The organism is Streptomyces adelaidensis (assembly GCF_016598475.1).
GTDB classification, from domain to species: domain Bacteria; phylum Actinomycetota; class Actinomycetes; order Streptomycetales; family Streptomycetaceae; genus Streptomyces; species Streptomyces adelaidensis.
The window spans coordinates 1-46,804 of record NZ_JAEMUX010000072.1 but is presented as its reverse complement, the minus strand read 5'-3'; the positions used below and the strand labels follow the sequence as shown (position 1 = coordinate 46,804).

General features: G+C 70.3%; 39 protein-coding genes and 3 pseudogenes. 17 read left to right on the top strand and 25 right to left on the bottom strand.

Annotation, left to right across the window (positions count from 1 at the left end; all coding sequences use genetic code 11):
* The 4 genes and pseudogenes from I8N67_RS31420 to I8N67_RS31405 form a co-directional block, all read right to left on the bottom strand.
* Positions 1 to 315 (bottom strand): annotated as a pseudogene (locus tag I8N67_RS31420) (pyridine nucleotide-disulfide oxidoreductase); the annotation flags it as partial.
* Between the two features lie 83 nt (positions 316 to 398).
* Complete coding sequence (locus I8N67_RS31415) at positions 399 to 1,679, bottom strand: MAB_1171c family putative transporter (protein WP_200307632.1); 1,281 nt, start codon at positions 1,677 to 1,679, stop codon at positions 399 to 401.
* Between the two features lie 35 nt (positions 1,680 to 1,714).
* Complete coding sequence (locus tag I8N67_RS31410) at positions 1,715 to 2,299, bottom strand: toxin-antitoxin system, toxin component (protein ID WP_200307626.1); 585 nt, start codon at positions 2,297 to 2,299, stop codon at positions 1,715 to 1,717.
* A 281-nt stretch (positions 2,300 to 2,580) separates the two neighbouring features.
* Positions 2,581 to 3,195, bottom strand: a complete 615-nt coding sequence (locus tag I8N67_RS31405; RefSeq protein WP_200307625.1) for a transcriptional regulator — start codon at positions 3,193 to 3,195, stop codon at positions 2,581 to 2,583.
* A 248-nt stretch (positions 3,196 to 3,443) separates the two neighbouring features.
* Between I8N67_RS31405 and arfA the strand changes: the two genes are divergently transcribed.
* The 3 genes from arfA (at position 3,444) to I8N67_RS31390 (ending at position 6,612) form a co-directional block, all read left to right on the top strand.
* Positions 3,444 to 4,958 carry an arabinosylfuranosidase ArfA gene (arfA, locus tag I8N67_RS31400; RefSeq protein ID WP_200307624.1) on the top strand — a complete coding sequence of 505 codons (1,515 nt, stop codon included), beginning with the start codon at positions 3,444 to 3,446 and terminating at the stop codon, positions 4,956 to 4,958.
* 72 nt (positions 4,959 to 5,030) lie between these two features.
* Positions 5,031 to 5,489, top strand: a complete 459-nt coding sequence (locus I8N67_RS31395) for an RrF2 family transcriptional regulator (protein WP_200307623.1) — start codon at positions 5,031 to 5,033, stop codon at positions 5,487 to 5,489.
* Positions 5,490 to 5,673: 184 nt separating this feature from the next.
* Entirely contained in the window at positions 5,674 to 6,612 is a 939-nt protein-coding gene (locus I8N67_RS31390) for a sulfite exporter TauE/SafE family protein (RefSeq protein ID WP_234046599.1), read from the top strand.
* Here I8N67_RS31390 and I8N67_RS31385 read toward each other — a convergent pair.
* The 7 genes and pseudogenes from I8N67_RS31385 to I8N67_RS31355 form a co-directional block, all read right to left on the bottom strand.
* A pseudogene (locus tag I8N67_RS31385) lies at positions 6,609 to 6,947 on the bottom strand (peptidase associated/transthyretin-like domain-containing protein); the annotation flags it as partial. The gene I8N67_RS31390 and the pseudogene I8N67_RS31385 sit on opposite strands and share 4 nt — an antisense overlap.
* A 278-nt stretch (positions 6,948 to 7,225) precedes the next feature.
* On the bottom strand, positions 7,226 to 8,008 hold the full coding sequence (locus I8N67_RS31380; protein WP_200307622.1) for a DUF899 domain-containing protein: 783 nt from the start codon (positions 8,006 to 8,008) through the stop codon (positions 7,226 to 7,228).
* Between the two features lie 394 nt (positions 8,009 to 8,402).
* Positions 8,403 to 9,014, bottom strand: coding sequence for an ATP-binding protein (locus tag I8N67_RS31375; RefSeq protein WP_372443838.1), 612 nt, complete (start codon positions 9,012 to 9,014; stop codon positions 8,403 to 8,405).
* Positions 9,015 to 9,259: 245 nt separating this feature from the next.
* Positions 9,260 to 10,045 (bottom strand): intradiol ring-cleavage dioxygenase, encoded by a 786-nt coding sequence (locus I8N67_RS31370; RefSeq protein WP_200307621.1) that lies wholly within the window; start codon positions 10,043 to 10,045, stop codon positions 9,260 to 9,262.
* 131 nt (positions 10,046 to 10,176) lie between these two features.
* Positions 10,177 to 10,989 carry a hypothetical protein gene (locus I8N67_RS31365; protein ID WP_200307620.1) on the bottom strand — a complete coding sequence of 271 codons (813 nt, stop codon included), beginning with the start codon at positions 10,987 to 10,989 and terminating at the stop codon, positions 10,177 to 10,179.
* 10 nt (positions 10,990 to 10,999) lie between these two features.
* Complete coding sequence (locus I8N67_RS31360) at positions 11,000 to 12,241, bottom strand: ABC transporter substrate-binding protein (RefSeq protein WP_200307619.1); 1,242 nt, start codon at positions 12,239 to 12,241, stop codon at positions 11,000 to 11,002.
* A 366-nt stretch (positions 12,242 to 12,607) separates the two neighbouring features.
* The gene (locus I8N67_RS31355; RefSeq protein ID WP_200307618.1) at positions 12,608 to 13,177 is read right to left on the bottom strand and encodes a L,D-transpeptidase; all 570 of its coding nucleotides are present in this window, start codon (positions 13,175 to 13,177) and stop codon (positions 12,608 to 12,610) included.
* A 252-nt stretch (positions 13,178 to 13,429) separates the two neighbouring features.
* Here I8N67_RS31355 and I8N67_RS31350 point away from each other — a divergent pair, with 252 nt between their 5' ends.
* Complete coding sequence (locus tag I8N67_RS31350) at positions 13,430 to 14,197, top strand: AfsR/SARP family transcriptional regulator (RefSeq protein WP_200307617.1); 768 nt, start codon at positions 13,430 to 13,432, stop codon at positions 14,195 to 14,197.
* A 199-nt stretch (positions 14,198 to 14,396) separates the two neighbouring features.
* Here I8N67_RS31350 and I8N67_RS31345 read toward each other — a convergent pair whose 3' ends face one another.
* The 8 genes and pseudogenes from I8N67_RS31345 to I8N67_RS31310 form a co-directional block, all read right to left on the bottom strand.
* The gene (locus I8N67_RS31345) at positions 14,397 to 16,034 is read right to left on the bottom strand and encodes a pyridoxal phosphate-dependent aminotransferase (protein ID WP_200307616.1); all 1,638 of its coding nucleotides are present in this window, start codon (positions 16,032 to 16,034) and stop codon (positions 14,397 to 14,399) included.
* A 164-nt stretch (positions 16,035 to 16,198) separates the two neighbouring features.
* Positions 16,199 to 17,248 (bottom strand): annotated as a pseudogene (locus tag I8N67_RS31340) (aldose epimerase family protein); the annotation flags it as partial.
* Between the two features lie 78 nt (positions 17,249 to 17,326).
* Positions 17,327 to 18,571 carry a multiple monosaccharide ABC transporter permease gene (gene mmsB, locus I8N67_RS31335; protein ID WP_200307614.1) on the bottom strand — a complete coding sequence of 415 codons (1,245 nt, stop codon included), beginning with the start codon at positions 18,569 to 18,571 and terminating at the stop codon, positions 17,327 to 17,329.
* Complete coding sequence (gene mmsA / locus I8N67_RS31330; RefSeq protein ID WP_200307613.1) at positions 18,568 to 20,118, bottom strand: multiple monosaccharide ABC transporter ATP-binding protein; 1,551 nt, start codon at positions 20,116 to 20,118, stop codon at positions 18,568 to 18,570. Before mmsA ends, mmsB begins: the two co-directional genes overlap by 4 nt.
* A 32-nt stretch (positions 20,119 to 20,150) precedes the next feature.
* The gene (gene chvE, locus I8N67_RS31325; protein ID WP_200307612.1) at positions 20,151 to 21,260 is read right to left on the bottom strand and encodes a multiple monosaccharide ABC transporter substrate-binding protein; all 1,110 of its coding nucleotides are present in this window, start codon (positions 21,258 to 21,260) and stop codon (positions 20,151 to 20,153) included.
* Between the two features lie 103 nt (positions 21,261 to 21,363).
* The gene (locus I8N67_RS31320; protein ID WP_200307611.1) at positions 21,364 to 22,332 is read right to left on the bottom strand and encodes a hypothetical protein; all 969 of its coding nucleotides are present in this window, start codon (positions 22,330 to 22,332) and stop codon (positions 21,364 to 21,366) included.
* 135 nt (positions 22,333 to 22,467) lie between these two features.
* The gene (locus I8N67_RS31315) at positions 22,468 to 23,490 is read right to left on the bottom strand and encodes a zinc-dependent alcohol dehydrogenase (protein WP_200307610.1); all 1,023 of its coding nucleotides are present in this window, start codon (positions 23,488 to 23,490) and stop codon (positions 22,468 to 22,470) included.
* Positions 23,487 to 24,644: a mandelate racemase/muconate lactonizing enzyme family protein gene (locus I8N67_RS31310; protein WP_200307609.1), complete on the bottom strand. Its 1,158-nt coding sequence runs from the start codon at positions 24,642 to 24,644 to the stop codon at positions 23,487 to 23,489. Before I8N67_RS31310 ends, I8N67_RS31315 begins: the two co-directional genes overlap by 4 nt.
* 911 nt (positions 24,645 to 25,555) lie before the next feature.
* Between I8N67_RS31310 and I8N67_RS31305 the strand changes: the two genes are divergently transcribed.
* The 6 genes from I8N67_RS31305 to I8N67_RS31280 all read left to right on the top strand — a co-directional run bounded on the left by I8N67_RS31305 (position 25,556) and on the right by I8N67_RS31280 (position 32,511).
* Positions 25,556 to 26,608 carry a LacI family DNA-binding transcriptional regulator gene (locus I8N67_RS31305; RefSeq protein WP_200307608.1) on the top strand — a complete coding sequence of 351 codons (1,053 nt, stop codon included), beginning with the start codon at positions 25,556 to 25,558 and terminating at the stop codon, positions 26,606 to 26,608.
* Positions 26,609 to 26,800: 192 nt separating this feature from the next.
* Positions 26,801 to 27,802 (top strand): substrate-binding domain-containing protein, encoded by a 1,002-nt coding sequence (locus I8N67_RS31300; protein ID WP_200307607.1) that lies wholly within the window; start codon positions 26,801 to 26,803, stop codon positions 27,800 to 27,802.
* A 104-nt stretch (positions 27,803 to 27,906) separates the two neighbouring features.
* Positions 27,907 to 29,445: a sugar ABC transporter ATP-binding protein gene (locus I8N67_RS31295; RefSeq protein ID WP_200307606.1), complete on the top strand. Its 1,539-nt coding sequence runs from the start codon at positions 27,907 to 27,909 to the stop codon at positions 29,443 to 29,445.
* 11 nt (positions 29,446 to 29,456) lie between these two features.
* Positions 29,457 to 30,542 (top strand): ABC transporter permease, encoded by a 1,086-nt coding sequence (locus I8N67_RS31290; protein WP_200307630.1) that lies wholly within the window; start codon positions 29,457 to 29,459, stop codon positions 30,540 to 30,542.
* Positions 30,539 to 31,570, top strand: coding sequence for a galactofuranose ABC transporter, permease protein YjfF (gene yjfF, locus I8N67_RS31285; protein ID WP_200307605.1), 1,032 nt, complete (start codon positions 30,539 to 30,541; stop codon positions 31,568 to 31,570). The genes I8N67_RS31290 and yjfF overlap by 4 nt, the downstream gene beginning before the upstream one ends.
* 218 nt (positions 31,571 to 31,788) lie before the next feature.
* Positions 31,789 to 32,511 carry an SCO2400 family protein gene (locus I8N67_RS31280; protein WP_200307604.1) on the top strand — a complete coding sequence of 241 codons (723 nt, stop codon included), beginning with the start codon at positions 31,789 to 31,791 and terminating at the stop codon, positions 32,509 to 32,511.
* Between the two features lie 46 nt (positions 32,512 to 32,557).
* Here I8N67_RS31280 and I8N67_RS31275 read toward each other — a convergent pair whose 3' ends face one another.
* Together I8N67_RS31275 and I8N67_RS31270 are read right to left on the bottom strand one after the other, a co-directional pair.
* On the bottom strand, positions 32,558 to 33,397 hold the full coding sequence (locus tag I8N67_RS31275) for an alpha/beta fold hydrolase (protein WP_200307603.1): 840 nt from the start codon (positions 33,395 to 33,397) through the stop codon (positions 32,558 to 32,560).
* Positions 33,398 to 33,451: 54 nt separating this feature from the next.
* The gene (locus I8N67_RS31270; protein ID WP_200307602.1) at positions 33,452 to 33,889 is read right to left on the bottom strand and encodes a MarR family winged helix-turn-helix transcriptional regulator; all 438 of its coding nucleotides are present in this window, start codon (positions 33,887 to 33,889) and stop codon (positions 33,452 to 33,454) included.
* Positions 33,890 to 34,132: 243 nt separating this feature from the next.
* On the opposite strand from I8N67_RS31270, the gene I8N67_RS31265 reads away from it, so the two are divergent.
* Complete coding sequence (locus I8N67_RS31265) at positions 34,133 to 35,155, top strand: NADP-dependent oxidoreductase (protein ID WP_200307601.1); 1,023 nt, start codon at positions 34,133 to 34,135, stop codon at positions 35,153 to 35,155.
* A gap of 119 nt (positions 35,156 to 35,274) precedes the next feature.
* Here the strand turns inward: I8N67_RS31265 and I8N67_RS31260 are convergent, their stop codons facing one another.
* On the bottom strand, positions 35,275 to 36,453 hold the full coding sequence (locus I8N67_RS31260) for a serine hydrolase domain-containing protein (RefSeq protein WP_200307600.1): 1,179 nt from the start codon (positions 36,451 to 36,453) through the stop codon (positions 35,275 to 35,277).
* Between the two features lie 42 nt (positions 36,454 to 36,495).
* The gene (locus I8N67_RS31255; protein WP_307835426.1) at positions 36,496 to 39,006 is read right to left on the bottom strand and encodes a M14 family zinc carboxypeptidase; all 2,511 of its coding nucleotides are present in this window, start codon (positions 39,004 to 39,006) and stop codon (positions 36,496 to 36,498) included.
* A gap of 282 nt (positions 39,007 to 39,288) precedes the next feature.
* Here I8N67_RS31255 and I8N67_RS31250 point away from each other — a divergent pair, with 282 nt between their 5' ends.
* The gene (locus tag I8N67_RS31250) at positions 39,289 to 40,332 is read left to right on the top strand and encodes a protein kinase family protein (protein WP_200307628.1); all 1,044 of its coding nucleotides are present in this window, start codon (positions 39,289 to 39,291) and stop codon (positions 40,330 to 40,332) included.
* Positions 40,333 to 40,528: 196 nt separating this feature from the next.
* Positions 40,529 to 41,290 carry a thioesterase II family protein gene (locus I8N67_RS31245; protein WP_200307598.1) on the top strand — a complete coding sequence of 254 codons (762 nt, stop codon included), beginning with the start codon at positions 40,529 to 40,531 and terminating at the stop codon, positions 41,288 to 41,290.
* A 36-nt stretch (positions 41,291 to 41,326) separates the two neighbouring features.
* Here the strand turns inward: I8N67_RS31245 and I8N67_RS31240 are convergent, their stop codons facing one another.
* Positions 41,327 to 41,758 (bottom strand): PPOX class F420-dependent oxidoreductase, encoded by a 432-nt coding sequence (locus I8N67_RS31240; RefSeq protein WP_200307597.1) that lies wholly within the window; start codon positions 41,756 to 41,758, stop codon positions 41,327 to 41,329.
* 126 nt (positions 41,759 to 41,884) lie between these two features.
* On the opposite strand from I8N67_RS31240, the gene I8N67_RS31235 reads away from it, so the two are divergent.
* From I8N67_RS31235 to I8N67_RS31220, 4 genes are all read left to right on the top strand, one after another.
* A complete protein-coding gene (locus I8N67_RS31235) occupies positions 41,885 to 42,466 on the top strand; it encodes a TetR/AcrR family transcriptional regulator (protein ID WP_200307596.1) in 582 nt (193 codons plus the stop codon).
* A gap of 62 nt (positions 42,467 to 42,528) precedes the next feature.
* On the top strand, positions 42,529 to 43,746 hold the full coding sequence (locus I8N67_RS31230; RefSeq protein ID WP_200307595.1) for an SGNH/GDSL hydrolase family protein: 1,218 nt from the start codon (positions 42,529 to 42,531) through the stop codon (positions 43,744 to 43,746).
* Between the two features lie 142 nt (positions 43,747 to 43,888).
* On the top strand, positions 43,889 to 44,716 hold the full coding sequence (locus I8N67_RS31225; RefSeq protein WP_200307594.1) for an EI24 domain-containing protein: 828 nt from the start codon (positions 43,889 to 43,891) through the stop codon (positions 44,714 to 44,716).
* On the top strand, positions 44,713 to 45,330 hold the full coding sequence (locus I8N67_RS31220) for a LysE family translocator (protein ID WP_200307593.1): 618 nt from the start codon (positions 44,713 to 44,715) through the stop codon (positions 45,328 to 45,330). Before I8N67_RS31225 ends, I8N67_RS31220 begins: the two co-directional genes overlap by 4 nt.
* Here I8N67_RS31220 and I8N67_RS31215 read toward each other — a convergent pair.
* Positions 45,302 to 46,606, bottom strand: a complete 1,305-nt coding sequence (locus I8N67_RS31215; protein ID WP_372443837.1) for a pyroglutamyl-peptidase I — start codon at positions 46,604 to 46,606, stop codon at positions 45,302 to 45,304. The genes I8N67_RS31220 and I8N67_RS31215 overlap by 29 nt on opposite strands.
* Positions 46,607 to 46,804: the final 198 nt, after the last annotated feature.

Below are 46,804 nucleotides of genomic sequence, written 5' to 3'. Positions count from 1 at the left end.
CAGGTCCCGGCCGTCCGGCAGGTCCCGGCCGTCCGGCAGATTGCGGTGGGACACGGGCCAGTGCCGGTACCAGCCCCGGGGCGACAGGATCACCATGTCCGTGGTGACCCCCAGGCGGTGCGCCCCGGCCGCCGGCAGCTGTTCGGTGATGCCGGGCAGGAGGTCCTCCAGCGCCCGTACCCCGCCCGACCACAGCATGTGGGCGTGGCGCACCTGCGGCAGGCCCCGGCGCGGACCGGGCCGGTCCGGCAGCGCGTCCCGCTCGACCACGACGACCTTCTCCGCGAACCCGGCCAGGGCGCGCGCCGCGAGCATGCCGGCGAGGGAACCGCCGAGCACGACGGCGGTCCTGGCGGGTCGGGCGGAGCGTGAGAGGAGGCCGGCCGTGGGGTGCTCACTCATTCATGTGCGGACACACCGCTGTCCGCTGTGGAGACGGCCGCGAGGGCACGTACCGCCTCGATCTCGGCGGGATGGCGAAGGGCCAGCGACACCGCTTCGATGTCCTGGAGCAGATCCGCGAAGGCTGTGCGGACCGGGGCGATCCTGAGATCCGGGAAGACGAGGGGCCCCGCCCGGAGCGTGGCCGTCGTCGCGTCGCTTTCGGGCGTCCGTTTCCGCTCGGCCAGGGCGTCCTGGATCGCGACGGCGGCGGCCAGGGCCTTCGCGGGGGTGGGCCCGTGGCCGAGGTCCAGGGCCGCGTCGTACGCGCGGCGGCGCAGGTCCTCGTCGAAGTGGCGGGCCAGCTGGAGCAGCGCGTCGCGGATGAAGGTCTCGCGGCGGGTCAGGCGCAGCTCCGGGGTGGCGCGCAGCGTGAAGGGGACCCGGGAGTCGTCGACGGTCCGGGTCAGCAGGTACAGGGGCCGCAGTCGCCGGTGGCTCTCCCGCACCCGCCAGCGGCCGTGCAGATACTGGCCGCCGTGCGGCAGGATGAAGCCGACCGCTATGAAGATGGCCGCCACGGCGACGACCGGCGGTGCCACATGGGTGCTCAGCCAGTCCAGGTCGTGCCCGGTCCAGCGGGCCACCAGCGCCGCGAGCTTCGAGGCGTCGTACACCAGGTTCAGCGCGTAGCCGATGCCCAGCGACTTCAGGCCGCCGCGCAGCCACAGGTCGAGGCCGTCGGCGCGGACCCAGTTGCGGATCAGCCGGTAGGTGATCAGACAGGCCACGGTGTGCGCGACGAGGTAGAGCAGGATCTCCTCGCGCATGAAGGGCGTGGTGGCGTAGTACGTGTCCAGGTCGCGCAGCCGCTCGCGCGGGACGTCCGCCAGCGTGAACAGCACCCACAGGACGACGATCACCGCCGAGTACCCGGTGACGACCCACCGCTTGGCGCGGCGGGTCGTCGGGGAGCGGTCGGCCGGGCCGTTGCGCCAGGCGACGATCAGCAGCAGACAGGTCGCGCAGAACGCGGTGATCAGGGAGTACACCCAGGGCGCGGAGACGTTCGGCACGCCCACGACCCGGTTGGTCCACGCGATGACCGACGGCACCGCGAACAGGAACACGGAACAGGCGAGCAGCAGCAGCCCGCCGACCGCGCGCAGCGACGAGTCCCGCCACAGCTTCACGATGCTGGGCAGCTTGATCACCAGGGCGACGGTCAGCACGGCCGTGGGGATCCAGAACGGGATGTACAGCTCGCCGAAGAAGTCGGCGGGACTCATGGCGCTCATGGCCCCGCCCGTCGTCGCGGGCACGGTGGTCCCCCTCACCTCGGCGGTTTGCGGTAGCCCAGGGACGCCTGGATGGCCTGACCGACGGGGTCGGCGGGATCGGCCGTCCCGTCGCCCTGTCCGTCGCCCTGCCCGGTGTCCACCCAGGAGCGGAACGCGGTGGCGAGCCGGTGCCCGAAGTCCTCGGCCTCCCGCTCGTCGGACGCGTGCGAGCCGTTACGGGCGGCGATGGGGGTGCCGCCCTGGCCGAGAGCGGCGGAGAAGGCGGGGGAGAACGTCGGAGAGAGGGTGGGGGAGAAGGTGGGGGAATACTCGGGGGAGAACAGCGGGTGATGGCAGTGCCCGGCATGCATGTGCCACAACTCATGGCCCAGGATGACCAGTTGCTGCACCGTCTCCGCGCGCTCCTCCACGATCACCAGGTCGAAGTCGGGGAACTCCATCCACAGCCCGGTGACCTCGACCCCGTCCGGAAACCGCTCGAACCGCAGCTCCACCGGCCGCCCGCCCCGCCGGGCACTCATCTCCGCGCACAGCGCCGCGCCCAACTCCCGTACGCCGACGGGCCCGTCGAAGCTCCCCCGCACCGCCTTGCCCAGCCCGGCGGTCAGCTTTCGCATCTCGGCGGCGGAGGGGGAAGGGAGCAGGGTGTGGCGGAGGCGGGTGACAGCCCCTCGTAGACGACCGCCCCGGGTGGCATCCGCGATCTGGCCGGCGCTCCCGGTCCGTGCGTCGCTCCCGGTCCGTGCGTCGCTCCCGGTCCGTGCGTCGCCCCCGGTCCGTGCGTCGCCCCTCACCCGTCCGCCGTCCCTCACCCGTCCGCCGTCCCTCGCCCGTCCGCCGTCTCTCGTGCTCCCGTCGTCTCCCGCCCGTCCGTCGTCTCCCGTACTCCCGCGACGCCTCATCGCCCGGTCTCCTCGTCGTCGGCGCCGAGCAGCCCTTCGAGCATGACCGCGAGGGCCTCCTGTTTGCGACGGGTCAGCCGGTGGCCGCGCAGGGCGAGGGTGACGATCCCGTGCCGGGTGGCGAACTCGACCAGCGGCCCCTCGTCCTCGTCACCCTCAAGTACGGCCAGTACGCGGTGGAGTTCCCGGTTCAGGACGGTCGCCGCCGGGTCGGTGAAGAACCGGAGGCCCTCCTCGATCCCGAAGAACCCGGCGAGTTCGGTCAGGTCGGGGACGTTCGGCATCTTCTTGCCGAGCAGCAGCTGCCGGGCCCACTCGGGGCTGATCGAGAGCCGCTGCGCGACCTCCTTGCAGACCTCCACGGCCCGCTTCCCGCTCCGCGCGGCATACGCCTCATACAGCGCCCGCACCCGCCGCCGGACCCGGTCGTCGACCCGGTCGGCCGCCGGTTCGGCCCCGTCGAGCAGCGCCCGCACCTCGTCCTCGCCGAGGGCGGTACGTTCCGCCAGCGTCCGTATGTCGAGGAGCCGGTCCCGGTCGGCACCGGTCCCGGCGATGCGGGCGTCGAGTCGGGTGAGGGTCGCGGCGAGGGTGTCGGGCAGCGCGGGCACGCGCCGACCCTACGTGGCCGAAGGGCGCGGGCACCACGGAAATCCAACGATCGTTGAATTCCGGTGAACGATCGTTGGGGGGAGGGATGAGGTTGTCTTCAGGCGTGGGAAGCCATCCGGGACCCATTGACGGGCCGGGGCGGCGACCTTAGCGTCCCGTTCGGTTCTGCGAGCAAGATCCGACAGGTCGAACGAGTCGCATCACGGACCATCGCAAGCCCCGGCACCCGAACATGAGAAAGGGCCCCATGTCCCGCACAGCCAGGTTCACCCTCGACCCCGCCTTCACCGTCGGCGAGGTCAACCCCCGACTCTTCGGCTCCTTCGTCGAGCACCTCGGCCGCTGTGTCTACACCGGGATCTACGAGCCGGACCACCCGGCGGCCGACGAGGCGGGTCTGCGCACCGATGTGCTGGACCTGGTCCGGGAGTTGGGCGTCACCACGATCCGCTATCCCGGCGGCAACTTCGTCTCCGGCTACAAGTGGGAGGACTCCGTCGGCCCCGCCGAGGACCGCCCCCGCCGCCTCGACCTCGCCTGGCGCTCCACCGAGACCAACCGCTTCGGCCTCTCCGAGTACATCGCCTTCCTGAAGAAGATCGGCCCCCAGGCCGAGCCCATGATGGCCCTCAACCTCGGCACGCGCGGCGTCGCCGAGGCACTGGAACTCCAGGAGTACGCCAACCACCCCGCCGGCACCGCCCTCGCCGACCTGCGCGCCGCCCACGGCGACAAGGACCCCTTCGGCATCAACCTCTGGTGCCTCGGCAACGAGATGGACGGCCCCTGGCAGACCGGCCACAAGACGGCGACGGAGTACGGCCGTATCGCCGCCGAGACCGCCCGCGCGATGCGCCAGATCGACCCGGGCGTCGAACTCGTCGCCTGCGGCTCCTCCAGCCAGTCCATGCCGACCTTCGCCGAGTGGGAGGCGACGGTCCTGGCGGAGACGTACGACCTCGTCGACCACATCTCCCTGCACGCCTACTACTGGCCCACCGACGGCGACTTCGACTCCTTCCTCGCCTCCGCCGTCGACATGGAGTCCTTCATCGAGAACGTGGTCGCCACCGCCGACCACGTGGGCGCGAAGCTCAAGTCCAAGAAGAAGATCAACCTCTCCTTCGACGAGTGGAACGTCTGGTACATCTCGGAGTGGCACGCGATCGAGAACTCCGGCGCGCGGGACTGGGCGGAGGCCCCGCGCCTCCTGGAGGACAACTACAGCGTCATGGACGCGGTCGTCTTCGGCTCCCTGCTCATCGCGCTGCTCCGGCACGCCGACCGCGTCACCGTCGCCTGCCTCGCCCAACTCGTCAACGTCATCGCCCCGATCATGACCGAGCCGGGCGGCCCCGCCTGGCGGCAGACGACCTTCTTCCCCTTCGCCCAGGCGTCCCGGTTCGGGCGCGGGCAGGTCCTCGACGTACGGGTGGACTCACCGACGTACGAGACGAAGAAGTACGGCGAGACGGACCTGCTGCACGCGACGGCGGTGCGGGCCGACGACGGTTCGGTGACGGTCTTCGCGGTCAACCGGGGCCGTTCGCAGGCGCTGCCGCTGGAAGTCGCCCTGAACGGGCTGGAGTTGAGCCGGGTCGTGGAGCACAGCGTGCTGTCCGACGCGGACCCCGACGCGCGGAACACGTTGGAGGAGCCCGAGCGGGTCGCTCCGCGGGTGGTGGAGGGGGCGACGCTTCGGGAGGGTGTGCTGAGCGCGGTTCTCGAGCCGCTGTCGTGGAATGTGATCCGGCTCGGCTGAGAGCCCGGGTTCCGCGGCCGTCCGCCCGGCCCCGCGCCCCTGACGGGGCGCGGGTGGTCGACAATGTCGCCCATGAGGATCTCGGCACGGGCGGATTACGCCGTACGCGCGGTACTGGAACTCGCCGTACGGCAGGACAGCGGAGCGGTGAAGGCGGAGACCATCGCCACCGTGCAGGAGATCCCGCACAAGTTCCTCGAGGGCATCCTCGGGGATCTGCGGCGCGCCGGCCTCGTCACCAGCCGTCGGGGCGGCAGCGGCGGGTACCGACTGGCCCGCGACGCCGCCACCATCACCGTCGCCGATGTCATCCGGGCGGTGGACGGCCCCATCGTCTCGGTACGCGGCGAACGTCCCACCGGTCTGACCTACACCGGTTCCGCGGAGCCGCTGCTGCCGCTGTGGATCGCCCTGCGGGCCAATGTGCGCCGCATCCTGGAGGGCGTCACCGTGGCCGACATCGCCGCCGATGCCCTGCCCGCACCGGTGAAGGAGCTGGCGGCGGAGCCGGCGGCCTGGGAGAACCCCTAGGTCGTAGGCCCGGCGGGCAGTTGCACAGGATCGTTACCCCGTCCTAAGCCTTTCCTCAGCTTGGCGTCGTAGCGTTGCGGTCCGGTCATTCCCTACTTAACCGGTGGGAAAGGCAGGGAAGCCGGAGAGAGAAGCCGGAAGACAGAAGCCGGAAGACGGCGACGGAAGACGGGACGAACGACGAATGCGGACGCTGGTACTGCTCGCGCTGGCGGGCCTGGGAGCCCAGCTCGTGGACGGCAGCCTGGGCATGGCCTACGGCGTGACCTCGACCACGCTGCTGCTCGCCATGGGCACCAACCCGGCCGCCGCCTCGGCCACGGTGCACCTCGCCGAGATCGGTACGACGCTGATGTCGGGCGCCTCGCACTGGCGGTTCGGGAACGTGGACTGGAAGGTCGTCGCCAAGATCGGCGTACCGGGCGCCGTGGGCGCGTTCCTCGGCGCGACCGTCCTGTCGTCGTTGTCCACCGAGGTCGCCGGGCCGGCGATGTCGCTGATCCTGCTGGGCCTCGGCCTCTACGTCCTGTCCCGCTTCACCCTGCGCGGCCTGCCCAAGGAGCGCCTCGGCCAGCCGCTGCGGAAGCGGTTCCTGTCGCCGCTCGGCCTGGTCGCCGGCTTCCTCGACGCGACCGGCGGGGGCGGCTGGGGCCCGGTCGGCACGCCGGCGCTGCTGGCCAGCGGCCGCATGGAGCCCCGCAAGGTCATCGGCTCGGTCGACACCAGCGAGTTCCTCGTCGCCGTCGCCGCCAGCCTCGGCTTCCTCCTCTCCCTCGGCTCCCAGGGCCTCGACTGGGCCTGGGTCGCCGCCTTCCTCCTCGGCGGCATCATCGCCGCCCCCATCGCCGCCTGGCTCGTCCGCCTCGTTCCCCCGCGCGTGCTCGGCTCCGCCGTCGGCGGCGTCATCATCGTCACCAACATCCGTACGTTGCTGAAGAGCGACTGGATCGCGGCGTCGAGCGCACTGAGTACACCTGTGTACGTGGCGGCGTACGCCCTGTGGGCGGCGGCCCTGACGTACTCGATCCGAGAGCACCTGAAGGAGAAGGCGGCCGGCCACGTCGAGCGCGAGCCGGAGCCCGCACTCGCCGCAGCCGAACCGGCCGCCACCCGCAGCGCCTAGGCCGCGCTGTCGACGCCCACGGTGATCGTCGCCTTGTACCCGTCCGACACGCTGCTGCCCAGCGCGGTAAGGGTCAACAGCCCACTCGACGCACCCCCGTCGTCGTAGATGCTGTCGGCGGACAGAGCCGTCTCCGGCGTCATGTTGTCCGAGTACGGCGACGTCGCCTGGATCTCCTCGTTGAGGGTCTCGTCGAAGAAGAGCTGTCCCGTGTGGATGACCTCGCCGCCGGTGTACGACTCGTCGGTGAGGGTCACCTCCGTGTGCACTCGCATATGCACATGGACCGCACGGGAGACGTAGTGGCCGGGCCAGATGGACGTGATGCTGCACTGTGTCTGTAAGCACGTGAATGGGCACCGCGGTACGGACGGGATTTGGTACCACCGTCGAACCGGTGGCCGACCGTTCACCCTGGCCCCTGACGGCCTCTTCTCGCTGGCTGCGCCTGTGCACCAACCCTCCACCGGCCCGGCGGTCGAACGACTGTCGGAGCCAAAAGAACCTGGTGCGCTGGTCCCGGAACTCGTGCTTACAGACAGCTGAGCATGAGACCTGGCAACAGGACTCACTCCCGCTCAGTCTCTAGGAAAGGTATCCCCCGGCGAACCGCTCAGTGGTGGTGGCCGTGCCGGCCGAGGGTCTCCACGGGGGTCGCGCCGGGGCGGGTCCACTGCGGTACGGGGCGGCTGGTCGGGCCCCAGGTGGCGTTTCCGTCCGCGTCCGAGCGCCAGGACCAGCACGGGCTGCCCCCCTCGGGCCAGCCCTCGGGCTTGTCCTCCCAGGCCTCGTCGCGGCCGTAGGGCGTCATGTCGAGCAGGCCGAGGGACCCGTTGACCCGCTCGTTGCCACGGCCCGTCGTGGAGTAGGTGAGGAACACGCGGTCACCGTCGCGCAGGAAGCAGGTGAGGTAACCCATCTCGCCGCCGACCGGCGCGTCCACGTCACGCACCGAGTACCAGGGCTGGGTGTAGCCCATGAAGTCGACGTAGGAGGCCACCTCGTCCCAGGCGCCCGTGGTCAGCACGGCGAAGGAGACGTGGCGGGCGTTGAGGTAGACGGCGTCGTTCAGGTGCCAGGCCGTGGTGGTGCAGCCCTCGCACTGCCCCTGGTGCGGCGCGCCGTCGTACCACATGTGCTGGTAGACCACGAGCTCGTCGCGGCCCTGGAACAGGTCCAGGAACGGGACCGGGCCGTCGGGCCCGACGACCTCGACCGTCCCGTCGAACTCCACCATCGGCAACCGGCGGCGGGCCGCGGCGATGGCGTCGCCCTCGTGGGTGTGGGCCTTCTCACGGACCAGCAGCTCGTCCCGGGCGGCCTGCCAGGTGGCCAGGTCGACGATGGGCGGGCGGCCGGGCAGCGCGCCGGCCGGGTCACTCGGTGTGGTCGTCATGATGTCCTCCGTGGTGTCTAGCGCCGGGCAGCGTCTACGAACTCCTACGACACCCACCAGAACAGACTCCCGCCCCGCCTGAAACTCATCGCGGCAGCGGGTCGCCGGCGGGTTCCAGGAGATTCCGCGAGCACGGCGGACTCGGCCCAGCCGTACTCCCTGATCCGCACCAGGGCGTCCGCCCGGCGGAAGCGGTCGCACGGCGTCGACCGTGTTGATACGGCGATGGCGTCTACGGGAGGCAGGGCACGGGCCTCGCCGGGCGTACGTCAGGCGGCGCGGCGCGGGTCGGGTGGCCGGTCCGCCCCTCGACCATCTCGGCGTCGAGGAACCCCAGCCCCGGCGCGGCGGCCACCAGCGTGCCGACGCCGGCCCGGGTTCGATGCCCCGCCGTTCACCCCAGCCGCATCGCCAGCGTCACCTCCGCGCCCACCCCCGCCCCCGTCGTGTCCGTCGCCCCCGTCGTGTCCGTCGTCCCCGTCGTGACCGTCAGGCGGTCGGTGACCAGGTGGGCGAGCCAGAGGCCGCGGCCGGGGCAGGTGCCGGTGAGGCCGGGGAGGAGTTCGGGGAGGGTGGGGACGAAGCCGGGGCCGTTGTCGGTGATGCGGCACTCCAGTTCGTCGGGGAGGCGGCGGAGCTCCAGGCGGCCGTGGCCGCCGGCGTGCTCGACCGCGTTGGCGGCGATCTCGCTGACGGCGAGGGTGAACTCGCCGAGGCGTACGCCGCCGAGGCCCGCCGCGGCGGCCGTGTCCTCGACCTGGGCGCGCACCTGGGGGAGGTTCTCTCCGGTGAAGTGCCGTTTCAGCAAGAGCGTTTCGGGAGCGATGGCGGGGCTGTCGCCGCCACCGGGGCCGCCGATTCGACCGTTTCCGCTGACGCGACGGGCTCCGTCGAATCCTCCGGCTCCGCTCTCCGTCTCGCCGCCCGGCGTCACGGCCGCCTCCTCTCGATCGGGGTCGATGGGTTCGGGCACGGGGTGCTGGGCGTCAAAGGCGAGCTGCCGCATCTTGGCCACGCTAGCCGTGCTCGCTCGATGCGTACCCAGGAGATCGAGAGGGCATCGTGGCTGGTCGGAACCGTATGAATCCGATCGGAACGTGATCGGTTTCGCCCGAGGTCGGCTGATCGGTTTACGAGAAAGGGCACCGGCGCCCTCCCGTACGGTCTGGGAGGGGGCCGGTGCCCTGTTCGGGGCAGGGCGAGGCGGGGCAAGGCGGGATGGGGCCGGGATGGGGCCGGGATGGGGCTAGGTCAGCTCGACTCCACCCCCACCGTCAGCGAGCCCGCGTAGCCGGCCGACGGCGAGCTGCCGAGGGCGGTCAGGGTGAGCAGGCCGGAGGCGGCGCCTCCCTCGTCGTAGATGGAGTCCTGGGCGAGGGTGGTGCGGGTGACCGTGTTGGCCGAGTACGGGGAGAGGGCCGCGACTCCGGTCGTGATCGTCTCGTCGAAGAAGAGCTGGCCGGTGTGGAGTTCCTGGCCGCCGGTGAATGAGCCGTCCGAGGTCAGGGTGACGTCGGTGTGCACCTTGAGGTGGATGTGGATGCAGCGGCCCCGGTACCAGCCCGGGTAGACCGTGGTGATCTTCGCTACGCCACTGGAGTTCGTCAGCACGCCGCCGCGCAGGAACGTGCCGTTGTCGGGCTCGTCGTGGCCGTTGTTGCCGACGAACCCGGAGTACTCGCCGAGCGCGTCGCAGTGCCAGATCTCCACCAGGGCGCTGCTCAGCGGCGCGCAGGTGTCGTCGTCGACGACGGTGAGGGTGAGCTGGAGCGGGAAGCCGGTCTTGTCCTCGCTGATGTCGGCGCGGACCAGCTGTCCGTCGAGGTAGTAGGGGCCTTCGGTCATCTCCTTCGTGAGGGTGCAGACGGCCGCGGCGGCTACGGGGGCGGTCTCGTCCGTCCCGGCCGTCGCGGCGGTGGGGGCTTCAGGCGTGGCGGCGGCGCCCACGGCCAGGGAGGCCGCCGTGACGCCCGTGGCGATCAGTACGGTGCGACGCCCGATCGAATCTGCCTCTGGGGGCACTGAAGTGTCTGTCATGAACACGGCACCCTAGAAACGGAAACTGTCGGCCGGCTGTCAGTTCGGCAAAGTGACTGACCGTCAAGTCCCTTGTAGGACAGGCGAGGTGATGGGACACCGCATCATCTGGTGGTGCATGGCGGGCGGCCTCAGGAACGACGCCACCGCCATCCCCCGCCCCGCCCGTCGCGGCGCTCCTCGTACCGGTCCGCCGCGTCCAGCACGCCGTACCCGTACCTCTCCGGGTCGGCGATCGGCGCCATCCGCTCCCGCCCCGCCAGGCAGCGTGGATCGTCCCGTTCGGCGAGGCCGAAGACGGCGAGGACACGGACGGCCTCGTCCCCGTCCTCGTCCTCGCCCTGGTCCTCGTCCGCGAAGCGGGCGGCCAGGGCGCCCGTGAGGGTGGGGTGGGGGTCCGGATGCTCGGCGACCATCCTCACCGCCGAGCGGCGGACATCGGCCGACGGGTCCCGCATGAGTGCGCACAGCGCCTCGCGGGCCGCCGGGGAGAACGGTTCCTCGCTGTCCAGGAGCCCGGGTGCCATGCCGCGCACCGCGGGGTCCGGGTGCCCGGCGAACCTCAGTCCGAAGCCCTCGTTCGCCGGCTCCCGGTACTGGACGAGCCCGACGATCACCTCGGGCAGGACGAGCGGATGCCGTTCCTCCCCGGCCCACTCGGCGAAGACCTCGTACGCGCGCTTCTCGTACGGCGAGGACGCCCAGGTGTCGTCCTCGGGCACGTACCGGGTGGTGGTGTGCCGGAACAGCACGTGGCAGGCGAGGAGCCGGTGGACGGGATCGGGGTGGGAGCGGAGCGCGACGGCGGCGGACCAGGTCCCGTCGTCGGCCCAGCGTCCGCCGAGCGCGGCCGCGACCTCTTCCCAGACGGGGTGGTCGGGGTCGCGGACCGCGACGGCCCGGGCCACGAGTTCGTCGACCGTGGGGGTGTTCTCGGCTGTCATGGTGTCGCCGCTACTCCGACACCGCCGCTATGGAGTCCAGTACCGTTTCCGGGTTCCCGCCGGGGGCCACCGCCTTGCCGATCTGTTTGCGGATGGTGGTGGCCACCTCGGACCAGTTGGTCTCGGCGACGGGGTAGAGCTGGACGTTCTGCAGGGTGTCGAGGCCGCTCCACAGGGCCTGGTGGTCCTTGTCGGCGCGCATGACGTCGGCGGCGCTCGTGGTGACGGGGAGCAGCTCGTACTGGGCGGCCTGCTCGATCACGTACTTGTCGGCGTAGAGGAAGTCGAGGAACTGTCCGATGGCCTCGCGGCGGTCCTCGTTCTTGAAGGCGATGACCCAGTCGGCGGTGCCCATGGTGGGGGCGGCCTTGCCGTCGCGGCTCGGCAGCGGCATGGAACCGTAGGACACGGAGCCGGAGGAGTCCTCGATCTGGCGGATCAGCGACAGCGGGCCGTTGACCATGGCCGCGTCACCGCTGAGGAAGGACTCGACGGCCGCGCCGTGGTTCAGCTCGCCGGGTGCGACCGGGCCGGTGAGACCTTCGCCGACCAGGTTCTCCCGCAACCAGGTCATGGTCGACACGTTGGCGGCGGAAGCGATGTCGTAGTTGTTCGCGGAGTCGGTGTAGCCGCCGTCGCCGGCCAGCAGCCACATCAGCGTCTCGGCCTCCGCCTCCTCGGGGCCGAGCGGCAGGGCGATCGGATACTTCACCCCCTGCGCCTTCAACGCCCTTGCCGCGAGCACGAGTTCGTCCCACGTCTCGGGCGGCTCCACGCCCGCCTGCGTGAACAGGTCCTTGTTGTAGTAGAGCAGCCAATCGCTCGCCGTGAACGGCAGGCCGTACTGCGCCCGGTCCATCTCCCCGGCGTCCGCGAGGCTAGGGATGAACGAGGCCTGGACCGGGACGGACAGGACGTCGTCCGCGCGGTAGAGGAGGTCCCGCGCGGCGTACTCGGAGTAGCTGTCCGTCTGCACGATGTCGGGGGCGTGGCCCTGCTCGACCAGCTCGGCGACCTTCTCGTCGACCTCGTCCGGGGCGTAGACGCTGACATTCACGTCGATGGTCGGGTACTCGGTGTGGAAGGCAAGGGAGACCCGGTCCCAGTAGCCCTCGGAGTTCTTGTGGACGCTGTCGCCGTAGTTGGTGGCGACGATCGTCAGGGTGACCGCTCCCGACTCCGCGTCCGCGTTCCCGCCGCAGCCGGACAGACCGGCCGTGAGTCCCAGCGCGGCCGTGGCCGACACGGTCATCCGGGCCCATGTCCGAACCCCTGCCCGGGACTTGAGACGCATCGTCCCCCCCCCACTTTCAGACTGCCGGCCGACGAAGGGCTTGATCGTATGGCGCGCGTCGGTGCGGTACGGGGCCGTGGGCGTTGCGTTTCGATTCCGACGGTGTGACGGGGCGACGGGGTGGTGGTGTGACGTGTGACGGGAGCGACCCGAGGTGACCCAGCGGCGACAGGGAGTACGGAACCGGGGCCCCGGCCGTTCAGCGGTGGGTTCGTGGGTTTGTGGGTTCGTGGGTTGGTGGGTTGGTGGTGGTCGGGTGGTGGGGCCCGCCGGGTGCGCGCGGTGTGTCCGGCGATCCGGCGGGCCCGTCGTCATGGGCGTACGTCAGTTGGTCACCACGAGCTTCTTCGGGAAACCGACGGCCTTGGCGCGCTTGTACAGCTCCTTGATGTCCTTCGGGTGCATCTTGATGCAGCCGGCGGACTTGTAGTCACCGACGCCGTCCCAGCGGGTCGGCTCGGTGGAGCCCTGGCCGCCGTTCCGTGTCATCTCGCTGTGGATGAACAGCTCGGTGCGGGGGGTGGAGCCGTTCTTGCACTTGGTGTCGTTGAGCTGGAAGGCGTATCCCTTGATGAGGCTGCCGTTGTAGTTCGTGTTCCACTTCTTGATGGTGTACGACTTCGTGGGCAGCCAGCCCTTGTTGCGGGTGCACTCGTTGGTGGTCACGCCGGAGCCGGCGCGGAAGGACGCGATCACCTTGTTGGTGCCCGTCTGCTTCAGGTACAGCCGCGAGTTGGTGTTCGTGGACTTGTCGAAGTGCAGGTAGTAGGTCTTGGCCGCGGCCGCCTTCGTGCCCTCCGCGGCGGCGTGCGCCGGGAGCGAGGCGGTGCCGGCCAGCCCGGCGACGGCGACGACCGCGGTGGCCACGGCGGTGAAACGGTTGCGCTTGCCCATGATGTCCCCCTGGTTTGACTGGTCTGCCTGGTTTGGCTGTTCGGTTTCCGATACTGCTGTGCCTTCTGTCGCACAAGTGGCTTGTGAAGGACCTGCGCTGCGTCGGTGACGTGGCTATGACATTGGGCCAGCAGCGTTTCAGGAACCTTTCAAGTCCCTTGAAAGGAAGGGCAGTCACCGGAAATCGGGGGGTTCATGGTGCTGGAGTTCGCTGTGCTCGGAAGACTCGAAGCGTGTCGGGACGGAGAATCGGTGGGCTTCGGAACGGCCCGGCAGAGCACGGTCCTCGCGGCGCTGCTCGTGGACACCGGGACCCCGGTGACCGTGGCCCAACTCGTCGACCGCGTCTGGGCGGACAGCCCGCCGCAGCGGGGCGCCGACGCGCTCTACACCTACCTCTCCAGGCTCCGCCGGGTGCTCGGCGGCGACGCGGGGATCGTCCGCAGGGCCGGCGGGTTCGTCCTCACTGTCGAGCCGTCCGCCGTCGACCTCCACCGGTTCCATGACCTGGTCGCCCGGGCCCGCCGCGCCACCGACCCGGCCACCGCCACCTCGCTCTACGAGCAGGCGCTGGCCGTCTGGCGCGGTGAGCCCTTCGCCGGCGTCGACGCGCCCTGGTTCAACGCGCTCCGCAGCGCGCTGGAGTCCGAACGTCACGCCGTGCAGCTCGACCTGACGGACCTTCAACTCCACGCCGGGCGGCATGGCGAGTTACTCACCGGCCTCCGTGTCCGTGCCGGGGAACACCCCCTCGACGAGCGCCTCGCCGGCCAACTGATGCTCGCCCTCGCCCAGTCCGGCCGCACCGCCGACGCCCTTGACCACTACCGGTGCACCCGTGAACTCCTCGCCGAGGAACTGGGCATCGACCCCGGCCTCCCGCTGCGGCGGCTGCACGAGGACGTCCTCACGGGGGAGTTGGAGCCGCCGCTGCCGCCGCTCGGGCGGTGGTGGTGGGGGCGTTGGGGCGCGAGGTGCTGTTGCCGGGCTGGGCGGGGCTGCCGGGGAGCAGGGGGCTGACCTGGGCCGCCGACGCGGCCGTACGGCGAGCACGGCAACGACAGGCTCCACCAGAACTGAGCCACCGACACCGCTCCACCAGAACTGAGCCACCGACACCGCTCCACCAGAACTGAGCCACCGACAAGCGACGCGTCCCCAACAGGGCCTCAAGGAAGGCCTGTCGGGGACGCGTCGCTTGCCGGTGGGCCGAGTGGGGTCAGCCCACCTGGTTGTACATCGCCCCGGCCGCGGGCCACCCCTGCGGCTCCTCCACCGGCTCCGGCTGGGTACGGCCGCGTACCTGGGCGGCGGTCAGACCCTGGGCCGCGCCCATGTTGCGGCGGCCCTGCGCGGCGGCGGCCATGCCGGGCATGCCGGTCTGGGCGACGGGCTGGAGGCCGGGGGCCGGCATCGCGGCGGCGGGCGCCGGCACGGACATCGGCATGGGGGCCGGTGCCTGCATCGGCGTGGGCATCGGCATCGGCGCAGGGGCGGCCTGCGCGGGGGAGGCGAACTGCATGGAGGCGGCCGGCGCCGGGGACGCGAACTGCATGGAGGCGGCCGCCGGTGCGGGTGACGCGAACTGCATGGAGGCCCCGGCCGGCGCGGGCATGCTCATGGCCTGGGCGGCGAGGTTGTGCATCCCGGTGCCGCTGGTCTCGCCCATCAGCCGGTCCACGGCCGCCGTACCCGAGCTGTAGCTGGTCCCGGTGCTCAGCTCGGGTACGGCGGCTCCCCTCCTGGACCCGTAGAGAACCGACTCCAGACCGGACACCAGGCGACGGACGTCCGCCTGGGGCCGGACCACGAGTCGCAGGAAGCGACTGGACGAGCCGACCTTGTTGCCGCACTCTCGGACCAGGACCCGGTGCTCGGTGAGGAGCCGGTCGCGGACCACGGTGCCCTCGGCGCCCACGGGCAGGCGCACGAAGAGGAAGTTCCCCTGCGACGGGTACACCGTCAGACCGGGGAGGGCGGAGAGCTGACGGGCCATGTCCAGCCGGTCCCGGCGGACCTGGTGCAGACTCTCCATGTATTCGGCGCCGTGGTTCTTGAGCATGAACACCACGTGCTCGGCGAAGGAGTTGAGGTTCCACTTCGGCAGCATCGAGCGGACCTTGCCGGCCAGCGCAGGGTTCGCGACCATGTAGCCGAAGCGGATGCCGTGCAGGCCGAAGTTCTTGCCGAGGCTGCGCAGCACCACCACGTTGGGCCGCATGACCGCGTCCCGGACGGTGCTCGGCTCGGACTCGGCGTCGGCGAACTCCAGGAACGACTCGTCGATGACGATCAGGTCCAGGTCGGCCATCGCGTCCATGAACTGCACCAGCGCGTGCCGGTGCAGGAAGCCGCCGTCGGGGTTGTTCGGGTTGCAGATGACGGCGACCCGGGTGCCGCGGGCGCGGATGAACTCGGCGTACTGCGCGAGGTCCAGGGCGAAACCGCTGGACTCCTGAAGCGGGTACATGTCGACCCGCTTGCCGGTCTCCATCGGCTGGTCGGTCCAGCGGCCGAAGGTGGGGACGGGGACGGCGAGGGACTCCCGGACCAGCAGATGGTCGATCCAGGTGATGAGCTCGGTCGAGCCGTTGCCCATCGCCACACACTGCGGCGGCAGTTGGAGCAGATTGCACAGCTCCGCCGTGATGGTGTCGGCGCCGCTCGGGTAGTACGTGATGATGTCGCGCAGCCTGCTCGCCATGTCGTCGAACATGGCGGGCGTCGGGAAGTAGGGGTTGCAGGGGATACAGAAGTCCACCGGACCCACCCCGTCGCCGCCTTCGCGCGTCAGCGCCGCCATAGAGGGGCTGTGCGCCGCAGTGCTGCGGAACAACGAGGTGACGTTGTCGGCCATGGAACCTCCGTAGGGGGCGGACCCGTTGGGGACGACCGGGTCCGACGACTAAGGGCGGCCCGTGCGGGGGAGCACGGGCCGCCCTTACATACGGAGACTGGGGTGGCACTGTTCAATCGCTGAGAATTTGGTAGGAACTTGTGAAGTTCCTGTGAAGCGGGGCGTCAGGTGAAGGAGTGGACGGTCGTCGAGCGGTACGTCTGCCCAGGTCGCAGCACCGTCGACGGGAACGAAGGCCTGTTCGGCGAGTCCGGGAAGTGCTGGGTCTCCAGGCACAGCGCGTCACCCTGCCGGTAGACCTTCCCGCCGGTTCCGACGAGCGTGCCGTCCAGGAAGTTCCCGGAGTAGAACTGGATCCCCGGCTCGGTCGTCGAGATCCTCAGCGAACGCCCGGACGACGGGTCCCGGAGCGTGGCGGCCCACTCCGGCTCCTGGGTCCCGCCCTTGTCGAGCACCCAGTTGTGGTCGAACCCCTTGGCGTACAGCAGCTGTCGGGCGTTCTCGCGCAGGTCCTCGCCGATCGGCTTGGCGTGGCGGAAGTCGAAGGGGGTGCCCGCGACCTCGGCCTGCTCGCCGGTGGGGATGAGGCCGGCGCCGACGGGGGTGTAGCGGGCGGCGGCGATGGTCAGCTCGTGGTCGTGGACGGGACCGCCGCCCTCACCCGCGAGGTTCCAGTACACATGGTTGGTGAGGTTGACGACGGTGGCCCGGTCGGTGGTCGCCTCGTAGTCGATGCGCCAGTCGCCCCGCTCGGTGAGCGTGTAGGTGACCTTCACCGCCAGGGTGCCGGGGTAGCCCGTCTCACCGTCGGCGCTCGTGCGGCGGAGGTGCAGGCCGACGTCCGGGCCCTTCTCGAACGGCTCCACGTCCCAGACGGCCCTGTCGAAGCCGTCCGCCCCGCCGTGCAGGCTGTTCTCGCCGTCGTTGACGGAGAGTTGGTGCGTCTCGCCGTCCAGGGTGAACCGGCCCTCGGCGATGCGGTTGCCGTACCGGCCGATCAGGGCGCCGAAGTAGGGCGACCCGGCGACGTACTCCTCGACGGTGCCGAAGCCCAGGGAGACATTGGCGTACCGGCCCTCGCGGTCCGGGATCTCCAGGGACTGCACGATCCCGCCGTACGACAGGACCTTCAGACGGGTGCCGCCGTTCTCCAGCGACCAGCGGTGGATCTCCGTCCCGTCGGCGAGCTTGCCGAAGAGCTCCTTCACCGGGCTTCCTGCCTTTCGTGGAACAGCCGAGGGGTCCCGCGCGCTCGTGGCACGCGGGACCCGACGACTTGCTCGACATACCTGCTACGAACCGGACTTGCGCTTGTTCCACACGTCGAACCCGACCGCGGCCAGCAGGGCCATGCCCTTGATGACCTGTTGCCAGTCGGTGCCGACACTGAGGAGGTTCATGCCGTTGTTCAGCACACCGAGGACGAGACCGCCGATGATCGCGCCGAGGACGGTGCCGACACCGCCGCTCATGGACGCGCCACCGATGAACGCCGAGGCGATCGCCTCGAGTTCGTAGTTCAGGCCGGCCTTCGGGGAGGCCGCGTTCAGCCGGGCGGCGACCACCAGACCGGCCAGGGCCGCGAGGACACCCATGTTCAAAAAGACGTAGAAGGTGACCTTCTTGTCCTTGACGCCGGACAGCTTCGCGGCCGGCAGGTTGCCGCCGATCGCGTAGATGTGGCGGCCGAAGATGGAGTTGCGCATCACGTAGCCGTAGCCGACCACCAGCAGGCCCAGGATGATCAGGACGATCGGGGCGCCCTTGTAGCTGGCGAGCAGCAGGGTGACGGTGAGCAGCGCGGCGACGATCGCGACCAGCTTCAGCACGAAGATGTTGGCCGGCAGCGTGTCGAGCGAGAACTCCTGCTGACGCTTCCTGTCCCGGAGCTCCTGGAGGACCACGAAGGCGATCAGCACGAGGCCCAGCAGCAGGGTGAGGTTGTGGTAGTTCGTCTCGGGGCCGGTCTCCGGCAGGAAGCCGTTGCCGATCTTCTTCAGGCTGTCCGGGAAGGGACCGAGGGTCTGCCCCTCCAGCAGGATCTCCGTCACACCGCGGAAGGTCAGCATTCCGGCGAGGGTGACGATGAATGACGGGATGCCCAGATACGCGATGAAGTAGCCCTGGAGCGCGCCCGCCAGCGCGCCCGCCAGCAGACAGAGCACCACCGCGACGGGCCACGGTATGTCGTGCTGAACGGTCAGCACGGCCGCGAAGGCGCCGACGAACGCGGTCAGCGAACCGACCGACAGGTCGATGTGGCCCGCGATGATGACCAGCATCATGCCGATCGCGAGGATCAGGATGTAGCTGTTCTGCAGCACCAGATTGGAGATGTTGCGCGGCAGCAGCAGGTCGCCGTCGGTCCACACCGCGAACAGCGCCACGATCAGGCCCAGGGCGATCAGCATGCCGTACTGCCGCATGTTGCGGCGCATGCCGTCCAGCATCAGCTGGAGCAGGCCTCCGCCCGCCGCTGCCCCGCTCTTGCCGGGCGGCGCGGGGGCCGGGCTCTTGGCGGTCACATCCGTGCTCATCGGGTTACCTCTTTGTCCTTCGTCATCTGACGCATCAGCGATTCCTGCGTGGCCTCGGCACGCGGGAACTCACCGGTCAGCCGCCCTGCGGCCATGGTGTAGATGCGGTCGCACATCCCGAGCAGTTCCGGCAGCTCGGAGGAGATGAAGACGACCGCCTTGCCCTCAGCGGCCAGCTTGTCGATGACCGTGTAGATCTCGTACTTGGCGCCGACGTCGATACCGCGCGTCGGCTCGTCCAGAATCAGCACATCCGGCCCCGCGAAGATCCACTTGCTGAGGACGACCTTCTGCTGGTTGCCGCCGGACAGCTTGCCCACCGGCTCGAAGACGGTCGGCGCCTTGATGTTCATGGACTTGCGGTACCGCTCGGCGACCTGCCGCTCCTCGTGCTCGTCGACCACACCGCGCTTGGAGACCTTGTCCAGGGCGCTCAGCGAGATGTTCCGGTTGATGGTGTCGATGAGATTGAGGCCGTAGTGCTTGCGGTCCTCGGTGACGTACGCGATGCCGTGCTTGACCGCCTCGGGGACGGACTTCGTACGGATCTCCCGGCCGTCCTTGAGGACCGTGCCACCGGCGTACCGGCCGTAGGTCCGGCCGAAGACGCTCATCGCGAGTTCGGTGCGGCCGGCGCCCATCAGGCCCGCGATCCCGACGATCTCCCCGCGCCGCACGTTGATCGACACGTTGTCGACCACCTTGCGCTGCTGGTCGATCGGGTGGTGCACGGTCCAGTCGCGGATCTCCAGGGCCGGGGCCGCGCCCACCTCCGCCTCGTGCGGGGTGCGCTCGGGGAAGCGGTGGTCGAGGTCGCGGCCGACCATGCCCGAGATGATCCGGTCCTCGGTGGTCTCCGCCGCCTTCACATCGAGGGTCTCGATGGACTGCCCGTCGCGGATGATCGTCACCGAGTCGGCGACCTTGCGGATCTCGTTGAGCTTGTGGGAGATGATGATCGAGGTGATGCCCTGGTTCTTCAACTCCAGGATGAGATCGAGGAGTTTGCCGCTGTCCTCGTCGTTCAGCGCCGCGGTCGGCTCGTCGAGGATGAGCAGCTTCACCTTCTTCGACAGCGCCTTGGCGATCTCCACCAGCTGCTGCTTGCCCACGCCGATGTCGGCGACGCGGGTCTCCGGGTGATCGTCCAGACCGACCCGGCGCAGCAGCTCACTGGCGTGCCGCAGCGTCTCGTTCCAGTTGATGAACCCACGCGTGGCGTGCTCGTTGCCGAGGAAGATGTTCTCCGCGAGGGAGAGGTAGGGCACCAGCGCCAGCTCCTGGTGGATGATCACGATGCCGCGCTGCTCGCTCGCGCGGATGTCCTTGAAGGAGCAGAGCTCTCCCTCGAAGAGGATGTCGCCCTCGTAGGTGCCGTGCGGATGGACGCCGGAGAGCACCTTCATCAAGGTGGACTTCCCGGCGCCGTTCTCACCGCAGATGGCGTGGACCTCGCCTTGGCGGACGGTCAGTTTGACGTCCGACAGCGCTTTCACACCGGGAAAGGTCTTGACGATCGAGCGCATTTCCAGGACGGGTCCCGCCATGGTCTTGCCTTCCAATCCTTAAGGTCGGACGCTTACTTGAGCTGGTCCGCCGTGTAGTAGCCGCCGTCGACCAGGACCTTCTCGTAGTTGGTCTTGTCGACGCTGACCGGCTCGAGCAGGTACGCCGGGACGACCTTGGACCCGTTGTCGTAGGTCTTCGTGTCGTTGGTCTCGACCTTCTTGTCGTTGAGCACCGCGTCGACCATGTTCGAGGCGACCTTGGCCAGCTCACGCAGGTCCTTGTAGACCGTCTGCGTCTGCTCGCCCGCGATGATCGACTTCACCGAGGCCAGCTCGGCGTCCTGACCGGTGAGGACCGGCAGCGGCTTGCTCTTGGAGCCGTAGCCGTCGGACTGCAGGGCCGAGAGGATGCCGATGGAGATGCCGTCGTACGGGGAGAGGACCGCGTCGACCTTCTCGGTCTTGTACGACGCCGTGAGGATGTCGTCCATGCGGCGCTGGGCCGTGGCGCCGTCCCAGCGCAGGGTCGTGACCTTGGTGAGGTCGGTCTGGCCGGACTGGACGACCAGCTTCTTGTCGTCGATGTACGGCTTCAGGACGCTCATCGCGCCGTTGAAGAAGTACTTGGTGTTGTTGTCGTCGTTGGAGCCGGCGAAGAGCTCGATGTTGAAGGGGCCCTTGCCGTCCTTCAGGCCGAGCTTGTCGACGATGTAGTTGGCCTGGAGCTCGCCGACCTTGCTGTTGTCGAAGGAGGCGTAGTAGTCGACGTTCGGGCTGTTCAGGATCAGGCGGTCGTAGGAGATGACCGGGATGTTCGCGTCCTTGGCCTGCTGCAGCACGTTGTCGAGCGACTTGTTGTCGATCGCCGCGACGATCAGCGCCTTGACGTCCTGGGCGATGAGGTTCTCGATCTGCGAGACCTGCTGGTCGGGCTTGTCCTCGCCGTAGACCAGCTTGGTCTTGTAGCCCTTGGCCTCCAGGTCGGCGACGACGTTCTTGCCGTCGGAGATCCAGCGCTCGGAGGACTTGGTCGGCATCGCGATACCGATGGTGGCGCCCTTGGTGCTGCCCGAGGAATCGGTCTCGCTGCCACCCTCGGAGCTCTGGCCGCAGGCGGACAGGGTGAGGCCGAGAGAGGCGGCGGTGGCTATGGAGGCGAGGGCGGCTCTGCGAGTGCGCATGTCATCTTCCTTGATGTATGTGGCCGGGATCCGGTCGGGCGAGGAGTTGTGTTGGAGTCTGTGCGACTGCGTCGGGTTTTGTGAAGAGGGAGTTTCCGGAACGTTATGCAGGAGTTCCGAACCGCTTCAGTGCTCCCGGCAGCCGCGAGCCGAGCGGAGCCATGTCGCCGTCCGCGCCGTGCCGCGCGAGCAGGTCCAGGGCGAGCCGTCCGCGCCGTACGCGTTCCTTGGCGGTGGACAGCGTGAGGTCCCGCAGGTGGTGCCCGTAGGGGTAGATCCCGGGGGTCTTCGACAGGCCGAACTTCAGGTAGAGCGGTGCGCCGCGCCGGATCAGCTCGGCGACCTCGTACATCCTCACATAGCCGCCGAGGTCGTCCGGAGCCTCGATGTACATGTCCATGGGGGCGGCGGACATCCGCCGGATCTCGGTGAGGTGGTCGAGCGTCAGGTCGCTCGGCACGTTGATCGAGTCGCCGCCGAGGTTCTCGTAGACGGCGTACGCGGTCGGGTTGACCGGTCCGATCAGCGCCGACACCTTCAGGGTCGTGTCGGCCGGGATGATCCCGGCCAGCCGTGCCCGGTGCAGCGTCCACAGCACACCCTCGTCGGCGACGAGCAGGCACTTCACACCCAGCTCGGTCGCGCGAACGGCGTCCTCGACGCACCCGGCGACCGCATCGTGGCCGCGGGCCCTGAGGCCGGCACCCTTGGAGTCGGTACGGGTGGAGGCGCCGATGTCCCAGGTGCCGCGCGGGCCGGTGAACAGGCAGAGCTCGATGTCGCGCTCGCCCGTCGACTCCACCATCTCGGTGATCTCGGCGTCGGTGAGCATCCAGACACCGCTGCCCTGGCTGATCCGGTGGATCGGCACATCGAGCCGCGAGGCCTCCTTGAGGACCACGGCGAGCGCCTCGGGTCCTTCGACGGAGGGCACCTCGGTACGCCAGCGGCCGCCGCCGGGGAAGGTGTGCGGGGAGGCGTCGCAGGGGTCGAGGGCGGGCGCGGCCACGCCGAGCGCGGCGAGCGCCTGCTCGCCGGGTCGACGCGGCGCCGGAGCGGAGGTCTCGGTCACAATCTGTCCTTCATGTTCGATATCTCGGACGAAGTTCGCGGCTCTGGGTGCGGGGGGTTCAAGGCGCGGAGCTTTGGGTGTACGCCGGTACGAAGTCGTCAGGTACCCCGTACCGGCGTACGGCTCAGGGGTGGGTCATGGCCGCAGCAGGACCTTTCCGACCGTCGGGTCGCCGGACCCCACCAACTCGATGGCCTGCGCGAACTCCGTCAGCGGCAGCTCGTGCGTGACCAGCGGCAGCGGATCGAGGAGCCCGGCCCCGAAGACCCGCACCGTGTGCGCCCAGGCGTCCGGCGCCGCACCGAACACGGTGTGCACCTCAAGCTGCCGCACGACGAGATCCGTCGGGTCGAGCCCGTCCGCGCCCGGCGCGGGGATGCCCGTCAGGACCAGCCGGCCGCCGCGCCGCAGCAGGGCGGCGGCGGTGCGCGCCGCGTCCGCGGACCCGGCGGTCTCGATGACGACGTCGAAGTCGCCGGGCAGCTCCTGGTCCTTGGTACGGAAGTCCGTCGCACCGAACCGCTTGGACAGCTCCGCACGGTCCGGACGGGTGCCCACGACGAGCAGCTCGGACGGCGAACCCGCCTTCAGGAACTGAACGGCGAACATGCCGAGCGTTCCCGTGCCCACGACCGCGACCCGCTCACCCGGAACGGCGTTCGCCTTGAGCGCGGCGGCCGCGATGCACGCGGCCGGCTCCAGCAGCGCCGCCGCCGTCAGATCCGCGTCGTCCGGCAGAACGTGCAGCAAGCGGGCGGGCAGTGTGAGGGTGGTGGCCATGGCGCCCGGCTGGGTGAAGCCGGTCTCCTCGTACCCCGCCGTGCACAGCGTGGTCTCGCCCGCGTGGCAGCGGTCGCACACCTGGCAGTTCCGGAAGCCCTCGCCAACGACCTTGCGGCCTACAAGAGTTGAAGGAACGCCGTCCCCGACCGCCGCCACCGTTCCGGACCACTCGTGGCCCGGGGTGAGGGGGTAACGGACGTATTCCTCCGGCCGGTTGCCCTGGTAGACCTCGCGGTCGCTGCCGCAGATCCCGGAGGCGTGCACCCGGACCAGGGCCTCGCCGGCGGCCGGCTGCCGCGGCTCGTGCGGGACGAGCCGGTGCTCGCCCGGTGCCTCGATGACGACGGCGGTGGCCGCGTCGGGATCGGCGCTCACTTGCTGCCCTTGGGCTTGCGCTGCTCCCAGCCCTCGGCCCACAGGTCGAACCGGGCCTGCTGCTGCGGGAACTCCGCCGCCGCGTCCACGTCCAGCTCGACACCGAGACCCGGCTTGTCGGAGAGGTGGAAGTAGCCGTCCACGACCTCCGGCGCGCCCGAGATCACCTTCTTGATCTCCGCGTCCGCGAAGTCGTTGAAGTGCTCAAGGATCTTGAAGTTCGGGGAGGTGAACCCGACCTGGAGGGAGGCGGCGGTCAGTACCGGCCCGCCCACGTTGTGCGGGGCGACCAGCACATAGTGCGACTCGGCGGTCGCGGCCAGCTTGCGGGTCTCCCAGATGCCGCCGATGTGGCCGACATCGGGCTGGATGATGTCCACGGCCTGGCTCTCGAAGAGCTCCCGGAACTCGATCCGGTCGTGGATCCGCTCACCCGTGGCGACCGGGATGTCCACCTTGGCGGCGACCTTCTCCAGCGCCTTCAGGTTCTCCGGCGGGCACGGCTCCTCCAGCCACGCGGGCTTGAAGGGCGCCAGGTCCTTGGCCAGCCGGACAGCGGTGGCGGGGGAGAACCGGCCATGCATCTCCAGCATCAGCTCGGAGTCCGGCCCGATGGCGTCCCGCACGGCCTCGATCAGGGAGACCGCGTACAGCGACTCCTTGTGGTCCAGCTCGAAGTGGCCGGTTCCGAAGGGGTCGATCTTGAGCGCCTTGTACCCGCGCTCCATGACCGCCCGCGCCGCCTTGTGGTACGCCTCGGGCGTGCGCTCCGTGGTGTACCAGCCGTTGGCGTACGCCTTGACCTTGTCGGTGACCTTGCCGCCGAGCAGCTGCCAGACGGGGACGCCGAGGGCCTTGCCCTTGATGTCCCAGCAGGCCATCTCGATCACGGCGATGCCGGACATCACGATCTCGCCGGCGCGCCCGTAGTCGCCGTACTTCATGCGCTTGACCAGATCCTCGACAGCGAACGGGTCGGAGCCGAGAATGTGATTGTTCTTCGCCTCGTGCAGATAGCCGAGCAGCGCGTCGGTGTGGCCCAGCATGCGGGTCTCGCCGACGCCGGTGAGCCCCTCGTCGGTGTGCACCTGGACGTAGGTCAGGTTTCGCCACGGCGTCCCGACCACGTGCGTGCTGATTCCCGTGATGCGCACGGTACTCCCTGTCCTCTTGATCTGTTCGAAATTTCGTCACACGTTCGAAATGCTGATCGCGACAGTAAGGACGACCCGGTCGGAGTGTCAATGGGTCGAACACATAACGGTTTCGGCGCGATGGCCGGCAAGGCGGCGAATTCCCCCGCCCGGACCCGCCCCGGACCCGCTCGGCGTACCGCCCCGCCGGGCTTTCGGCGTGATGGTCACGACTGCGTTCGGCCAGGTTACTGGCCCGATGGGGCCGGCCTCCGGGGGCCGCTCGGCGCGGCGGGCGGCGGTTCGACGGTGGTCGGGCGGCGGGCGCCGGGAGGCAAGGCCGTCGTTGTGCGGGTGGCGGGCCGGTTGTGGTCCCGTCCAGGGCGGGGGCCGGACTGCCATGGCGGTGCGGATGGCCGGGGCGCGGGGGTGGCCGGCCGTGGGGAGCCGGGTTCGGTTCGGCCATTTCCGGCCAGGGGGAGGCGGTCCGGGCGGACGACGGCGCCGGGGGTCCGAGCTGCCGGAACGTAGGCGCCGGCAGGCGAATCGGCCCCGGCGGCACCGGGGCGTACGGCCCCGGCGTGGCTCGCGTCAACTGGTTTGGGCCAGGGGCCCGTTGCGCGGCCGGGAGGTGCGCGCGGCCGGCCGTCTCCGTGGCCCTCGGCAACCGGCGCGTTATTCAACCGTGACGACTTCCCTGACGCAGCCCTCTTGACCGCCATGAATTGTTAGCGCTCACAATGACCTCCGCACTCACCGATCGTCGCCGACGGCATCCAAGGAGGTTTGAGCGTCATGTCGCCACCGCGCCAACTCGCCCACCCGCCCGGTGCCACAGGGCTTTCCGGAGTCCCGGCATGACGTCGGCGGCGCGGGAGCATCCGCCCGCGACACAGGTCTTATCGGCAGACGACCGCCAAGGAGGTGCGGCCATGACGCAGGTTCCGTCGCAGCTCAGGCCGCCCACCATGGCGGACGTGGCGCGCATGGCCGGGGTCTCCCACCAGACCGTGTCCCGCGTGCTGGGGGACCACCCCAACGTGCGGGACGAGACCCGGGCCAAGGTGCTGCGGGCGATCGAGGAGATGGGCTACCGCCGCAACTTCTCCGCACGGGCCCTGGCGACCCGGCGCACCCGGACCCTGGGGGTCGTCGCCTCCAACACCACGCTCTACGGCCCGGCCAGCACGTTGTTCGCGCTGGAGGAGGCGGCACGGGCCGAGGGGTACTTCGTCTCCACGGTCAGTCTGCGCGAACTCACGGTCCGGACGCTCTCCGAGGCCCTGGACCGGCTCAGCGAGGGCGGGGTGGAGGGCGTGATCGCCATCGCCCCGCAGCGTTCCGCCGTCGAGGCCCTGGCCGGACTCCGCCACCCTTTCCCGGTGGTGGCCGTCGGCACCGGTTCCGGCGCCGAGGTCCCCAGCGTCAACGTGGACCAGCGGCTGGGCGCCCGGCTGGCCACCGGCCATCTGCTGGCCGCCGGCCACCGCAGGGTCTGGCATCTCGCCGGGCCCGAGGACTGGCAGGAGGCGGCGGACCGGACCGCCGGCTGGCGGGAGACCCTCGAAGAAGCGGGGGTCGAACCGCCGATGCAGCTGCGCGGGGACTGGAGCCCGCTGTCGGGCTACCGGGCCGGCCAGGAACTGGCGGGCTGGGTGGGCCGCGGCCTGACCGCCGTCTTCGTCGCCAACGACCAGATGGCACTGGGGGTGCTGCGGGCCCTGCGTGAGGCGGGCGTGCGGACCCCCCAGGACGTCGCGGTCGCCGGCTTCGACGACATCCCGGAGGCGGAGTTCTTCGCTCCACCGCTCACCACCGTCCGACAGGATTTCTCGACGGTGGGCAAGCGGAGCATCGCCCTGCTGCTGGACCTCATCGAGGGCCGGACCCCCTCCGGGACCTCCAGCGTCGCCATAGAGCCCCAACTCGTGGTCCGCGCCAGCACTTTCCCGTACATCCCCCAACCGGGGGCCGCTCCCGGCTGATGCGGCACCAGCCGATCGCCACGCTCCACCAACCGCACAAACCACATCACTGTGGCCGATATCTCGAACGATGATCGACAGGCTGGACGCAGTGCGACCGGCTCACCGGGCACCGATCGGCCTCACCCAGCACCAACCGGCCTCACCCAGTACCAGCGGTCCATCCCGGGCCGGCTCTTCAAAGGAGAAGACATGCTCAACAGACGGAACTTCCTGACCGCAGCGGTCGGCGTGGTGGCGGCGAGCGGCCTGGCGGCCTGCGCCAAGGAGGACGACAGCTCCACCGGCACCTCCACCAGCGGCGGCAAGAAGATCACCCTCGGCTTCTCCCAGGTCGGCTCGGAGAGCGGCTGGCGCAGCGCCAACACCGACTCGGTGAAGGCCGCCGCCAAGGAGGCGGGCTACACCCTCAAGTTCTCCGACGCCCAGCAGAAGCAGGAGAACCAGATCTCCGCGCTCCGCAGCTACATCGCGCAGAAGGTGGACGTCATAGCCTTCTCGCCGGTGGTCGTCACCGGCTGGGACGCCATCCTCAAGGAGGCCAAGGCCGCGAAGATCCCCGTCGTCCTGACCGACCGGTCCGTCGAGAGCGACGAGTCCCTGTTCGTCACCTTGGTCGGCTCCGACTTCACGGACGAGGGCCGGCGTGCCGCCAAGATCCTGGAGAAGGTCCTGGAGACGGCCGGCCACAAGGGCAAGGTGAAGATCGCCCAGCTGGAGGGCACCACCGGTGCCGCCCCCGCGATCGAGCGCGCCAAGGGCTTCAAGGAGATCATGGACGCGGAGCACAAGGACGACTGGGAGATCGTCGTCACCCAGACCGGTGACTTCACCCGCGCCGGCGGCAAGCAGGTCATGGCGGCCTTCCTGCAGTCCGACCCGGACATCAACGTGCTCTACGCGCACAACGACGACATGGGCCTCGGCGCCATCCAGGCCATCGAGGCGGCCGGCAAGAAGCCCGGCAAGGACATCCTCATCGTCACGGTCGACGGCGTGAAGGACGGCTTCATCGCGATGTCCGAAGGCAAGATCAACGCGATCGTCGAGTGCAACCCGCTGCTCGGCCCCCAGCTGATGGAGGTCGTGCAGAAGGTCAAGGACGGCGAGACGGTCGAGCGCTGGATCAAGACCGAGGAGAGCGACTTCATGCAGGACCAGGCCAAGGACGCGCTCCCCACCCGCAAGTACTGACCCACCGCACCCACCCGGCAGGGAGCCTCCGGACGACCGGGCACGAACGACCCGGTCCAGGAGGCTCCCCGCGGGCCTGAACCCATTTCATGAGGAGCGCTGCCATGGCAGAGCCGCAGCCCGTCCTGGAGATGACGGGCATAGTCAAGGAGTTTCCGGGGGTACGGGCTCTGTCGGGCGTCGACTTCCGGCTCTTTCCCGGTGAGATCCACGCCCTGATGGGCGAGAACGGTGCCGGGAAGTCCACCCTCATCAAGGTGCTGACCGGGGTCTACTCCCTGGACGGCGGCACCGTCACCGTCGACGGCAAGTCCGTACTGTTCGCCAGCCCGCTGCAGGCGCAGCAGGCCGGCATCAGCACGGTCTACCAGGAGGTCAACCTCTGCCCCAACCTGTCGGTGGCGGAGAACATCTTCATCGGACGTGAACCCACGCGCGCGGGCCGCATCCAGTGGAAGCGGATGCGCAAGGAGGCCGCGGAGCTGGTCGACCGGCTCGGCCTCGACATCGACGTCAGCGCGCCCCTGTCCTCGTACCCGCTGGCCGTGCAGCAACTGGTCGCGATCGTACGGTCGGTGGGCACCGGAGACAGCGACGGCGAGGGATCCGGCACCAAGGTGCTGGTCCTGGACGAGCCCACCTCCAGCCTCGACCGCGACGAGGTCCTCGAACTGTTCCGCCTGATGCGGCAGTTGAGGGACGAGGGCGTCGCGATCCTCTTCGTGTCGCACTTCCTCGACCAGATCTACGAGATCTGCGACCGGATGACGGTCCTGCGCAACGGCACCCTGGTCGGCGAGCACATGGTCCGTGACCTCGACCAGGTCGGGCTGATCGAGCTGATGATCGGCAAGGCCCTGGACCAGCTGGAGGAGCTCCACGAGCACCAGCTGCGCTCCGACGTCGGCGAGACCCTGGTCCAGGCCGAGGGCCTGGGCCGCACCGGCGGCATCGCCCCCTTCGACCTGGAGATCAAGAAGGGCGAGGTCATCGGCCTCGCCGGTCTGCTCGGCTCCGGCCGTACCGAACTGGCCCGGCTGCTCTTCGGCGCCGACCAGCCCGACAGCGGCAAGGTGACCATCGGCGGCAAGCAGGTCTCCATGAGCGCCCCGAACGACGCCATCGGCGCCGGAGTCGCGTTCTGCTCGGAGAACCGCAAGGCCGAGGGCCTGGTCCCCGACCTGACGGTGCGGGAGAACATCATCCTCGCCCTCCAGGCGTCCCGCGGCTGGATACGGCCGATCCCGGTCGCCCAGCGCGACGAACTGGTCGCCAAGTACATCAAGGCGCTGGACATCCGTCCCGCCAACCCCGAGGCCAGGGTCGGCCAGCTCAGCGGCGGCAACCAGCAGAAGGTGCTGCTCGCCCGCTGGCTGATCACCCAGCCGCAGTTGCTGATCCTCGACGAGCCCACCCGTGGCATCGACATCGGCGCCAAGGCCGAGATCCAGAAGCTCGTGGTGTCCCTCTCCGAGGACGGCATGGCCGTGCTCTACATCGCGGCCGAGCTGGAGGAGGTCCTCCGCCTCAGCCACACCATCGGGGTGCTGCGCGACCGCAAGCTGGTGGCGCGGCTCACCAACGGGCCGGAGATCACCACCAGCAGGATCCTGGAGACCATCGCGAGCGGAGAGCACCAGTGAGTACCCCCTCAGTGACCACCCCCTCCCGGTGGCGAGCGCTGACACACCACCACCTGTTCTGGCCGGTCGCGGTCCTGGTCGCCCTGCTGCTCGTCAACGTCCCCTTCACCCCCGACTTCTTCTCGATCAAGATGACGGACGGCCACCTCTACGGCAGCCTCGTCTCGATCGTGCTGTTCGGCTCGCCCCTGATCCTGGTGGCCGTCGGCATGACCCTGGTCATCGCCACCGGCGGCATCGACCTCTCCGTCGGCGCGGTGGTCGCCATCACGGGCGCCCTGACCTGCTCGTACATCAGTGACCAGGCCGATCAGAACGCGCTGTCCGGGGTGTTCCTGGCCATGGGCATCGGGCTGGTGGCCGCGGTCGTCTGCGGTCTGTGGAACGGCTTCCTGGTCGCCCGGATGGGCATCCAGCCGATCATCGCGACCCTCATCATCATGGTCGCCGGCCGCGGTGTCGCCCAGCTGATCACCGACGGCCAGATCATCACCATCAACAGCGAGCCGTACAAGCTGATCGGCGGCGGCTACTGGCTGACCCTGCCCTTCTCGATCTTCGTGGTGGCCGCGGTCGTGGCCGTCACGGTGGCCCTGACCCGCCGTACGGCGCTCGGCCTGCTCGTCGAGTCGGTCGGCGGCAACGCCGAGGCCAGCCGCCTGGTGGGCATCCGGTCCATGCGCATCAAGATCATGGTCTATATGTTCTGCGCCCTGTGCGCGGGCATCGCGGGCCTGATGATCAGCTCCAACACCTCGGCCGCGGACGGCAACAACGCCGGCCTGTGGATCGAGCTGGACGCGATCCTCGCGGTGGTCATCGGCGGCACCTCGCTGCTCGGCGGCCGGTTCTCGATCGGCGGCACGGTGATCGGCGCCCTCGTGATCCAGACCCTGACCACCACGATCTACACCATCGGCGTGCCGACCCAGACCAACCTGGTCTTCAAGGCCGTCGTCGTCATCGTCGTCTGCCTGCTGCAGTCCCCGAAGTTCCGGGCCAAGGTCTTCGGCGCCAAGGGACGCGGAAAGACCGCCGCCCCGGCGGCGCCCGCCACCCCGGCCGACGCCGCCCCGAAGATGGAGGTGTCGCGATGAGCGCGACCACCAAGACCCCCACGGTGCCGGAAGGCCGTACAGCGTCCCAGGCGTCTCCGGTCGCCCGCCTGCTCGGCGACCGGCGGCTGCCGGTCCTGGTCACGGCCGCCCTGTTCCTCGCGATGTACATCACCGGCCTCGGCCGGTACCAGAACTACGGGTTCACCGAACCGCAGGTGTTCCTCAACCTGTTCATCGACAACGGCTATCTGCTGGTCGCCGCCGTCGGTGCCACCTTCGTCATCATGTCCGGCGGCATCGACCTGTCCGTGGGCTCGGTGATCGGCTTCACCACCATGTTCACGGCGTGGATGGTGGAGCGTCAGGGCCTGCCGCTGCTGCTGGTCGTGCCGCTCGCCCTGGGGGTGGGCGCGTTCGGCGGCTTCCTCATGGGCTATGTGATCCACAACTTCGAGATCCAGCCGTTCATCGTGACCCTGGCAGGGCTCTTCCTCTTCCGGGGCCTGTGCCTGGTCATCAGCAAGGAGTCGATCTCCATCAGCGACTCCTCGGTGAGCAGCCTGGCCCAGGCCCAGGCGCAACTGGGGATCGGCTTCCTGTCGATCGGCGCCATCGTGGCCCTGGTCGTCCTCGCCGTCGCCTTCTACGTGCTGCACTACACGCGCTTCGGCCGCCGGGTGTACGCCATCGGCGGCAACGAGCAGTCGGCGCTGCTGATGGGGCTGCCGATGGGCGGCACCAAGATCGCCGTGTACACCGTGAGCGGCTTCTGCTCGGCCCTGGCCGGCCTGTTGTTCATGCTGTACATCCAGTCCGGCGACCCGCTGCACGCCGTCGGCATGGAACTCGACGCGATCGCCGCGGTCGTCATCGGCGGCACGCTGCTGACGGGCGGCTCCGGCTACGTCCTGGGCACCCTGTTCGGTGTTCTCGTGCTGGGCCTGATCAAGAGCCTCATCCAGTTCGAGGGCACGCTCAGCTCCTGGTGGACGAAGATCGCCACGGGTGTGCTGCTCTGCGCGTTCATCCTGATCCAGCGGGCCATGACGGCCCGTAAGCAGACCTGAGCCGGCGAGTACGCTTCCCGGCCTACGCGGTCCGTCACACGCGCGGCGTGTGACGGGCCGCGTCGGCGTACGACGACGGTCCCGCCACGGCGACGGAGGATCGCGGCGAATAGTCGGTCTTGGCCTCAACCGGGCGAAACGGAAAGATCGGTTCCGCACACAACCTTCACAGCAGCCTCTAGGAACGCTCCCTGTGCGGAACTTAGTCTTCCCGCGTCATGGACTACTGCCACCCGTGCCGACGGCACCTCAACGGCGCCCTCGCCTGCCCGGGCTGCGGCACCCCCGTCGAAGAGCTACGCGCGTACGCGGACGACGCCGACGCGCTCCCGGAGGACGCCGAGGAAGCCTCCGCCGCGTCCGAGGCTGAACCCGGCCCCCGGTCGTCGCGCCGCCGGGCCGCCCGTGAGGGGCGCGGCGTCGCGGGGACGCGTTCCAACCGGCGCGACCGCAAGGCGGCCGCCCACCGGCGCCGTCGCAGGCGCGTCGTGCTGATCGGCTCCGGCCTGCTGCTGGCCGCCGGCGCGCTCAGCCTCGCGGAGCTGGGCATGGAGTCCCCCGGCTCCGGTCCGGCCACCACGACGGCGGACGACGAGTCCGCGGGCGGTGCCTCGGCCTCCCGCGACGGAGGGGCGGACGAGAACGACGGCACGACCGCGGGCTCCGGCGAGGACGACTCCCCGTCCACCTCGCCCTCCGACTCGACCTCCCCGTCCGCCTCCGAGCCGGAGAAGGACGACAAGGACAAGGACGAGGACGACAAGAAGGAGCGCGACGGCCAGTCCGCGACCACCGGCACCCGCCCCGGCACCTCGGCCCCGGCCGCCCCGTCCGACCCCGACCCGACGCCCGAGCCCACCACCGACCCGCCCACCGACGACCCGACTCCCGAGCCGTCACCCACGCAGACGTGCGAGAAGTTCCTGTGGTGGTGCACGTAGGGCCGAGCGGCAGCACACTCCGGCCCTGGGACGGGGAAGCCGGTCCTCAGCCCAGGAACCCCGACACGGTCGCCGTGAACCGCTCCGGATCGTCCACCCAGGGATGGTGCGAGGCCCCGTCCTGTACGACGAGCCGGGCATCGGGGAACAGCCCGGCGTACTCGGCCATCGCGCGCGGCGGTGAATTGAGATCCACCTCCCCGGCGAGCACGAGGACGGGCGACCCGAACCGGGCGAGGGCCGCCCGGGCGCCCTCCGGATCGAAGGCGCCCTCGGCCCCGAAGGCGGCGGCGGCCTCGGGGTTCTTCTGGACGGCGTCGGCGGCGTGCAGGGCCTGGGCCTCCGCGTCCCAGCGGCCGTGGAAGAACGGCGCGACCGCCTCCCAGTGCCCGCCCTGCGCCCGCCCCGCCGCGATCTCCTCCAACGCGGCGAACGCCTCCCCGAACCAGGGCTCCCCGGCCCGCAACCGAGCCACCCCCAGCCGGTCCTCTCCGCCGACCGCGATGCCCACCCCGATCGCACTCGGCGTCACCAGCGCGAGCCGTCCCACCCGCTCCGGATACCGACCGGCATACGCCACCGCCAGGTTCGCCCCGGCACAGTGCGCGAGCAGATCCACCCGCTCCCACCCGAGCCGCACCCGCAGCGCCTCCACATCCTCGACCTGCCGATCGCAGCGATACGACGCCCTGTCCTCCGGCACCGCCGAACCCCCGCTCCCACGAAGATCCAGCATGACCAGCCGCCGATGAGCGGAAAGCCCCCCGAGGTCCCCCAAATACGCGGAGGCCCGCATGGGGCCGCCGGGGAGACAGATGAGAGGTGGACCGTCGCCGAGAGCGTGATGGGCGAGAAGGGTGCCGTCGGGTGCGGGAAAGGTGTGCATGGGGCGACCCTCACAGGCCGGCGGGGGCCGGACAACCGGGTTCGCGGCGTCCGCTCACTCCCCGAGCATCCGCCGCAGCAGATCCCGCAACGACTCACGCTCGCCGTCGGACAGTTCTGCCAGCGGCTCCCGTGCGAAGTCCAGTGACTCGCGCAGGCTGCGGGCGACCCGCCGCCCCTGCGTCGTCGCGGCGGCCAGCTTCACCCGGCGGTCGTTCGGGTCGGGGCGCCGCTCGACCAGGCCCCGGGCCTCCAGACGGTCCACGATCCCGGTCACGTTCGACGGCTCGCAGCGGAGTTTCTGGGCGAGGCGGCGCATGGGGAGTGGTTCGAGGGAAAGGAGACCGAGGAGGCGGGCCTGGGCTCCGGTCAGGGTGTGCCCGGCGGCGGCGTCCTCGTACTCCTCGTGGTAACGGGCCACGACCGTGCCGATGAGTTCGATGACCTCCAAGGTCAGCGGGTCGATGCGGGGGGTCGTCTTCTGCGTGGCCATGGACACCAGGCTACCCCTTTACTTGACAACCTGAAATATTCAGAGACATGGTTGTTTCAGGTAATGAACTAACCGCTCGGTATGATGCGCCGGTGAGACCGGTGAGACCGGTGAGACCGGTGAGACCGGTGAGACCGGTGAGACCGGTGAGACCGGTGAGACCGGTACGGCTGGTACGGCCGGCACGGCTGACCATCCGGGCGGCAGCCCGAGCCGCACGCAACGCACCGCAGGAAGGCCCCCATGTCCGACACCCCCGCCCTCCCCGCCACCACCCGTGAATGGCACCTGCTGAGCCGCCCCGTCGGCTGGCCCAAGGACGAGGACTTCGCCCTGGTCGAGGCGGAGATCCGGCAGCCCGGCGCGGGCGAGGTCCTCGTACGGAACAAGTACCTCTCCGTGGACCCGTACATGCGCGGCCGGATGAGCGCGGCGGAGTCGTACGTCGCCCCCTTCGAGCTGGGCAAGGCCATGCAGGGCGGCGCGGTCGGCGAGGTCGTCGCGTCGAACGCCGAGGGCATCGCCGTCGGCGACCATGTGCTGCACTTCGGCGGCTGGCGCGAGTACGCCACGTTCGACGCCAAGCAGGCCGTCAAGGTCGACCCGGACGCCGCGCCGCTCTCCACCTACCTCGGCGTCCTCGGCATGACCGGCCTCACCGCCTACGCCGGCCTCCTGCGCACCGCCTCCTTCAAGGAGGGCGACTCCGTCTTCGTGTCGGGCGCCGCCGGCGCCGTCGGCGGCCAGGTCGGCCAGATAGCCAAGCTCAAGGGCGCCTCGCGCGTCATCGGCTCCGCCGGCTCCGACGAGAAGGTCAAGCTGCTCGTCGAGGAGTACGGCTTCGACGCGGCCTTCAACTACAAGAACGGCCCCGTAGGCAAGCAACTCCGCGAGGCCGCGCCGGACGGCGTCGACGTCTACTTCGACAATGTCGGCGGCGACCACCTCGAGGCCGCCATCGGCTCCCTCAACCTGCACGGCCGTATCGCCATCTGCGGCATGATCTCCGTCTACAACGACACCGAGCCCGCCCCGGGCCCCAAGAACCTCGCCCGCCTCATCCAGACCCGAGGCCGCATCGAGGGCCTCCTCGTCAACGATCACTACGACCTCCAGCCCCAGTTCGTCCAGGAGGTCGGCGCCTGGATCCGCTCCGGCGAACTCAGGTACCGCGAGACCGTAGTCGAGGGCATCGAGAACAACCTGGAGGCCTTCCTCGGCGTCCTGCGCGGCGACAACACCGGCAAGATGATCGTGAAGGTCTGACCCCTCCCTCCCGTGACCCACGCCTGGTCCCGCTCGTTGCACACGACGGAGTCCGCACCCCTGGACGTGGGGTGCGGGCTCCGTCGTGTGTCTCGCGGGTACCGCCGTCGTCGGTGTCCTCAGCTCGCCAGGGCCGCCGCGTGCACCGCCCGCACCAGCTCCGCGTTCTCCGGTGCCGCCCCGCCGGGGAAGGCCATCCGCCGGCGGGTGTAGCCGTAGGCGAGGCCGCTGCGGGGGTCGGCGAAGGCCTGGGAGCCGCTCGCGCCGCTGTGGCCGAAGGCGCCTGCGCCGAGGAACGGGTACAGGTTCTCGGCGGTGGCCTGGAAGCCGAGGCCGAACGCCCTGGGGGCGCGGGTCACGAGGTCGAAGCCGAGGGAGTGGATCTGGCCGACCTCGGCGAGCGTGTCGGGCTTGAGGAGGGGCGGCCGGCCGTCCACCTCGCTGAATGTCGCCGCGTACATTCCGGCGAGGCCGCGCGCGGAGCCGACGCCGCCCGCCGACGCCTGCCCCTTGGCGCGTACGGCACGGGAGTTGGGGAAGTCCGTCAGCTCCCCCTGGCCCGGCACCTGGTCGTTGAACGCGATCGAGGTCAGCGTGTGCGGGCCGCGCGGCATCGCGTCCAGCTCGGCCTGCTGCGCGGGCGTCGGCGTCATCGGCAGCACGGTGCGGAAGCGGGGCTCGTGCTCGGCCGGCAGCCCCAGGAAGAGATCAAGGCCGTACGGTGCGCGGACCCGCTCCTCGTACACCTCCTGGAGCGTGCGGCCCGTCGCCCGCCGTACCACCTCGCCGGTGAGCGCCCCGATGACCAGGGCGTGGTAGCCGAAGGCTTGGCCCGGACGCCAGAACGGCCGCTGGGCGGCGAGGCGTTGGGCGATGGCGCGGTCGTCCGCCAGTTCCTCGACCGTGAACCCGGCGTCGACGCCGATGAGCCCCGCCCGGTGCGAGATCAGCTCCCGCAGGGTCACCGCTCCCTTGCCCTCGGCCGCGAACTCCGGCCAGTAGTGGGCCACTTCACGGTCCAGCGCCAGCACGCCGTCCTGGACGAGGAGCGCGACGACGAGATGGGCGGCCCCCTTCGTGGAGGAGAACACGCCGTGCAGCGTGTCGCCGCCGCTCTCCGCCTCCGCCTCCGGGCCGGCCCACAGGTCGACGACCCGCCGCCCATGCGCATACGCGCTCAACTGCCCTTGGTAGTCGGCCCGTTCACCGGCCACGAACACGGCGAACGCCTCGCGCACCGCCTCGAAGCCGTCGGCTACCGCGCCATGGACGGTGGCCGTCCGGGTTCCCTCAGTCATGCGTGCTCCCGCTTCCCTTGTGTTCCTTCGTGCCCGTTACCCCTACGCCGTCAGCAACGCCCGGCCCACCTGCGGGAACGCCCCCTTCGGATGGTCGCGGAAGAGGGGCTCCGTACCGAAGAGGACCGCGTTCGGGCCGCTGACGACGGACGCCTGCCCCGCCGCCGCTGCCGGGCCACCGGTGCCGTCGGCCAGGGGCCGCCAGTGCCCGGAGACCAGCGGCTCACCGGTGCCGTACGACTGCTCGACGCTGACTGCGGGGCCGAGGTCGGTGAACCAGACGGGCGCGTAGACGAAGCTGTGGTCCGGGGCGCCGCCGGTCACTGGTCCGCCCGAATTCACCACGCGGACAACGCCGTTGGCGTCGCCGTTGCCCTCCACCGCGGTCGCCTTCAGCTGCCCGGTGGCCGAGGCGAGCGCCGCGCCGGTCGTGCCCCGGCCGACCAGGCCGTGGGTGGTGAGGAAGCCGGTGAGTGCCGTACGGGCGGAGGCGTTCAGGCCGCCGTACGACAAGCCGGACGACACGAACAGCGCATCGGCCGTCGACCAGTCGAAGCCCGCGTTGAGGATCGCCGTCGACACCGGCACCACCTCGAAGTTCATCTCCCGCAGCGCGAACAGCTCGCCCGCCGTGACGGCCGCGGCCACCCGGACCCGGTGGAGGGGAGTGCCGCCGGTCGTCCTCGTCGCGTCGAAGGCGACGTCGTGCGACGTGGCGAGCGCCTTGGCTCTCCGCCGCGCCGAGGCCGGGACGAGGGCGCTGCCGTCGGCCGCCTGCCGCACCGAAACCCCGTCCCTCAGAAGGGAGTTGAGGGCGGCGATCTCCTGCGGGGAGTCGAGGCGCAGTCGCAGGTCGCCGCGCGGGGCGACGTAACCGACGCGGGCCGCCGTCGTGACGGGCCGCGCGGGGACGGCCGACGGTCGGCCACTGTCGACCTTCGCCACCGTCGCGCCCCACAGCCGTCCCAGACTCCAGCCGGAGATGTCGTACATCACCGAGACCTTGTCACTGATGTCCCGCCCGTCGGCGAGCAGCACATTGGCCAACCCACGCTTGGGCTGGCGCATGTCGACGACGTACGAGCCCTTCCCGTACGACCGGCCGCCGAGCCGGAAGGAGTGGGTCGCGCGCGTCACGCGTACGTCGTTGGCGAGCAGGTGGTCGACGAGCAGTGCGGCGGCCGTGGCGGACCGCTGGGCGCTGCCCGCCGGGATGACGTACGCGCGGGGGAACTCGGCCGTGTAGACGTCCTCGGGACCGATGCCGGGCACCCCGGGGACGGTCTCCTCGGAGACCGGGACCTGGGCGGCGCCCGTGGCACCGCGCCGGAAGACCTCGATCTGGTCGGCGACGAGCGAGGCGCGCTTCTCCCGTACGAAGTCGAGGGTCGCGCGCAGGGCCGCGCCCGCGACGTCCACGTTGATGGCGGAGCGGCGGCGCAACTCGGCGACCGGCAGCGACTCGTACGCCGCGTTGTTCACCTGGAGCGGGATCTCCACGGTGTGCGCGGCGACCGTGCCGTGGAAGGCCGCGTACTGCGGGGTGAAGATCGGCGGCCAGTCGTCCCAGCCCTCCTCCGAGTCGCGGAACGGGATCTGGGCCGGGTCGACGCCGTCCTTCTCGGGCGTGTGGCCGAGGCCGTTGACGGCGGACTCCATGCCGAGGGCGTTGGCATAGGTGTTCTTCAGGAAGAGGTCGTACTCGTAGTTCTCGCCGTGCGGGGGAGTGGTCGGCTCGATCAGCGTGCCGTTGACGTATCCGTGCAGGTCGAGCATCACGGCCGGCTGTTTGTCGATCTGGATCTGCCGGATCGCCCGCACCTCGGGCTGGGAGGCGGTGACGAAGTCCCGGTTCAGGTCGAAGCCGTTCGCGTTGGCGCGGGTTCCCGCGATCCGGCCGTCCGGGTTGGCGGTGATGTTGAAGTACAGCCGGGAGTGGGCGAGGAGGTCCTTCGTCTCGGTGTCGTCAGCCGTCGCGAGGCGCTCGATGAGCTTCAGGGACGCGTCCGTGCCCTCCCACTCGTTGCCGTGGATGTTGTTGTTGAAGAAGACGGGCGCCTTGTACGTCTTCTTCACCGCCGGGCTCTTCGCCGCCGACCGCGGTGCCGATTCGATGAGTTCACGCATCCGCGCCTGGTCGCGGGCCTGGCGTGCGCTCTCCGGGGCGGTCACGGTGACGAGGTAGAGCCGGTGCCCGCCGGCCGACCGCCCGGCGACCTCGACACTCACCCGGTCGCCGAGCTCCTGGAGGGAGTTCAGCTTCGGGGCGATCGCGTGGTACGGGGTGAGGCCGAGCTTGATGGACTTGTCGGCCGGGTTCTCCGGGCCGACGGTGAGGACCTGCTCGCGGGGGTAGCCCCGAGGGGCGGCTGTGGTGTCCGCGGCATCGTCGGCCAGGTCGGTCACCGGCGCGGTGAGAGCCCGCTGCGCCGCGCTCGCCGGGGCCTGGGCGGCGCCCCGCGGCAACGCGGAGCCCTCACGGACCGTCGGCTTGGGGTCGGCGCCCGCGGGATGCGGGGCGAGCAGGAGCGAGCCGGCGGTGACGGCGGTCACGCAGAAGAGGGCGGATTGGCTGGACCGGGCGGGTCTCGGGCCGGGTTTCGGCGGACGCACGCTACCTCCTGGAGTGGGGTTCCTTCGGACGTGCCGGTGCGGGTGTCAACCACGGGCGGTCAACCACAGGTGGTCTACATGTTCGACTCCCGCGCAACAAGAGGGCACAGCCGTCACGGATGCCTGGGAGCACCCTGGTACGAGGTGAGTTGGCCGTGACGCCGATGACGACGTGACCACCCTGGGAGCGGATGCTAGGCATGAGCGGTGAACCCATCCGACATGTCACGCGGCGCGCGCCTCACCGCTCACCGTGCCGTCTCCACTGCCCTCGCCCCGCACAGCGACCACTCCCTGAGCGAACTCCTGGACACCGCCGCCCCGATCGGCTCCGGCATCGGCGGCAAGTCGGCCCTCCTGGAGGTCGCCGGGACCCCGGTCTTCGTGAAACGTGTGCCCCTGACCGACCCGGAACGGCGACCGGAGAACATCCACTCCACGGCGAACCTCTTCCGGCTTCCCCTCTCCTGCCAGTACGGCATCGGCGGCGGCCCCGGCTTCGGCGTCTGGCGGGAACTGGCCGTGCACACCATGACGACGAACTGGGCGATCACGGGGGAGTACGACGGCTTTCCCCTCCTGCACCACTGGCGCGTACTGCCGGACTCCACGCCCCTCCCCGAGGAACTGGCCGACATCGAACGGGTCGTCGCCCGCTGGGACGGCAGCCCCCACGTACGCCACCGCATCGAGGCCCTCCAGAAGTCCTCCGCGAGCATCGCGCTGTTCCTGGAGTACATCCCGCAGAACCTCCACCAGTGGCTGGGCGAACGGACGGCCGCCGGTGCCGAGTCGGCCGACCGGGCCTGCGCCATGGTCGAGCGGGAACTGGCGGCCGGCATCGCGTTCATGAACAGCCGGGGCCTCCTGCACTTCGACGCCCATTTCGAGAACATCCTGACCGACGGTCACCGTCTCTACTTCGCCGACTACGGCCTCTCCCTCTCCTCCCGCTTCGACCTGTCCCCGGCGGAAGCCGCCTTCTTCGACCGCCACCGCACCTACGACCGCTGCTACGCCCTCCGTTACCTGGTCACCTGGCTGGTCACCGACCTGTACGGGGACGGGCGGAACGACCGCGAGGCCCGCATACGCGCGTACGCCCGAGGCGAGCGCCCCACCGGCATCCCGGCCGCCGCCGCGGCGATCATCACCCGCCACGCCCCGCTCACCGCGGTGATGTCGGCCTTCTTCCGTCGGCTCAGTGACGAGAGCAGGGAGACGCCGTATCCCCTGGAGGAGCTTCACCGCCTCGGCTCTCGATGAGTTCAACGCGGGATGCGACGATGCGGGGGACCGCGTAGGGGCAGGACAGGCCCGCCCGTTCGGGATGTCCTCAGAAGTCTGGTGAGGTGTGGATGCGTTGCGAAGTGGGCGCCGCGAAGCGGTGGTCGGGTGCGGAGCCGGGGGACCGGTCGGAGTGAGCCAAGGGCAGAACGTCTGGTTTCGACGCTTCCAGTCGATGGCGCATGCGCATGTGAATACGGGCACGGGCACGGGCACAGGCATGGGCGTCGACGCGGACTGCGAGTTGGTCTGCTTCCCGCACGCGGGTGGCTCCGCTGTCTACTGGCGCCCCCTCGCCATGCAACTCGCCCCCGCCGTCGACGTGTTGGCTGTGCAGTACCCGGGGCGGCTGGACCGTCTGGGCGAGGCGCCGGTCGAGGACCTGCATCTGCTCGCCGACCTGATCGTCGAGGCGCTGGGCCCGCCGGGCGACCGGCCCCGCGCGTTGCTCGGGCACAGTATGGGCGCCTCGCTGGCGTACGAGGTGGCCGTACGCCTTGCCCGGCTGCCCGGCGGTGAGCCGGACCTGCTCGTCCTGTCGGGCCGTCGCGCGCCGGCCGTGGCCCGGCGGCGCGCCGAGGACTGGCCGCGGGGCGACGCCGAACTGATCGGCCGCATGCGCGGGCTGGGCGGCACGGACGCCGCCCTCCTCGACGACCCCGAACTGCTGGACCTGATCCTGCCCGCGCTGCGCGGGGACTACCGGGCGCTCGCCTCTTACGAGGACACCCAGGGCCGGCCGCTGTCCTGCCCCGTCGTCGTCCTGACCGGCGACCGGGACCCCGAGGCGGCCGTCGAGGACGTCATGGCCTGGCGGGAGCAGACCTCGGGCGACTTCCGCACGCGCGTGTTCGAAGGCGGCCACTTCTTCCTCAACGACCACGCGAGGGAAGTGACCGACCTGGTCCGCACCCTCCTGCCGACCCGCGCCGGCTGACCGGAGCGGGCCCCGGAGGGCGGCGATACCGTCCCCTCAGCCGATGTCGGCGCCGTAGACGTGATCGACCGTCATCGTGATGAGCACCCGGCGGTCGGAGACCATCACCGCCCGGTACTCCTCCCAGTCCGGGTGCTCCCCGGCGGCGGCCCGGAAGTAGTCCACCAGCGCCTCGACCTCGGGCCCGTGAGGGTCGGTCCCCGGTCCGGTGAGGATGGCCACGCCCTCGGCGGTGGCCCATGACATGCCGTCGGAGGCGGTCACTTCCAGCGTGGCCCGCGCATCGCGCCGCAGGTTCGCCACCTTGGCCGCGCCCGCGGTCGTCGACACGAGGATGACGCCCGCGGTCTCGTCGTAGAAGGGCTGGACGGGGGAGAGCTGCGGACGCCCGTCCGTCTTGATCGTGGCCAGCACGCCGAGCCGGCTTCCGGCAAGCAGGGCACGGGGGTTGAAGGAGGTAGCGGTCATGGCACGATCATCGACCTTCACACCGGTATGAAGGTCAAGGGCGGGATCGCGGTGGCGGCACGGCTAGTCCCGAAGCGGGCACCCTAAGGTAAGTAACTGTTTGCCTAGAGCTTCGAGGGGACGGGCATGGCACGTGCGGGGCTCACACCGGAACGCCTGACCCGGGCGGGCGCGGAGCTGGCCGACGAGGTCGGGTTCGACGAGGTGACCGTCTCGGCGCTCGCCCGGCGGTTCGACGTGAAGGTCGCGAGCCTGTACTCACATGTGAGGAACTCCCAGGATCTCAGGACCCGGATCGCGCTGCTCGCCCTGGAGGAGCTGGCCGACCGGGGGGCCGCCGCGCTCGCCGGACGGGCCGGCAAGGACGCGCTGGCGGCACTGGCCAACGTGTACCGCGACTACGCCCGCGAGCACCCCGGCCGCTATGCGGCGGCCCGGCTGAGGCTCGACCCGGAGACGGCCGCCGTGAGCGCCGGCGGCAGACACTCGCAGATGACGAGGGCGATCCTGCGCGGCTACGACCTGACCGAGCCGGACCAGACACACGCGGTCCGGCTGCTGGGCAGCGTCTTCCACGGTTACGTCAGCCTGGAATCGGCGGGCGGCTTCAGCCACAGCGCCCCCGACTCACAGGAGAGCTGGGAGCGCATCCTCGACGCCCTCGACGCCCTGCTCCGCGACTGGCCCGCCCCGCCACCATCCCACTGACCGCCGGCAAGTCACCCCCCTGACCGCCCGACAATCCACCCCACCGATCGTCAGGTTGAGCCATGTCCACGAAGCACCCGAAGCACCCCCGCTCCCACCCCCACCCCGACCCCCACCCCTGCATCACCACCCCCCTCACCGCCGACCTCATCCGCGGCGCCCTGGAGCTGGAGCGCACCGACCACGGCGTACTGCCGCACCGGCTGCCCGCCCGGGCGCGCGCCCAGTGCACCGACCCGCAGCTGGCGATGGTCGAGTCCCAGCCCTCCGGCGTACGCCTGGTCTTCCGCACCCGCGCCACCGCCGTCGAACTGGACGCACTGCCCACCAAACGGGAGTACGTGGGCGCCCCGCCCCGCCCGGACGGCGTCTACGAACTGCTGGTCGACGGCGTCCTGACGGGCCGGGGAAGCGTGCCGACCGGCAACACGGTGACCGTGGACATGGCGGCCGGGACCGCCGAGTACCAGCCGGGCGAGCCCGGCACCGTCCGCTTCACGGACCTCCCCGACACCCCCAAGACCGTCGAGATCTGGCTCCCGCACAACGAGACCACCGAACTCGTCGCCCTGCGCACCGACGCCCCCGTCGAACCCGCCCCGGACCAGGGCCGCCGGGTGTGGCTGCACCACGGCAGCTCGATCAGCCACGGCTCCGACGGGGCGGGCCCCACCACCATCTGGCCCGTGCTCGCCGCGTCCCTCGGCGGCGTCGAGCTGATCAACCTGGGCCTCGGCGGCAGCGCCCTCCTCGACCCGTTCACCGCGCGGGCCATGCGGGACACCCCGGCCGACCTGATCAGCGTCAAGATCGGCATCAACCTGGTCAACCACGACGTGATGCGGCTGCGCGCGTTCACCTCGGCCGTCCACGGGTTCCTCGACACGATCCGTGACGGCCACCCCACCGCGCCCCTCCTCGTGGTCTCACCCATCCTGTGCCCGATCCACGAGGACACCCCCGGCCCCAGCGCCCCCGACTTCACCGACCTCGCCAAGGGCTACCTCCGCTTCCGTGCCCTGGGCGACCCGGCGGACGAGGCCACCGGAAAACTGACCCTCCGGGTAATCCGCGAGGAACTCTCCCGCATCGTCACCCAACGCGCCCCGGACGACCCCAACCTCCACCACCTCGACGGCCGCGCCCTCTACGGCGAGCCCGAAGCCACCGCCCACCCCCTCCCCGACGACCTCCACCCCGACGCCGCCACCCACCGCCGCATAGGAGAACGCTTCGCGGAGCTGACCTTCACAGCGGACGCCCCCTTCGCGGCATCCTGAAAGGCCGAAGGCTCCTTCAGGGACGCGGGGAACCGCGCGAGCGACCACGACGAACCCGCACCGCCAACGCACCCACCCTCCCGAGCCCGACCCGCGCAAACCCCCCGTACCCCACCCCACTTCCACTGGATAAAGTTCCCCCATGCGCGATATAGGGGTGGGTTTCCAGTACCTCGTCCAGGGCCAACGCTGGGTGGCCCGGCACGGCAAGCAGTACGGCTTCGGTCTGATCCCCGGCCTGATCACACTCGTCCTCTACATCGGCGCCCTCGTGGCCCTGGCCCTCTGGGGCCCGGACTTCGTCACCTGGGCCACCCCCTTCGCGGACGACTGGTCCAGCCCCTGGCTCGGCCTCTTCCGCGGCCTGCTGACCGCCGTACTCCTCGCCCTGGCCCTCCTCCTGACGGTCATCACCTTCACCGCGGTGACCCTCCTCATCGGCCAGCCCTTCTACGAGAACCTCTCCGAGAAGGTCGACCGTGACGTGTCCCCCGACGGCACCGCACCGGAGTCCGGCCTGCCGCTGTGGCGGGAGCTGTGGATCTCGGCCCGCGACAGCCTGCGGATCGTCGTACGGGCGCTCCTGTGGGCCGTGCTGCTCTTCGCCCTCGGCTTCGTCCCGTTCATCGGCCAGACCGTCGTCCCCGTGATCGGCTTCTTCGTGACCGGCTTCTTCCTCACCGAGGAACTGACCGCCGTGGCCCTGCAGCGCCGCGGTGTGGATCTCCGCGACCGACTCGCCCTCCTGCGCTCCCGCAAGACCCTGATCTGGGGCTTCGGCACCCCGCTGGGCCTCGCCTTCCTCGTACCGTTCGTCGCCGTCTTCCTGATGCCCGGAGCGGTCGCGGGCGCCACCCTCATGGCCCGCGACCTGCTGGGCGAGGAGACGGACAACGAGGACGAGCGGAACCCGGCCCAGCACAACAGCCGCCCGAACGGCATGTTCCAGAAGCCGGAGTCACCCGCGTGACCGAGATCCTCGCAGTCGCCCTCATCACCGTCCTGGCGGTCATAGCCCCCGGCGCCGACTTCGCCATGGTCATCCGCAACAGCTACCTCTACGGCCGTACGACCGGCCTGCTCTCCGCCACCGGAGTCGCGGCCGGCGTCCTCGTGCACGTCACGTACACGATGCTCGGCGTGGGCCTGCTCATCGCCTCCTCCACCTTCCTGTTCACGGTCATCAAGCTGGTCGGCGCGGCCTACCTCGTCCACATCGGCATCCGCACCTTCCGCACCCGAGACGAGGTGAAGGTCGACCTCTCGCAGGAGACGGCGGCGGTGACGCCGTTCACCGCCCTGCGTTCCGGCTTCCTGACGAACGTCCTCAACCCCAAGACGACCCTCTTCGTCGTCTCGACCTTCGCCCAGGTCGTCAGCCCCGGCACCCCGCTCCTCCAGCAGGCGGGCTACGGCCTGTTCATGGCCTTCGCCCACCTGCTGTGGTTCGGTGTCGTCGCCGTCTTCTTCTCGCACGACCGGATGCGCGCCGTGATGCTGCGCGGCCAGAAAGTCCTCAACAAGGTCATCGGGTCCGTCCTGGCCGGCCTCGGCATCAGCCTCGCGTTCGCCCCGGCGCACTAGAACCGGCCGCCACCGTCACGATCGCCCGTACCTGCGCGATGATGTCCAGCCGGTTCCGTACGAACTCCGGATCGGTCACGGTCCCGGTCGCCGGGTCGGTGTTGCCGGTGCCGAACAGCAGGACCGGCGTGTGCACATGCCCGCCCGGCAGGGCGGTCAGCCCCAGCCGGTCGCGCAGGAGCGTGGCCCGGTAGGCGATCTCGTTGGAGAGGTAGTCGCCGCCCCCGCCGGCCCGGGCGGTCGACCCCGGGGTCGGTCCCTCGGGCCGTGCGACCGCCTCCGTGCCGCCCGCCGGGATCTCCGTCACGCTCGTGTTGTCGTACACCGGGAACCGTCCCGTGTTCGCGGCGACGATGTCCGCGTAGGGCAGCGTCGTGGTCGTCCACTGGGGCTGAGTGGCGGGGTCGCTCACCGGGACGGTCTCGGTGCGGCCGATGTTGTCGTTGTCGGCGAAGCCGCCGCGCCAGGCCCCGTTGGTCCGCTCGATGTCGATACGGCCGACCCGGCCCTGGCTGACCGTCGCGAAGAGGTCCACGCGCGGCAACTGCCCCCGGAGGGTGCGCTCGACCGTGCCGGCCGCGAAGTCCTGCCAGCGGACGGGGAAGACGGCGGTCTCGATGCGCGCCCGCCTTCCGTCGGCGGTCCGGACCACCGTGCCGTCGAGCGCGAGCGCCGTCGCCCCGGACGGGTTGGAGATCCGCACGTCCCGGTCCAGCGTGAACGGGTCGAACCCGGTGACGAGAATCCGCTTCATCCCCTTGCCACCGGAACCGTGCGGATAACGGATGGAGTCCTGCCCCCGCGACGACCGCTCCAACTCACCCAGCAGAGCGGCTCTCTGACGATTGCTCAGCGCGAAGGCCCCCGGCTCCCATCCCCGCACCTCCCGCGTCATCCCCAACCGCGCCCAGTACAACGGCCGGTCGTCGTCCCGGCTCAGGTCGCCACCCGCCGGACCCCGCCCCTGCGCCCGCTCCACCGCCCGCGTCCACAACCGCGCACCCTGCCGTACGACGATCCGCTCGGCCTGCGCGTACGACCGCGCCCCGGCCAGAGCCCGCCCGAACTCCGGTGCCACGGCGTCGAATCCGGACCGCCGCAGGATCTCCTGGGGCACGGCCCGGTCGAGCCGCCGCTCCTCGACGGTGGGAGCCGCAGCCGAAGCGGCCGAGGCCGAGGCCGAGGTCGAGGTCGAGGTCGAGGTCGAGGCCGAGGCCGACGCCGATGCCGGGACGGGCGCGCCGAGCCCCGCCAGCAGAGCCGTCAGCCCGATCACCGCCCCGCGCACTCCGGGCCTGCCGTTTTGCACATGTGTCAGGGATATCAAGGGAGTTCGGGTCCTTCCGTCGCTGTCGCGCCGTGGGGGTTCGCTCCGGACGGCGGCAGTATCGCGTGACGGAAGGGGCGTACGCCATGCCGTGCGGCTCAGGGGACCCGGACCCTCAGCCCTCGTTCAGCCCTGACTCGGCCCTCG

Coding starts and splice junctions, on each gene's coding strand:
- I8N67_RS31415 (WP_200307632.1), bottom strand. CDS start 1,679: ATGAGCGCCATGAGTCCCGCCGACTTCTTCGGCGAGCTGTACATCCCG.
- I8N67_RS31410 (WP_200307626.1), bottom strand. CDS start 2,299: ATGCGAAAGCTGACCGCCGGGCTGGGCAAGGCGGTGCGGGGGAGCTTC.
- arfA (WP_200307624.1), top strand. CDS start 3,444: ATGTCCCGCACAGCCAGGTTCACCCTCGACCCCGCCTTCACCGTCGGC.
- I8N67_RS31395 (WP_200307623.1), top strand. CDS start 5,031: ATGAGGATCTCGGCACGGGCGGATTACGCCGTACGCGCGGTACTGGAA.
- I8N67_RS31390 (WP_234046599.1), top strand. CDS start 5,674: ATGCGGACGCTGGTACTGCTCGCGCTGGCGGGCCTGGGAGCCCAGCTC.
- I8N67_RS31380 (WP_200307622.1), bottom strand. CDS start 8,008: ATGACGACCACACCGAGTGACCCGGCCGGCGCGCTGCCCGGCCGCCCG.
- I8N67_RS31375 (WP_372443838.1), bottom strand. CDS start 9,014: ATGCGGCAGCTCGCCTTTGACGCCCAGCACCCCGTGCCCGAACCCATC.
- I8N67_RS31370 (WP_200307621.1), bottom strand. CDS start 10,045: ATGACAGACACTTCAGTGCCCCCAGAGGCAGATTCGATCGGGCGTCGC.
- I8N67_RS31365 (WP_200307620.1), bottom strand. CDS start 10,989: ATGACAGCCGAGAACACCCCCACGGTCGACGAACTCGTGGCCCGGGCC.
- I8N67_RS31360 (WP_200307619.1), bottom strand. CDS start 12,241: ATGACCGTGTCGGCCACGGCCGCGCTGGGACTCACGGCCGGTCTGTCC.
- I8N67_RS31355 (WP_200307618.1), bottom strand. CDS start 13,177: ATGGGCAAGCGCAACCGTTTCACCGCCGTGGCCACCGCGGTCGTCGCC.
- I8N67_RS31345 (WP_200307616.1), bottom strand. CDS start 16,034: ATGGCCGACAACGTCACCTCGTTGTTCCGCAGCACTGCGGCGCACAGC.
- mmsB (WP_200307614.1), bottom strand. CDS start 18,571: ATGAGCACGGATGTGACCGCCAAGAGCCCGGCCCCCGCGCCGCCCGGC.
- mmsA (WP_200307613.1), bottom strand. CDS start 20,118: ATGGCGGGACCCGTCCTGGAAATGCGCTCGATCGTCAAGACCTTTCCC.
- chvE (WP_200307612.1), bottom strand. CDS start 21,260: ATGCGCACTCGCAGAGCCGCCCTCGCCTCCATAGCCACCGCCGCCTCT.
- I8N67_RS31305 (WP_200307608.1), top strand. CDS start 25,556: ATGACGCAGGTTCCGTCGCAGCTCAGGCCGCCCACCATGGCGGACGTG.
- I8N67_RS31300 (WP_200307607.1), top strand. CDS start 26,801: ATGCTCAACAGACGGAACTTCCTGACCGCAGCGGTCGGCGTGGTGGCG.
- I8N67_RS31295 (WP_200307606.1), top strand. CDS start 27,907: ATGGCAGAGCCGCAGCCCGTCCTGGAGATGACGGGCATAGTCAAGGAG.
- yjfF (WP_200307605.1), top strand. CDS start 30,539: ATGAGCGCGACCACCAAGACCCCCACGGTGCCGGAAGGCCGTACAGCG.
- I8N67_RS31280 (WP_200307604.1), top strand. CDS start 31,789: ATGGACTACTGCCACCCGTGCCGACGGCACCTCAACGGCGCCCTCGCC.
- I8N67_RS31275 (WP_200307603.1), bottom strand. CDS start 33,397: ATGCACACCTTTCCCGCACCCGACGGCACCCTTCTCGCCCATCACGCT.
- I8N67_RS31270 (WP_200307602.1), bottom strand. CDS start 33,889: ATGGCCACGCAGAAGACGACCCCCCGCATCGACCCGCTGACCTTGGAG.
- I8N67_RS31265 (WP_200307601.1), top strand. CDS start 34,133: ATGTCCGACACCCCCGCCCTCCCCGCCACCACCCGTGAATGGCACCTG.
- I8N67_RS31260 (WP_200307600.1), bottom strand. CDS start 36,453: ATGACTGAGGGAACCCGGACGGCCACCGTCCATGGCGCGGTAGCCGAC.
- I8N67_RS31250 (WP_200307628.1), top strand. CDS start 39,289: ATGTCACGCGGCGCGCGCCTCACCGCTCACCGTGCCGTCTCCACTGCC.
- I8N67_RS31245 (WP_200307598.1), top strand. CDS start 40,529: ATGGCGCATGCGCATGTGAATACGGGCACGGGCACGGGCACAGGCATG.
- I8N67_RS31240 (WP_200307597.1), bottom strand. CDS start 41,758: ATGACCGCTACCTCCTTCAACCCCCGTGCCCTGCTTGCCGGAAGCCGG.
- I8N67_RS31235 (WP_200307596.1), top strand. CDS start 41,885: ATGGCACGTGCGGGGCTCACACCGGAACGCCTGACCCGGGCGGGCGCG.
- I8N67_RS31230 (WP_200307595.1), top strand. CDS start 42,529: ATGTCCACGAAGCACCCGAAGCACCCCCGCTCCCACCCCCACCCCGAC.
- I8N67_RS31225 (WP_200307594.1), top strand. CDS start 43,889: ATGCGCGATATAGGGGTGGGTTTCCAGTACCTCGTCCAGGGCCAACGC.